A 56,594-nucleotide genomic window follows, 5' to 3' on the forward strand; every position below is an offset into this window, starting at 1 on the left:
CGGCTTCATGTCGGCATTTTCCACCACTTCGAAGAACAGCTTGCCCAAAGCACCGATCGTGTGGACAGAAATCGCGATAATCGCGGCGATTGGACCGATGGATAGAATGGCGGTCAACAGCCCGGCGACGACGATTTCCGGGAAGGCGCGCAGCACTTCCATGATCCGGCGCACGACCCAGCGCACGATCCCGGCACCGACGAGATTGGTGGAGGCGAAGAAGCACAGCACGAAGGCGAAGCCGGTGCCGATGATTGTCGAAACCAGCGCGATGTTGAGTGTGATGATCAGCTGATAGATGAAATGCGGGATGTAGAAGCTGTCAGTGATGTAAACACGATCCGCGACGTAATTATATTTCAGCGAGCCGTCCGCATAGGGCGACGGCAGGTCGAACATCGCCCGGAAAATTTCAAGCGGGCTGTCGGGCACGAAGGTTTTCATGAAGTCGAAGAAATAGGGCAGGCGCTCGAAGAATTTACCAGAATTGGCCGCGTTGGCAAAATTCAGGGAAGCGGCGAGGATGACGAGGAAGATCACAAGCGAAATAACGGTATAGATCCGTCTTGTCGCAAGCTGCTGTTGATAATGACGCATCACCGTCTGGGACGATGCGCTCAATCCCTTGGGGGAGAGGGTGCCATGATGCAGTGTGGTCGCCATGCCGCTTTTCCTTTATTGGCAAAAGCGGCGGCGCCGCAAGGCACCGCCGCTTCCGGGTATGATCGCAGGATCAGCCGCCGATAACGGACTTACGGGCGTCGATGATCGTCTGGTAGAAGGACGGATCGACCTTGATGTAGGCGGTGTTCTTGCCCTGGGTGAAACCCTGGAAGCAGGCGAGGTCCTTCTTCGGCAGTTCCATGAAGAAGTCTTCGACCTTCTGCTTCATCGCGTCGCCGAGCTTGTTCCTAACCATCAGCGGGCCGTTCGGGATCAGCGGCGACTTCCAGACTTCGACGATATCGTCCATGTCGAGGTTGCCCTTCTTGACCATCTGGTAGAGGTTGCCGGCGGTGTAGCCTTCTTCCCACTTGCCGACGCCCGAACCGAAGGTGGTGCCGACATCGAACTTCTTGTCGAGAACGGCGAGAACGAGGTTCTCATGGCCGCCGCCGAAGCCGGTTTCGGAGAAGTATTCCTTGACCGGAACACCGGTTTCCTTCGGGATAGCCACGTTCGGAACGAGGAAGCCGGAGGTGGAGTCAGGGTCGGCAAAGCCGATCTTCTTGCCCTTGGCGTCAGCCAGCGTCTTGATACCGCTGTCCTTGCGGGCAACCATGATCGTGTAATAGCCGGTCGAACCATCGGCGCCAGCGGTGGTCAGGATAGGGTCGACGGCCTTCGGATCGGCAAGAGCGATCTTGGCATAGGAGGAAGCGCCCATGGAAGCGATGTCGATGGTGCCGCCGAGAAGACCCTGGATGACGCCGTTATAGTCCGGCGACGGGAAAACCTGAACTTCGGCAACGCCGGTCGCGGCCTTCAGGCCATCGGCAACGCACTTGGTGTTGCGGATCTGGTCGGCTTCGTTTTCGGAGCCGTCGAGACCGATGCGCAGAACCTTGACGTCCTGAGCCATGGCGGAACCGGCCAGAACGCCAAGCGCGACTGCCGAAAGAAGGACTTTCTTCAACATGGACTTTCTCCTGTTTCCCGGCGAGCCGGAGTTTGTTGTGAAGTATCGGCCCTTGACGCGGGCGCAAACGATGCTGAGCGGTTCCTCAGAGCCCGGCGAGAGCGAGCGGTTCGGGGCCGGCAGATTGCTGCACCGGACGCGCGGGAAGCTGCGCGCCGGGAATATTGATGCTGGTCGAGGTCATGGTCTCGTCGATGCCCGACCCTTGAGAATCGGTTCCGTAAATCTCCGTGACGGCCGCAGCCGTCAGCTCCGCCGGCGTTCCGTCGAAGACGACGCGGCCCTGAGACATGCCGATGATGCGTTCGCAATAATTGCGTGCCGTATCCAGCGTATGCAGGTTGGTGATGACCGTGATGCCTTCGCGTTCGTTGATGTCGCGCAGCGCGTCCATCACGATCTTGGCGTTCAGCGGGTCGAGGGAAGCGATAGGCTCGTCGGCCAGAACCATCTTCGGAGACTGCATAAGGGCGCGGGCGATGGCGACGCGCTGCTGCTGACCGCCGGAAAGCGTGCCGGCCGCCTGCATGGCCACATGTTCGATGCCAAGCCTTTCCAGGGCGGCGATCGCCATCAGGCGCTCGTCATTAGTAAAGATGTTGAACAGGCTGAGCGCCGTCGAGCGGTGGTTGAGGCGGCCGAGCATGACATTGGTGAGCACATCGAGACGCGGCACCAGATTAAACTGCTGGAAAATCATGGCGCAGTCGCGCTGCCAGCTACGAAGCGCAGCACCCTTCAGCGCCGAAACTTCCGTGTCGTTGAAATGGATGGAACCCGAGGACGGATCGACGAGGCGGTTGATCATGCGCAGCAGCGTCGATTTTCCCGCACCCGAGCGTCCGATAACGCCGACCATCTGGCCCTGCGGAATTTCGACATTCACGGAATCGACCGCAGTGTGGTTGCCGAAACGGCGCGTGACTTGCTTCAGGTGAAAGCTCATTTCCCCGTCCAATCTTCTTTTTGACGGGGTTCGGCGTAACAGCGGTGCGTGAAGTGTGGATGTCAGTTTGATGAATAAAATATTACAGAATTCGCAGATACGACGCCCAGGGGTTCGCCGACAAAGCTTTCGGGAGGAATCTTGAGACCGTTCAAATCCGCGTGTCTTTTTTGATCGCATAAACAAAAATCCCGGGGGTACCCCGGGATTTGCAGGTGTTCGGCAGCAGGAGATTTCATCCGCCATATTTCGCGACGAAAACCTCGGCGTCCAGATTGCGGAAATCGTCGAGAGCGACGCGCAATGCCGCGTGATCCCAGTCCCACCACTTCAGATTATCCATTTGCCGGCCCAGTTCCGCCGGGAAGCGCTCCCTAATCAGCCGGGCGGGCACGCCGCCGACGATGGTATAGGGCGCGACATCTTTTGAGACGACTGCACCCGCCCCGATCACAGCGCCGTTTCCCACCGTGACGCCGGGCAGGATCGTCGCACCATGGCCGATCCATACATCATGGCCGATGACGACGCGCTTGGCGCGGCGGGCGGCAAAGAAGTCCGTCTCATCCTCCGCATCGTCCCAATAGTTGTGGGCACGATAGGTGAAGTGATGCAGCGTCGCCCGCTGCATCGGGTGATTGGTGGCATTGATGCGGACGGAGGCGGCGATGTTGACGAATTTGCCGATGGTGGCGCACCAGATCGCACCATCCTGCATGACATAGGAGTAGTCGCCCATCTCGACTTCCTCGATGCGGCAGCGTTCCGAAATTTCGGTATAGCGGCCGATCGTGGAGTTGCTGACACGGGCGGTCTCATGGATGACCGGTTCCAGACCCACCTTGACGCTCATGCTGCTGCTTTCCTGTGAGAAAACTGTGAGACGTCCAGAATGCGGTCGGCCACGGCCTCCCGCACCTCCTCGTCATGGAAAATGCCGAGCAGTGCCGTGCCCTTCTGTTTTTTCTCGACGATCATATCGACGACGACACGCCGGTTGAGGGCGTCCAGCGAGGCCGTCGGCTCGTCCAGAAGCAGAATCGCATGGTCGGTGATGAAACCGCGGGCGATATTCACGCGCTGCTGCTCGCCGCCCGAAAAGGTTGCGGGCGGAAGCGACCATAGTTCCCGTGGCAGGTTGAGCTTCGAAAGCAGCATGGCTGCGTGTTCGCGGGCTTCATCGGCGGCAACCTTGCGCGCCAGAAGCGGTTCGGCGACGACATCTATGGCAGCGACACGCGGCACGGTGCGCAGGAACTGGCTGACATAACCGATGGTGCGGTGACGGATATCGAGGATCGTGCGCGGCGAGGCGTTGCCGATATCGACGACCTGGCCCTCATGACGAACGAGAATCTGCCCGCTGTCGATGGCGTAGTTGCCATAGAGCATTTTCAGGATCGAGCTTTTGCCGATGCCGGAGGGCCCCCCGAGCACGACACATTCGCCGCCGCAAACGGAGAAATTGACATCGCGCACAACGGGCAATTCGATACCGTCGCGAAGATGCATGGTGAAGCTTTTGAAGACTTCCGAAACGATAAGAGGCGTCGGCATGGCATCAAACCTGCAGAATAGAGGAAACAAGCAATTGCGTGTAGGGCTCGCGCGGATCGTCCAGCACCCGGTCGGTCAGGCCGTGCTCGATGACATCGCCGCCCTTCATCACCATCATGCGATGGGAAAGCAGCCGCGCCACCGCAAGATCATGGGTGACGACGACGACGGCGAGACCGAGATCGTTGACGAGACCGCGGACCAGATCGAGCAGGCGCGCCTGCACGGAAACATCGAGGCCGCCAGTCGGTTCGTCCATGAAGACGAGGCGCGGCGAGGTGACGAGGTTGCGGGCGATCTGCAGGCGCTGTCGCATGCCGCCGGAAAAGGCGCGTGGTTGGTCGTCGATGCGGTCGGTGCCGATTTCCACCCGTTCCAGCCATTCGCTGGCCGATTGCCTGATATTGCCGTAATGCCGGTTACCGACGGCCATCAGCCGCTCGCCGACATTGGCGCCGGCCGAAACCGCCATGCGCAGCCCGTCCGCCGGGTTCTGGTGCACGAAACCCCAGTCGGTCCGCATCAGGAAACGCCGTTCGGCCTCGCCCATATGATAGAGGTCACGCACCGAACCGTCGCGCATGCGATACTCCACACTGCCCGCCGTCGGCATCAGCCGGGTGGAAATGCAGTTGAGTAGCGTGGTCTTGCCGGAACCGGATTCGCCGACGATGGCAAGCACCTCGCCCGGGTAAAGCTCGAAGGAGACATTGCGGCAACCGGCGCGGTCGCCATAATATTTGGAAACGTCCCGGACTTTCAGAAGCGGTGCGTCGCTCATTCTGCGGCCTCCTTCACATCCGCCAGCAGGTGGCCCTTGTGGCCATGGGCGCGGCGGTCCTCGCAATGGTCGGTATCGGAGCAGACGAACATCCGCCCGCCCTTATCATCAAGCACCACCTCGTCCAGATAGACATTCTCCGCACCGCACAGCGCGCAGGGCTTGTCGAAGCGCTGGATTTCGAAGGGATGGTCCTCGAAATCGAGGCTGACGACGTCGGTATAGGGCGGCACGGCATAGATGCGCTTTTCGCGTCCTGCGCCGAAGAGTTGCAGGGCGTCCGAGAGATGCATTTTCGGATTGTCGAATTTCGGGGTAGGCGATGGATCCATCACATACCGCCCGGCCACCTTCACCGGATAGGCGTAGGTGGTGGAGATACGGCCGTTGCGGGCGATATCCTCGTAAAGCTTGACGTGCATCAGGCCGTATTCCTCCAGCGCGTGCATGACTCGCGTTTCGGTCTCGCGCGGCTCGAGGAAGCGCAGGGGCTCGGGAATGGGAACCTGATAGACGAGGACCTGACCCGAATGCAGTTCTTCTTCGGGAATGCGATGCCGCGTCTGGATGATAGTTGCATCCTTGGTGCGGGTGGTGACGGCAACATTCGCCACCTTCTGGAAAAAGGCGCGGATGGAAACCGCATTGGTCGTGTCGTCCGCACCCTGATCGATAACCTTCAGCACATCGTCTGGGCCGAGAATGGAAGCGGTTACCTGCACACCGCCGGTGCCCCAGCCATAGGGCATGGGCATTTCGCGGGAAGCGAAGGGAACCTGATAACCGGGAATGGCGATGGCCTTCAGGATCGCCCGGCGGATCATTCGCTTGGTCTGTTCGTCCAGATAGGCGAAGTTGTAGGCAGCCAGCCCGTCGTCAAATGAAACTTCTTCAAGCATTGCGCGTTAGCCTTGTGAAAAAAGGAGTACAAGCTCATGGAGATTGGAATTCTTGCAGCCGTGTTCTTTGCTGTGTTTGCAGCATCGACCGTCTTTTGCGCTTACTGGTTTGGCGAGCAGCACAGCCGCTGAGCTATTCGGCCGCATCGCCCAGCCATTCCGCGCCATTGGCGTTGATCGCCTCGAAATCGGCACGCATTTTCCTGACCAGACCGAGTTCGGCTTGGAAATCCACGTAATGCGGCAGTTTCAGATGTTCGACAAAACCCGTCGCCTGAACGTTGTCGGCGTGTGAAATGACGAATTCCTCGTCCTGCGCGGGGGCCACGACGTCCTCGCCGAATTCGCCTGCCCGCAGCGCCCGGTCGACCAGCGACATGGCCATCGCCTTGCGCTCGCTCTGGCCGAACACCAGACCGTAGCCGCGTGTGAATTGAGGTGGCGCCTTGGCAGAACCCTTGAACTGGTTCACCATCTGGCATTCGGTGACCTGTATGTCGCCAAGCGAGACGGCAAAGCCGAGTTCTGGCACCTCCAGTTCCACCTCCACTTCGCCGATGCGGATTTCACCGACGAACGGATGGGTGCGGCCGTAACCGCGCTGCGTCGAATAAGCGAGCGCCAGAAGGAAACCCTCGTCACCCCGTGCCAGCGATTGCAGGCGCAGGTCACGCGGCATTGGAAATTCCATCGGCTCCCGCGTTAGGTCGCCGGCAATATGGTCAGCCGGCATATCGCCGTCGGTTTCGATCAGTCCTTCTTGCGCCAGAATGTCTGAGACGCGCATGACATGTTCCGGCTCGCCTTCGCGCTGGGTGGCTGTCTCAACGGCTTCATCCTCCAGAAGCGAAGGATCGAGCAGGCGATGGGTGTAATCGAAGGTCGGTCCGAGCAATTGTCCGCCCGGCAAATCCTTATAGGTCGCGGAAACGCGCCGCTGCACCGTCATGTCAGCGGTATCGACCGGAACCGAATAACCGAAACGCGGCAGGGTCGTGCGATAGGCGCGCAGCAGGAAGATGGCCTCGATCATGTCGCCGCGGGCCTGCTTGACGGCAAGGGCTGCAAGCGACTGATCGTAAAGAGACGCTTCCGCCATCACCCGGTCGACGGCGAGCGAAAGCTGCGAAACGATCTGCGAAACCGTCATCGCGGGCAGGTGGCGGTCTCCGCGCCGCCTGTCGGCCAGAAGCCGGTGGGCGTTGGCAATGGCGGTTTCCCCGCCTTTGACAGCAACATACATCTTACGCCTCCACGGGTTGAATGCGCGTCGTGCGCGGCAGGCAGACAAATCTGTCGGCGGATGTCAGGATGAGGTCGACGCCGCGCGGGAAGATGGCGTTGTTCTCCGCCCACAGCCGCGGGAATATGTCTGGCAGGCCCGTGGGGCTGATGATGTTGACGTGGCGGATACCGGGGCCGGAGAGCAGCAATTCCCGTCCTCCATCCAGATCAGGCAGCTCGATGATGAACGTGGTGGAGCGGTCGGGATATTCCTGACTTCCCTGGGCGAAGAGACCGAAGGAGGCTATGGCGCTGCCCGCTTCGATGACGGCGAAATGCGCTGCGCTCTTTTCATCCGTCGCAACCGCGCCGGTATGAAATCCGATCCAGCCGGGGACGGTTGTTTTCCGCAGGGCGCCGCTCAGCCAGAACGGCGTATCGTGATCGCAGAGCGCCAACAGGACCGCGCCGGTGGCGGGGGCGAGAGGCAATGGTGGGGCGACTGCGGTTTCGATTGTCTGCGGCGTGCCCGGCCGGGCCATGCCATCCATGAGTTTCTTGAAAATCCGTTGGGAATCGAAGACGGCCTCGGAAAAACCGCCCGTCAATGCTTCGGCCTTGACGCTCATCAATCTTCTCCTCGAACCATGGTGAAGAAATCGACCCGGGTGGCGGCGGTCTCTTTTGTTTTCCTGTCCTTCTCCTCGGCCAGTCGTTTCTCGACCGGTGAAAGAAGCTCGGTCTCGATAAAGCTGCGGGTCGGGCTTTCCTGCCAGAGCGCATCGAAAACGGCGGCGTACCAGGCCTTCTTGCGGCCGGTGCCGAGAACATGGGCGTGACCGACGGTGCCCGAGGCAAGCTTGACGGTTGCCCGGGTCACGGTCGTCTCGCCCAGATTGAAGGGCGCGCCGCCGCCGCCGATGCGGCCCTTGACCATGACGAGCCCGGTCTCCGGCCCGCGTACATTTTCCGTCCGGGGGCTCTCATCCTGCCGGTTCCAGACGGTTTCGAGTTCCTGCACGGTGGCGCGGGCAAGAAGCGCCGCCACCCGCTTTCTGTCTGCATGCAAGTCTGCAGTTTCGTGAATCATCGCTTGACCTCTAATGTCTATTGATATAGACAACTATACAATATAAGGTACATTTAACGTTCGTGAATGACAAGCGTGTGACATGGGCCCTTCGGCAGCGATGAAAAGAAAGAACGGCGTGGCGCTCTGGCGGCAGATCGCCGACAGGATCAGAGGCGAGATCGCGGCGGGCGATCACGATGAAACCGGCATGTTGCCGCCGGAAATGATGCTGGCCGAAAAATTCGGCGTCAACCGTCATACCGTCCGAAGCGCCATTGCCGCACTCGCCAGTGAAGGAATTCTCGAGCCGATGCAGGGGCGCGGCACCATGATCGCCCGCAAGGAGCGCCTGAGTTTTCCGATTTCACGGCGCACGCGATTTACGGAAGGCATCGGCGATCAGGTCAAGGAAATGGAAGCGCTGCTTCTGTCCCACACAACCGAACCGGCAAATGCCGATCTGGCGGCGCGGCTGCAATTGCCGGCGGGTGCGCCGCTCATACGTCTCGAAACGCTGCGCAAGGCGGATAACCGCCCGGTTTCCCGCTCGACCACATGGTTTCCGGCGGATCGTTTCGCCGGAATTGGCGAGGCCTACCAGAAGAGCGGCTCGATTACCGTTGCCTTCAATATGCTGGGCGTGGCGGATTACGTGCGTATTTCCACCGTCATTTCCGCCAGCCATGCGGACACGCAGGATCTGGCCGATCTGGAACTGTCGCCGGGCGCAATCCTGCTCGTCACCCAGGCGCTGAATGCCGATATGGATGGCGTGCCCGTGCAATATGCCATCAGCCGCTTCTCGGCCGATACGGTCGAATTCACGGTTGAAAATTAAGGTGCAGGCTTATTCGGGCTGCGAAAGCCCCAGCACATCCAGCATGGAATAAAAGCCCGGCTTCTTGTCGAAGGCCCAAAGCGCCGCGACGATTGCCCCGCGTGCGAAGATAGAGCGGTCGCCGGCATAGTGCGAAAGTTCGACGCGCTCGCCCTCTCCGGCGAAAATGACAGAATGTTCGCCGATCACCGAACCGCCACGCAGCGTGGCAAAACCGATGGTGCCCGCCTCACGCGCGCCCGTATGCCCGTCGCGTACGCGCACCGAGGACGCGGTGAGATCGACCTTGCGGCCGGCTGCTGCCGCCTCGCCGAGCAGAAGGGCGGTGCCTGAGGGCGCATCCACCTTGTGCTTGTGGTGCATTTCAAGGATTTCGATATCCCAGTTCTGCGCATCCAGCGCCTGTGCCGCCTGCTGTGTGAGAACACTGAGCAGATTGACGCCGAGGCTCATATTGCCCGACTTGACGATGCGGGCATGGCGCGACGCCGCCTTGAATTTTTCCTCGTCTTCCGCCGAGCAGCCCGTGGTGCCGATGACATGCACGATGCGGGCCTGTGCGGCGAGGCCGGCAAAGGTGACGCTGGTTGCCGGCGAGGTGAAATCAATCACCCCTTCCGCATGCAGAAATGCCTGAAGGGGATCGCTGGTGATTTCGACACCGATCGGGCCAAGACCCGCAATCTCGCCCGCATCGCGGCCGACAAAAGCCGAGCCTTCGCGCGCGACGGCGGCATGCAGCTGGACGCCGGGGGTCTGGTGAATGAGGCGGATCAGCGCCTGTCCCATGCGGCCCGCCGCGCCGACCACCACCAGTTTCATGCCGCTGCTGCCCATGCTGTCACTCACTTTTCATCTCGGGCGGATCGAAATCCGCCGGTATTTGTCGATTGCTGTTTCAGCAGCGACGTTAAAGACCGCCCGCCTGCTTCGCAAGCATCACGAAGGGCTGACCGTTGGAAACGATCAAGCCCTCCAGCGTCGTCCGTCCAGCGACAGGCCGAAATCGGATGGCGTTCTCGAATAGGTGGCAAGCCCGGAAAGCGCCGCCTGCGGATGGGTGACGACGAAGGTAGGGATAGTCCGCATCAGCGCGCTGTGCGGCGCCTTGTCTTCGAAGGCAGCACGGAATTCCGGGCTCTTCAGCGCCGGAATGATCTTCTGCGAAATACCGCCGGCCAGATAGACACCGCCCTTGGCCATGAAAATCAGCGCGAGGTCACCGGCCACGCGGCCGAGATAGGTGCTGAAAAGGGACAGGGTCTCTTTAGCCTGCCGGTTCTCGCCCGAAAGCCCCTGCGAGGTAATGTCGGCCGGATCGGAAAAGACAGGCTCGATGCCATCGGCGGTGCAGACGGCCCGGTAAAGATTGACCAGCCCGCGCCCGCACAGGATCTGCTCCCCGGCGACACGGCCCTCGATGGTTTCGATATGCGGGAAAACCGCATAGTCACGCGCGCTTCTCGGGCCGATATCGATATGGCCGCCTTCGCCGGGCACCGGGAACCACATATGACGCGCGTAAACCAGCCCGGCGACACCAAGCCCCGTGCCCGGTCCAAGAACGACGCGCGATGCCAGCACATCTTTTCGGCCGGAGCCGATGGATTCGCGGTTGTTGTCGTCAAGCGCTGCAATCGCCAGAGCCTGCGCCTCGAAGTCGTTGATGACGATGACATCCTTCAGGCCAAGATTGGCCAGCATGTCCTTTGGCTTGACGACCCAATGGCAGTTGGTGAGCGGTATCTCGTCACCTTCGATGGGGCCGGCAATCGCCAGAATGGTCGAGACCGGCTGGAGCGAGGTCTTGTCCAGAACCGCCTGCTGGATGGCGTCGTCGATGGTCGGATATTCCGCCGTCTTCACGGTGGTGAGGTGCACCGGTTCGGCAAAGGAATCGATCAGAATGGAAAAGCGGGCATTGGTGCCGCCGATGTCGCCAAGCAGGATCGGAAAGGACAGATATTCGGTATCGGACGTCTTCGGCATTGCCTGTTCCATGTTGGGAGGTTCAGTTGGCGACGTGGAAGTCGATGAGATTTTCTGCGGTGGCGCGGTTGAGCGCCATGGGAATATCGTAAACCGTAGCAAGTCGCGTCAGCGCCTTCACATCCACATCATGCGGCATGGCCGTCAGTGGGTCGGTGAAGAAGATCAGCATATCCACCTCGCCGGTCGCAATCATCGCGCCAATCTGCTGGTCGCCGCCGAGAGGTCCGCTTTTGAGGCGAATGACTTCAAGACCCGGACAGGCTTCCTGTACCCGCCCGCCGGTGGTGCCGGTGGCGACGATCCTGAAACCGGCAAGCGCCTTCTGGTGATGACGGGCGAAATCCGCCATATCGTCCTTTTTTTCGTCGTGAGCGATGAGCGCGATACAGCGTTGTCCTTCCATGGTTCCAGCCCGTTCCATCAAGAATTAAATCGATTTGAAGCCTTCTATAGCAGCTTGCCGCCATTTGAAAAGGGAAGCTGTTGAATGCCTCATTTCTGTTTCAGTTCAATGTCGGGCGCTGGGTGGGAAGCGGAATATCCGAAGGCGGCTGCAGGGCGGGGGCCGCCTGAATGACCTGCTCCACGCTTTGCTGGCGCGTTGCCGGAGCAGGCGAATAGGCCTGGGCCGCAAGTCCCTCGGGATTGGCGGAAGGGGCGGCAGCCACGGCGGCGCAGGCCGAGGGCAGATCGGAAACCATGACCGGGCGCGGTTTCACCGGCTTGGCATTGGGGTCCTTTTTCGGCGGCGCCCATGGTTCCTTGCTGAACCACCAGGCAAGCGACTTGTCGCAGCCGTCGCCTTTGCCCACGGCCGCCTGCGGTTTGCAATTGGGCGCGCCCGGCGGGCATTCGAGACGGATGTGGAAATGCTCGTCATGGCCGTAGATCGGCCTGATCTTGCCCATAAAGGTGCGGTCGCCGGTCCATGTCTGGCAGAGTTTCTGCTTGATGGCCGGGTTGACGAAGACACGCTCCACCTGCGGGTAGCTCGCCGCCATCATCACCAGCCGGGCATTGAGCGGTGACCACTTGCTGTCATCGACCGTCAGGAACTTGCTCTTGTCCAGCATGGAGATGAAAGGCACGGTTTCGCGCTGCTCCGCGGTGAGCCGCGGGGTCGGCATCGGCCTCCACCAGATGTCCACATCGAGGCCGATCTGGTGCGACGCATGGCCGGTCAGCATCGGCCCGCCGCGCGGTTGGGAAATATCGCCCAGCAGCAGGCCCGGCCAGCCGATCTTCTGGGCATCCTGCGAAAATTGTTCGAGGAAGGAAATCATCTGCGGCTGGCCCCAGCGCCGGTTGCGGGAAAGGCGCATGGCCTGCCAGCCGGGACCGTCCGTCGGCATGGCGATGGCGCCGGACTGGCAGCCCTTGGCATAGGAGCCGATCGGCTGCGAGCCCGTGGCGGAAGGCAGCGCCATGTGGCCGAACACTTCTTTCGCGGGCCTGTCCTCGGCCGATGCGGTTTCCATCTGCAACTGCAGCGCGGAGACGACCGAAATCGCCAGCATGGCCGCCTTGAAAACTCTCGATGATCCCGCCGTCATATCGTCGTGCCCGTCCGATCAGATGATTCTCTTCCCCTTAAGATAAACTGGAACGGGATTTTGTTGAAACCATGTTTCGCCCCGCCTGTTGCAAAGCGGGCGGATAAAGGCGCGGATAAAGAGCTTGTGAGCCAGCGCATCTGTTTTTTGCCAATCTTTGTTTTATGCTCTCTCCAACAAACGCGCAAACAGGGACATTCCCCCAATGATATTGGCACCACTGAAATCCCGTCTCCTCATTGCTCTTGCGGCATCCGCCCTGCTGATACCGGCGGCGGCCTCCGCACAATCGGCCGACGTGTGGCGGAAGGGGATTTCGACGGTCGGGGAACTGAAACATCCCGATGGCTTCGATCATTTCGACTATGTGAACACCAAGGCGCCGAAAGGCGGCACCCTTCGCCTGTCGACGGCGGGCACTTTCGATACCCTTAATCCGCTGCTTGCCAAGGGGGAGGCGGCGACCGGCCTGTCGCTGGTTTTCGATACATTGATGAAATCGACGGAAGAGGAGCTGTCGGCCTCCTACGGTCTTCTGGCCGAGGGCGTGAGCTACCCGGACGATATTTCGAAAGCCACCTTCCGGCTGCGCGCCGAGGCCAAATGGGCCGATGGCAAGCCGGTGACACCGGAGGATGTCGTTTTCAGCTTCGAAAAGGCCAAGGATTTGAGCCCGCAGCTGGCGACCTATTACACCCATGTCACCAAGGCGGAGGTGAGCGGCGAAAGGGACATCACCTTCACTTTCGATGAAAAGAACAATCGCGAATTGCCGCAGATCGTCGGGCAATTGCTGATCGTTCCCAAGCACTGGTGGGAAGCCAACGGCCCGGACGGCAAGCCGCGCGATATATCGCGCGGCACGCTGGAGCCGGTCATGGGTTCCGGCCCCTACAAGATTGCCTCAGTCTCTCCCGGCTCGACAATCGCTTACGAACGCCGCGACGACTACTGGGGCAAGGACGTCAATGTGAATGTGGGGATGAACAATTTCAAAACCATCGCCTACACCTTCTTCGCCGATCAGGATGTCGAATTCCAGGCCTTCAAGTCCGGCACCGTCGATTTCCGCCAGGAAGCCTCCTCCAGCCGCTGGGTCACGGGTTATGATTTCCCGGCCGTCAAGGAAGGCCGCGTCAAGAAGGAAGAACTGCCGAATATCTATCGTTCCGTCGGCATCATGCAGGCCTTCGTGCCGAATATGCGCCGCGAAAAGTTCCAGAACCCGAACCTGCGCAAGGCGCTCAATTATGCTTTCGATTTCGAGGAGCTGAACCGAACGCTGGCTTACGGCCAGTTCCAGCGCATCAACAGCTTCTTCATGGGCAGCGAGCTGGCCTCTTCCGGCCTGCCGACCGGTCGCGAGCTGGAAATTCTTCAGGAACTGAAGGATCAGGTTCCGCCAGAGGTTTTCACCACCGAATATCGCAATCCGGTCGCGGGTGATCCGGCCAAGCAGCGTGACAATCTGCGCGAGGCGGTCAAGCTGATGAAGGAAGCCGGCTACGAGCTGCGCGGCAACCGCATGGTCAATGCCAAAACCGGACAGCCGCTCGATATGGAGTTTCTGATCGATTCCGCCGGCATGGAAAGAACCATCCTTCCCTATGTGCAGAATCTGAAGAAGATCGGCATCAACGCGACGATCCGGACCGTTGACGCCTCGCAATATACCAACCGCACACGCAGCTTCGATTATGACGTGATCGTCAAGCTCTGGGCGACGTCGGCGAACCCCGGGAACGAACAGGCGGATTTCTGGGGCTCGGCCGCCGCCGACCGGCAGGGGTCCAACAATATTGCCGGAATCAAGAATCCCGCCGTCGATGCGTTGGTCAGGAAGGTCATATTTGCGCCCAACCGGGATGAACAGGTGGCCGCCGCACGCGCGCTCGACCGGGTGCTTCTGGCAAACAGCTACGTCATCCCGCAATTCTACCGCGGCGAGATGTTCATCGCTTACTGGAACACGCTTATCCGTCCGGAAAACCTGCCCCAATATGGTGTCGGTTTTCCCGATGCATGGTGGTCCAGCCAGGCCGGAAACTGACGCCGGCCTTGCTTTCGCGGCGAAGGCTTGATTCACATAGGGCGAGACGAATCGCTTAAAGCGCAGGCAGGCGCTTTCAGGAAAGGACCGGGTTTGACAGAAACGAAAACCGCTGACGTATCGGCCGGGAGCAGAGGCTGATGGGCGCCTATATCCTCAGACGTCTGGCGCTGATGATCCCGACCATCATCGGCATTATGGGCATTTCGTTTCTCGTCATCCAGTTCGCGCCGGGCGGGCCGGTGGAACAGGTCGTCGCGCAATTGACCGGGCAGGGCGACAGCGCCTCCGACCGGCTTTCGGGTGGCGGCGATCTCATGGGCCAGTCCGGCGGTTTCGATGATAGCGGTTCGAAATATCGCGGTGCGCAGGGTCTCGATCCGGAACTGATCGCCAAGCTCGAAAAACAGTTCGGCTTCGACAAGCCGCCGCTTACCCGTTTTCTCGAGATGATGTGGAATTACATCCGCTTCGATTTCGGCGACAGCTTCTTCCGCAATTCCTCGGTGATCGATCTCATCATCGACAAGCTGCCGGTCTCGGCCTCGCTCGGCTTCTGGATCCTGATCATTTCCTACATCATCTCCATTCCGCTCGGCATCAAGAAGGCCGTGTCCGACGGCTCGACCTTCGATGTCTGGACCTCCGGCATCATCATCATCGGTTATGCCGTGCCAAGCTTCCTGTTCGGTATCCTGCTCATCGTCCTCTTCGCCGGCGGCTCCTTCTTCGACTGGTTCCCGCTGCGCGGTCTGGTATCGGATAATTTTGATCAGCTGAACTGGTGGCAGAAGATCATCGACTATTTCTGGCACCTGACCCTGCCGCTCATCGCACTGTCGCTTTCGGCCTTCGCTACGACGACGCTTCTGACCAAGAACTCCTTCATCGACGAAATCAAGAAACAATATGTCATCACCGCCCGCGCCAAGGGCCTTACCGAGCGCAGGGTTCTTTATGGTCATGTCTTTCGCAATGCGATGCTGATCGTGATCGCCGGTTTTCCCGGCGCCTTCATCTCGGCCTTCTTCACCGGATCGCTGCTGATCGAGAATATCTTCTCGCTCGATGGCCTCGGCCGCCTCGGTTATCTCTCGGTCGTCAACCGTGACTACCCGATCGTCTTCGGCACGCTCTTCATCTTCTCGTTGATGGGCCTGGTCGTCGGTCTCATTTCCGACCTGATCTATACATGGATCGATCCACGTATCGATTTCGAGCGGAGGGATGTGTGATGACACTTGCCCATGCCGCCGAAACGGAAACGCTGGTAAAACCGAAGCGCCCGTGGTTCTCGCCGACCACCAAGCGCCGCTGGCAGAATTTCAAGGCAAACCGGCGCGGTTACTGGTCCTTCTGGCTGTTCCTGATCCTGTTTTTCCTGAGCCTGATTGCGGAATTCATCGCCAATGACAAACCCATTCTCGCTTCCTACAAGGGCGAGTTGCTGGTGCCGGTCATGGTGGATTATCCGGAGGAAAAATTCGGCGGGTTCCTTGCCCAGACCGATTACAAATCCTCCTTCATTCAGGATGAGATCAACGCCAATGGCTGGATGATCTGGCCGCCGATCCGCTATTCCTATCAGACGGTGAATTCCAATATTCCCCATTCGGCGCCCACTGCGCCCTTCTGGCTGATGGATAAAAAGGATCGCTGCTCGGCTTACCCGCAGGGCGATGCCGATCCCGGCTGCACGCTTGGCAATCTCAACTGGCTCGGAACCGACAATCAGGCCCGCGACGTCACGGCGCGGATGATCTATGGTTTCCGCATTTCCGTGCTGTTCGGCCTGACGCTGACCATCGCGTCGGCCCTTGTCGGCGTCACTGCCGGTGCGATCCAGGGTTATTTCGGCGGTTGGACTGACCTTTTGTTGCAGCGTTTCATCGAAATCTGGTCGTCCATGCCGGTGCTCTACATCCTGCTCATCATCGCGGCCATCCTGCCGCCGGGCTTCTTCGTGCTGCTCGGCATCATGCTGCTCTTTTCATGGGTCGGCTTCGTCGGCATTGTGCGCGCCGAATTCCTGCGCGCCAGAAACTTCGAATATGTCCGCGCCGCCCGCGCACTCGGCGTCGGCAACTGGACGATCATGTTCCGCCACCTTCTGCCCAACGCCATGGTGGCAACACTGACCTTCCTGCCCTTCATCCTCTCCGGTTCGATCACGACGCTCACCTCGCTCGATTTCCTCGGCTTCGGCATGCCGCCGGGTTCGCCGTCGCTGGGCGAGATGATCGCGCAGGGCAAGAACAACCTTCAGGCCCCCTGGCTTGGCCTCACTGCGTTTTTCACCATGTCCATCATGCTCTCACTGTTGATTTTTGTCGGTGAAGCGGTGCGCGACGCCTTCGATCCACGCAAGACGTTCCGGTGATCGCCATGACGGAAACAAAGACCCAACCGCTTCTCTCCGTCCGCGATCTCTCCGTCGCCTTTCATCAAGGCGGCGCGACGAGCATCGCTGTCGATCATGTGTCCTTCGATTTGATGCCGGGCGAAGTCGTTGCCCTCGTCGGCGAGTCCGGTTCCGGCAAGTCCGTGACGGCGAACTCCATTCTCAAATTGCTGCCCTATCCGGCGGCAAGCCATCCCTCGGGGAAAATCCTGTTCGACGGCAAGGATATGCTGACTTTGCCGGAACGCTCCCTGCGCGCGGTCCGCGGCAACGACGTCACCATGATTTTCCAGGAGCCGATGACCTCGCTCAACCCGCTCCACACCATCGAGCGGCAGATCGGCGAGATTCTGGAACTGCATCAGGCAATCACCGGAGCGCAGGCACGGGCGCGCACGCTGGAACTGCTGCTGCAGGTGGGTATCCGCGAACCGGAAAAGCGCCTGAAGGCCTATCCGCATGAATTGTCCGGCGGCCAGCGGCAGCGCGTGATGATCGCCATGGCGCTTGCCAACCGGCCGAAACTGCTGATCGCAGATGAGCCGACGACGGCGCTCGACGTGACGGTTCAGGCCCAGATCCTCGAACTTCTGAGCGACCTCAAAACGAAGCACGGCATGTCCATGCTGTTCATCACCCACGATCTCGGCATTGTCCGCAAATTTGCCGACCGCGTCTGCGTCATGACCAAGGGCAAGATTGTCGAGACCGGCACAGTGGAGCAGGTTTTCAACGATCCGCAGCACGCCTATACCCGCCATCTTCTGGCGGCGGAGCCGAAAGGCGAGCCGCCGCATTCCGACGCCAGCAAACCGGTGGTCATGCAAGGCGACGATATCAAGGTCTGGTTCCCCATCAAGGCGGGGCTGATGCGCCGGGTGGTTGACCATGTGAAGGCAGTGGACGGCATCGATATCACCCTGCGCGCCGGCCAGACGGTGGGCGTGGTGGGCGAATCCGGCTCCGGCAAGACGACGCTCGGTCTGGCCCTCTCGCGGTTGATTGCGTCTGAAGGGCGTATCAGCTTCATCGGCCAGTCGATCGACCACTATTCCTATGAAATGATGAAGCCGCTTAGAAACCGGCTGCAGGTGGTGTTTCAGGATCCTTACGGTTCGCTCAGCCCGCGAATGTCGGTGGGCGAGATTGTCGCGGAAGGCTTGAAGGTGCATGAGCGGTCTCTGTCTGCCGATGAGCGCGATACGCGTGTCGCCACCGCGCTGGGAGAGGTCGGTCTTGACCCCGCGACGCGCTGGCGGTATCCGCATGAATTTTCCGGTGGCCAGCGCCAGCGCATCGCCATTGCCCGCGCCATGGTGCTTAAACCCCGTTTTGTGATGCTGGATGAGCCGACCTCCGCGCTCGACATGAGTGTGCAGGCGCAGGTGGTCGATCTGCTGCGCGATCTGCAAGCGAAGCACGAACTCGCCTATCTCTTCATCAGCCACGATCTGAAGGTGGTGAAGGCGCTCGCCAACGACCTGATCGTCATGCGCCATGGCAAGGTGGTGGAGAGCGGCCCGGCGGCGGAAATCTTCGCCGACCCGCAGCAGGACTATACCAAGGCTCTGCTGGCGGCCGCCTTCAACATCGAGGCGATGAAAACAAAGGCGATAAGCCAGTAGGCCGCAGTGCTGTTTCTGTTAAGGTGATGATTTTTCTGTTGCTTCGCGGAAAATGCCGACCCATGTTGAGGGGCATGTGACGCGGAAACGGATTGATTGCCATGGCAGCGGATGTGATCGTTTTGGGGGCAGGGATCATCGGGGTCTCCATCGCCCTGCAACTGGCCCGCAGGGGTAAGTCGGTGGTGCTGGTCGACCGGCGCGGACCGGGTGAGGAGACCTCCTTCGGCAATGCCGGGCTGATCCAGAGAGAAGGCGTCGTGCCTTATGCCTTCCCGCAGGATCTCGCCCTGTTGCTGCGCTATTCCCTGAACAACAGCATCGATGCCCGCTATCACCTTTCCGCCCTGCCGAAGATCGCGCCTTTTCTCGGCCGCTACTGGTACAATTCCGCAGCCTCGCGCCACGCGGCAATTGCCCGCGCCTATGCGCCGCTGATCGAGCATTCGGTTTCGGAGCACAATATCCTGATCGAGGAGGCGAAAGCCGGTGATCTGATCGTCAAGAACGGCTGGATGGAGGCCTACAGAACCGCCGCAAGGCTGGATGCCGATTTTGCTTTCGCCGAGCGTCTGGCGCGCGACCACGGTATTTCCCATACGAAACTCGACGCCGAGGAGCTTGCCGCAGCCGAGCCGCATCTGAGCCATGATTTCGTCGGCGGCCTGAAATGGAACGATCCCTGGTCGGTACGCGATCCTCATGCGCTGACGCTCGCTTATGTCTGGCTGTTCGAGAGCCTCGGCGGAAGCTTCGTCAGGGGCGATGCTTCCACCCTCAGCCAGACGGTGAGCGGGTGGACGGTGCGCACCGAAACCGGCGCGGTCGAGGCCGAACATGCCGTCGTGGCGCTTGGCCCCTGGGCGGATATCGTTACGGAACGGCTGGGTTACCGCTTTCCACTTGGTGTGAAGCGCGGTTACCACATGCATTATGCGCCGCAGGAAGGCACGAAGCTCAATAACTGGCTCATCGACGCCGAGCGCGGTTATTTCCTCGCGCCGATGCGAAAGGGCATCCGCCTGACGACGGGCGCGGAGTTTGCCGAACGCGATGCACCGAAATCTCCCGTGCAGATCGAGCGGGCGGAGCGGGTGGCGCGCACCGTCTTTCCTCTCGGCGGCCGGCTGGATGCGGAACCGTGGATGGGTGCGCGGCCCTGCACGCCGGATATGATGCCGATCATCGGCAAAGCGCCGCGCCATAAAACATTGTGGTTTGCTTTCGGGCACGCCCACCATGGCCTTACACTTGGGCCGATCACCGGCCGTGTATTGGCGGAAACCATGCTGGGTGAAACGCCGGTTATCGCCATCGACGCCTATCGCCCTGAAAGGTTCAATCCCTGATAGCTAAATCCGCTGGCCTTCCGGGGACAGGCCACGTAACATGGTCGCATGCTGGGGCGGGATGGCGAAAAGTGTAAGCGGTTTTCGCCTGAAATCCCGTTCTAACTATATAATTTAGATCATGTAATGATCTAAAGGGGAAAAGGGGCGAAACGTCATCATGGTGGCGAGGTTTCTCATCTATCAGCAGCAGGACGACTTTCGTTAGCGCAACTCGCTGCGCATGAAACGAGATGGAAACGGCTTGCTGGTGCATGATGGATGATATTGAAAACGCAAAGAAATTTTTCGCCGATAACCCCGATATCGAAATTCTCGAAGCTTTCGTCATAGACGCGAACGGCGTGCCGCGCGGCAAATGGATTCCGCGCGAACGGGCAATCGACGTTCTTGAAAAGGGAATGGCCATTCCCCGGTCGGTCTATGCGCTGGATATCTGGGGCCGGGATGTGCATGCCGCAGGCCTTGCGGAAGGCACGGGCGATCCGGACGGGTTTTGTTTCCCCGTTCCAGGCACGCTGTCGCGGGTGACATGGCTTGGCCGCCCGACGGCGCAGGTTCTGCTGGCAATGAAAAATCCGGATGGAACCGGCTTTTATGGCGATCCGCGCCATGTTCTGGCGCAGGTTCTGAACGCTTATAAAAAGGCCGGTCTCACACCGGTCGTTGCCACCGAACTCGAATTTTACTTGATCGATCCCGTCCGCTCCGCGCTCGATCCCGTCCGGCCGCCGCATAGCCGCGAGGGCCGCTGGCACACGGGCCAGACCCAGGTTCTGTCGATTTCCGAACTGCAGGATTTCGAGGACGTCTTCCATGATATTGCCACGGCCTGCCGCGCACAGGGCGTGCTTGCCGATACGACGCTGCGGGAAAACGGTCCCGGCCAATATGAGATCAACCTCAATCATGTGCCGGATGCATTGCAGGCGGCCGATTTCGCGGTCTTTCTGAAACGTATCGTCAAGGGCGTGGCGCGACGGCATGACCTCGACGCCACCTTCATGGCCAAGCCTTATGGGTTGCAGGCCGGCAATGGCATGCATGTGCATTTTTCCGTTCTCGACAGGGACGGCAGGAACATCTACGCCGGAGAGGATGGCCCATCGGATGCCTTGATGCATTCGGTCGGCGGCCTTTTGGAAAACATGGGTGAAAGCATGGCGATCTTCGCCCCCCATGCCAATTCTTATCGACGTCTGACCCCCAGCGAACACGCACCGACCTACGCCTCCTGGGGCATCGACAACCGCTCGGCGGCTGTGCGTGTCATCGTTGCCAGCAAGGCCGCGACGCGTATCGAACACCGGGTCGCCGGCGCCGACACCAATCCCTATCTCGTTGTCGCGATGATCCTGAGCGCCGCATTGGCCGGCATGAAGGAGAAGCGCCAACCGGGCGGCGCGATTGCCGGCGACAGCCACGCGATCAATCACGAGCCGCTGCCCACCAACTGGGACTATGCGTTGCAGCGCTTCACGCGGTCGAGCTTTGCCTATGCGACGCTCGGCCAGAAGTACCGCACGCTGTTTTCCGCCTGCAAGCAGCAGGAGCTTTCCGAATTTTCCCTGCGTGTAACCGACGTCGAATATGACGCCTATATCAGGACGGTGTGAAATGGCTGAGGTAACGAACATTCCCAATCCCGGCCACACATCGTCATGGTATGCGGCCTCCGCGAATGTCAAAACCGTGCGGCCGACGCTCGAAGGCGCGCTGGACGCCGATGTCTGCATCATCGGCGGTGGCTTTACCGGCATTTCCGCCGCGCTGGAACTCAGTGAGCGCGGCTATTCCGTCATCGTTCTGGAAGGCGTCCGCGTCGGCTTCGGCGCTTCGGGTCGCAATGGCGGCCAGATCGTCAACGGCTATAGCCGCGATCTCGAAACCATCGCTGGCCGCTATGGGCATGACAAGGCGGTGAAACTCGGCGAAATGTCGCTTGAAGGCGGCGCGATCATCCGCAACCGCATCGCCAAATACGCCATCGATTGTGATCTCGTCGATGGCGGTTTCTTCGCCGCCTTCACGCCGAAACAGATCCGCGAGATGGAGGCCCATAAGGCCCATTGGGAGAAACATGGCCATGGCGGTCTCGAAATGGTCTCGAAGGCGGATGTCGGCCAGTATGTGAAGACCGAACGATATGCCGGCGGCATGATCGACCGCTTCGGCGGGCATATCCACCCGCTCAATCTGGTGCAGGGCGAAGCGGCGGCGGCGGAAAGCCTCGGTGCTCGCATATTCGAAAATTCGCGGGTCATTGCGGTGGAGCAGGGCGCAAACCCCGTGGTGCGCACGGCAACAGGCAGCGTGAAGACGAAATATGTCCTCGTCTGCGGCAACGCCTATCTCGGTAAACTCTTGCCGGAAATCGGCGACCGCATGATGCCGGTCTCAAGCCAGGTCATGGCGACGGAGCCGCTCGATGCCGATCTGATCGAGGCTCTTCTGCCTGCCAATTATTGCGTCGAGGATGCCAATTACATTCTCGATTATTACCGCCGGACCTCGGATAATCGCCTGCTCTATGGCGGCGGCATCGGTTATGGCGGCAGCGATCCGGCTGACCTCACGGGCGTGATCCGCCCGAACATGCTCAAAACCTTCCCGCAATTGGAAAAAACGAAGATCGACTTTGCCTGGAGCGGAAATTTCGCGCTGACCCTGACGCGCATTCCGCATATGGGCAGGCTGTCGGACAATATCTATTTCTCGCATGGCGACAGCGGCCATGGTGTTACGACAACCCATCTGCTCGGCAAGATACTGGGCGAGGCCGTTGCCGGCCACGCCGAACGTTTCGATATCTGGAGCTCGCTGCCGAACTATCCGTTCCCCGGCGGCAAGACCTTCCGGGTGCCGCTGACCGTGCTTGGCGCGTGGTGGTACGGCCTGCGCGACAGGCTCGGATTTTAGAACGTCACCGTCTTCAAACCGGAAAGTGCGTTATTCGCAATATCCTCCGGTGTGGCATCGATGCTGACGGTCACGACACCCGGTTCGCCGGTCGGCACTTCCAGCGTGGCAAGCTGGGTTTGAAGCAGCGAAAGCGGCATGAAATGGCCCTTGCGTTCGCCCATGCGCCGGCTGAGAAGCTCCAGGCTGCCATCCAGATAGACGAAAGCCAGCGGGCCGCCAGTGGCCTTGCGAAGCCGGTCACGATAGATTTTCTTGAGCGCCGAGCAGGAAACGACGACCCCGTTGCTTTCGCTGCCCTTGCGTAGTTCCGCGCCGATAAGATCGAGCCAGGGCCAGCGGTCTTCGTCCGTCAGCGGAATACCCTCGGACATTTTATCGACGTTGGATTTCGGGTGAAGCTTGTCGCCCTCTATGAAAGCAACGCCCAGTTTCTCCGCCACTGCTTCCGCGACCGTGGACTTGCCGGAGCCGCTCACTCCCATCACGACAATTGCCTGTGTCACCCGAACCTCGAATGTTTCTGTTTCGACGGTCAGCCCCTACCATGTGCGGCGGGTATCGGGAATATAAAAATGCGGGGCTTGCCTGGGTCAGTGCCCGGTTTTGCGCGCCGCACTCTTCTCCAGCGCGGAAAAGGCAGCGTGAATCAGGATCGCCAGCGCCGCAACGATCAGCCCGCCCTGAAGAATGAAGGCCAGATTATTGGATTGCAGGCCGGCAATGATCACTTCGCCGAGGGTGCGCGCCGCGACGGTCGAGCCGATGGTCGCGGTCGAAAGGCTGATGACCGCCGAAAGCCGGATGCCGGCGAGAATGGCTGGAAGGGCAAGCGGCAACTCCACTTTTACAAGGCGTTGCCAGCCGGTCATGCCGCTGCCTCTCGCGGCATCCATCACCGTGGCGGGCAGGGTTGTAAGACCCGTCAGCGTATTTTCGAATACCGGTAAGAGCGCATAGAGAAACAGGGCAATGAGCGTTGGTTTTTCGCCAAAACCGATCATCGGTACAGCCAGCGCCAGCACCGCTACCGGCGGAAAGGTTTGCCCGATATTGACGATGCTGCGCGACAGCGGCAGGAAATCCGCCCCGAATGGCCGGGTGACGAGAACCGCAAGCGCTCCCGCCGTGAGCGTGGCCAGCCCCGTGGCAATCGCCACAATGGTCAGATGCGACAGCGTGAGGGAAAACAGATTGGCCTGCGTGTAGATTGCCGGCGCATTGGCCTGCACGAGAGGGCGAAACACCGGTGCGAAGACCTGCGGCACGGCAAGGAAGATGGCCAGCGCCAGCGTCAGGAAACCGAGGGCAAAGAAGGATAAGGCGTTTTTCATGGGGCTCCGGCGGCACGCTGGAGGAGAACGTCACGCCGCACCCGGCCGGCGGGTTCACCATTGTCCCTGACGACCGGCAAGGCATCGCAGCCCGCCCATAACATAGCCGACAGGGCGTCGCGCTGGCTCGTATGCTCGGTGAGCGGTTCGCCCTCTGCGTTTCCCGGCTCCACGACATCGGCAACGGAGAGAACGGACAGCAGTTTCAGCGCCCGTTCGTTTTCGCCGATCATGGTGCGCACGAAATCCGTCGCCGGTTTCAGCACCAGTTCGGCCGGCGGGCAGTCCTGCACGATGCGGCCCTTGTCCATCACGGCGATACGATCCGCCAGATGAAAGGCCTCGTCCATATCGTGCGTGACGAGAACGACGGTCACGCCGAGCTTCTTCTGGATATCGAGAAGATCGTTCTGGGCCTTGGCGCGGATCACCGGGTCCAGCGCGCCGAAGGGTTCGTCCATCAGAAGAATGTTGGGCTCGGCGGCCAGCGCACGCGCCACGCCGACACGCTGCTGCTGACCGCCTGAGAGTTCATGCGGGAAACGGTCGGCATAAAGCGCGGGATCGAGCTGGAAGAGCTGCATCAGCGCGTCGATCTTCGCCTCGATCCGCTTGCGATCCCAGCCGATCAGCTGCGGAACGGTCGCGATATTTTCGGCCACCGTCCGGTGCGGAAACAGGCCATGGCCCTGAATGGCGTAGCCGATCTGGCGGCGCAGCTTGAAACCGGGCATCGCGCTGACATCCTCACCATCGATACGGATCGTGCCGGAGGTGGGCTCCACCAGCCGGTTTATCATGCGCAGCAGAGTGGTCTTTCCCGAGCCGGAGGTGCCGACGATGACGGTGACGGTGCGCGGCGCGACAGTCAGCGATACCTGATCCACGACGGCGGCATCGCCATATCGTTTCGTGATGGTGTCGATTTCGATCATGCCTTTTGCCTTCCGCCTGCGCTGAAGAGATTGCTGTCTATGAGGGCGTCGAGTGTTATCGCGGCCGCAAAGCCGAGAAGAACCGTCGGCACGGTGCCGAGCAGCACGAGGTCCATCGCTGTCTGCCCGATGCCCTGAAATACGAAAACGCCAAAGCCGCCGCCGCCGATCAGGGCGGCAATCGTCGCCAGGCCGATATTCTGCACCAGCACGATGCGGATACCGGTGAGGATGACCGGCATGGCCAGCGGAAATTCCACCCGCAGCAGCCGTTGCACCGGCGTCATGCCAAGCCCGCGCGCCGCTTCCCGTACCGCTTGCGAAACACCGGAAAGACCGACCACCGTGTTGGAAACCACCGGCAGCAGCGAATAAAGAAACAGTGCCACGAAAGCGGGCGCCATGCCGATGCCGGCAATGCCGATTTTCGCGGCACCCGGCACAGTGGCCGCGATCCACCCGAGCGGTGCGATCAAAAGGCCGAAAAGGGCGATGGAGGGAATGGTCTGGACGATGTTGAGGCTGTTCAGTACGCCTGCGCGCAACCGCTCGACCTTGTAACAGAGTATCCCCAGGGGGATGCCCACCACGGTCGCTGCGATCAGCGAGCCGATGGCAAGTTCCACATGCCGCAAAGCCTCGGTCCAGAATGTATCGGCCCGGCCGGTATATTCCTTGATGATGGAGAGGTCGTTCCAGAGGCCGCTTGTCAGCACGGCCGCGAGCGCGGCGATGGCCACCAGCAGCAGCAAAATCCGGGCAGCGGGCTTCGGCTCAAGACGCGCAATACAATCCGTAGCGAGCAGAGCCAGCCCGGCAAATATCAGCCAGAAGCCGCTGGCAGGTGAAACGCGGGCAAAACCGTTGCCCTCCGGCATGAGGAAAGATGCCGCCTGCCCGACGAAAACCGCCAGTGCCGCAAGACCGGTGAGCGCGAATGCGAGTTTCAATCGCGTGGGAAAGCGGAAAAAGGCGATGAAGGCCGAAAGAAGAACGATGGTGACGAGAACAGTTGCAGCCGAACCCGGAAGAGCTTCAAAGACCGTTCGTGTCTCGCCCTGAACGATCCGGTTGGCACGGAATGTCATGAAAGGTGAGGCAAAAAGCGCATAAAGAAGCAGGCACGAAATCACAACGCCCACTTTGTCAGGCCATTTCGTCAAATCCTGCTCCCCTGTCTTTTGGCCCGTGTACCATGATTTGGGACGGGACCACGGGAACGCACCGGTTCCCGCAACCCGCTCCGGTGCCGCGAGCGGTTACTTGACGAAGCCGTTCTTTGTCAGAAAGTCGAGCGCCACGGTTTTGGCCTGTTCGCCGCCAACCTGCACGCGGGCGTTCAAATCCTGCAGCGTTGCCAGATCGAGTTTTTCGAACACGGGTTTCAGCAGCTCTTCGATATTCGGGTGCTTTTTCAGAACCTCTTCGCGAATGATCGGCGCTGGCTGATAGACTGGCTGCACATGTTTGTCGTCCTCCAGCACCACAAGACCGGAGGGCGCGATGCCGCCATCCGTGCCATAGACCATGGCGGCATTGGCATTGTTGGTCTGGTTGGCGGCGGCGGCGATGGTGGCCGCGGTGTCACCGCCGGAAAGCGTGATCAGCTGGTCAGGCTTCATGGTGAAGCCATAGGTGGTTTGAAATGCAGGGAGCGCGGCGGCGGAGTTGACGAATTCGGAAGATGCGGCAAGCACGACTTCGCCGCCATCGGCGACATATTTGCCAAAATCGGAAAGCGTCTTCAAATTGTTCTTGTCGGCGACATCCTTGCGCAGCGCAATCGCCCAGGTGTTGTTTGCCGGCGATGGCGTCAGCCAGACGATCTTGTTGGCATCGAAGTCGAGTGTTTTCGCCTCTTCATAGCCCTTAGCCGCATCTTTCCAGAGCGGATCGTCCGCCTTGGAGAAAAAGAACGCGGCGTTGCCGGTATATTCCGGATAGATGTCGATCTCACCGGCGGTGATCGCTTTTCGCACAACCGGCGTGGCGCCAAGCTGGATGCGATCCGTCGTTTCGATCTTGTTCTGGTTAAGGACGGCGAGGATGATGTTGCCGAGAACACCGCCTTCCGTGTCGATCTTCGACGACACGACCACCTGCGCCTGAGCGATGGAAACAGAAAGGGCAAGCGCAAGTCCGGCGCCCGTCAACGTCATCAAGCGGTTCATGAATGTTCCTCCGGTGGGTCAGCCTGCCGAACAGGCAAAAGATCGCCGCCGCAATTGCGGCCGAATATAAACGGCCGGGAGGAAAAATGGTTGCATGCCATCTGCGTTTTCGCGCCGATGGCTCCGGCTACACGCCGACGGTCAGGTTTCGCCGTCCCGCTTGCGTGCGTCCTTGCCCATGACCAGCGGCATTAGAACGGAAAGAAACAGGAGCCTGATGACGTGGTGGGAGCCGACATAGGCGGTATCGGCATGCATCATCACCGCCATCGCTGCCATGGTCTCCAGGCCGCCCGGCGAATAGGCGATCATGACGGCATTGAGCGGAACGCCGGTCACCCGGGAAATCATCCAGGCAATGCTTCCGGCAATCAGCATCACGGCGATGGTGACGACGAAGCCGGCCAGAAAGCCTTTTCGCACGTCCATCAGTGAGACATTCGAAAAGCGCGTGCCGATAAGGCAGCCGATCAGCACATAGACGGGCAGGCTGAGCCAGGTGGGAACGCCGCCTTCGGTAAGGCCGGTAATGTGGGTGCCGATGGAAATGGCGACGCCGCCAAGCAGCAGCGCGGCCGGAAACTTCCAGCGCAGGAAAAGCCAGCCGGTCAGAAGCGATGCGCCGATGGTCAGCGCCAGCGTGAAAAGGCCCATTGGCGGGTTGGCCACAAGCGGTTCCGTGCTGACGAGATCGAAATATTCGACGATCAGCGGCACGGAAAGCGTCAGCGCCAGCACCCGCACGCTTTGCACGATGCTGACGGTCGCAAGGTCGCTTTTCGTCTCGGCGCCGAGGCTGATGATATAGCTGAGATGACCGGGAGAGGCGCCCAGCATCGCCGTTGTCCGGTCGTAACCGAAGCCGTAATGCAGGATCCAGTAGGCGACATAGAGCATGATGACGACAGCGACGAGCACAACGACGAAGCTCACGGGCCATGTCTTTGCCGCGTCGATCACGGAGGGCGTCACGCTCGTTCCCATAGAAATGCCGACGACGACGAAACAGGCATTGCGGATGAAGGCGGGAACACCAAGCCTTACACCGGCCAGCCCCGTGATCGTCACGGCAAGCGCCGGGCCGGAAAGAAAAGGCGCCGGAATATCGATGAGGCTGGCGAGTAGCGCCCCTATGCTGCCGACGAGCGCGGTGAGTGCAAATGTATGGAATTCAGGCTTGATGATCATTGCGACGCTGATTGGTTGCTTGAAAAAGCTCGCGACCAAATGCGCCGCTTCCATTCGCGACGTCAACACGCAGGATCAAAAATATTACATTTCATGCGTATTCTATAAAAGAAAAGCCCGTGGCCTGAAGGACACGGGCTATGGCAATTGCCGATACGGCATTGGGAGGATCAGGCAGCCGGAAGGGCGGCGATCTTCGGCATTTCCGTATCGAGGCCCAGCAGGAAGTTGATCTGGGGCCGAGCCTTGACGAGATCGTCGATCGAATATTCCGCCAGAACGTCGAAAAAGGCATTGAGCGCCTTGCGAAGAGCCGAGTTGAGGCCGCAGCTATCCACAAGCGGACATTCCACAGCACCGTCCTCGAAGCATTCGGCCATGGCGAAGCTGTCTTCAGTCACCTTCACTACGTCGAACAGGCTGATCTCTTCGGCGGGTTTGCCAAGCCGCACGCCGCCGTTGCGACCGCGCACGGTTTCCACCAGGCCCGCCTTGTTCAGCGGCTGCAGGATTTTGAACAGGAACAGCTCCGAAACGCCATAAGCCTTGGCGATCTCGGGAATGCGGCTCAGATGGCCTTCATTGGCGGCGCAATACATCAACATGCGAACGGCATAGTTGGTCTGTTTGGTCAAGCGCATGCTGGTCTCCTAACTCTCAATGTGGAGTTATATAGTCTCTTTTTCAGTTTAGAACAATTCCAGAAACTGAAAAAACTGGCACCCATCCGATATTTCTCGAACAGCCTTGTTGACCGTCCGGATGATTCATGAACAAACAAGTCAAGAATCGGAATGTAATGGAGGCATTCATAATGGCAAGCTTGAAATCATACTTTTCCGCTGCCGTTTTTTCAGGGTTGACGATCCTTGTCGCCGCGCCCGTCGCTCTGGCAGAAGGGGAGGTTAACGTCTATTCCTATCGCCAGCCTGAATTGATCCAGCCGCTGCTCGATGCTTTCACGAAGGAAACCGGGATAGAGGCGAATGTGCTTTTTCTCGATAAGGGGCTGGTGGAACGCATTCAGGCCGAGGGCGTCAATTCGCCCGCGGATGTGCTGCTGACGGTCGATATCGCCCGTCTCGTCGAGGCGAAGGAGGGCAAGGTTACCCAGCCGGTCCTCAACGATCCCGTCATCGAAAAGGATATCCCCGCCAATCTGCGCGACCCCGAGGGCGAATGGTTTGGTCTCACCACGCGCGGCCGGGTGGTCTATGCGTCGAAGGAGCGGGTGACCCAGAAGGACATTACCTATGAGGAGCTTGCCGATCCGAAATGGAAGGGCAAGATCTGCATTCGCGACGGCCAGCATTCCTATAATATCGCGCTGATCGCCTCGATGATTGCCCATCACGGCGTCGATTATACCCGCACATGGCTGACCGGCCTGAAGAACAATCTCGCCCGCAAGCCTGACGGAACCGACCGCAGCCAGGCGAAATCGATCTTTTCCGGCGAATGCGATATCGCACTCGGCAACACCTATTATGTCGGCCTGATGCTGACCAATGATCGCGAGCCGGAAGAAAAGGAATGGGCCGGATCGGTGCGGGTGATCTTCCCCAATGCGGGCGATCGCGGCACACATGTAAATATTTCCGGCATGGCGCTGACGAAACACGCCCCCAACAAAGACAATGCGCTGAAGCTTATGGAATTCCTGGCCTCCCGCGAGGCGCAGGAAATCTATGCCAAGCAGGTCTTCGAATATCCGGTGCTGCCCGGCGCGGAGCCATCCGATGTCGTGAAGGGCTTCGGCCCCATCAATCCGGACAAGCTGCCGCTGACGGACATAGCCGCCCATCGCAAGCAGGCGTCCGAACTGGTGGATGAAGTGGGTTTCAACGACGGCCCGACCAACTGATCCCGGCGCAGCCCTTACCGCCCAGCCGAAATCCAATAAAAAGCCCCGCTGTTTTTCCAGCGGGGCTTTTGCTTGTGTACCGGCTTCCCGGCTTACTTCATTGTCGGCATCACGAATTCAGCGCCCGACTTGATACCCGACGGCCAGCGCGAGGTGATCGTCTTGGTCTTTGTCCAGAACTTGATCGAATCCGTCCCGTGCTGGTTGAGGTCGCCGAAGCTCGAGGCTTTCCAGCCGCCGAAGGAGTGATAGGCAAGCGGAACCGGGATCGGAACGTTGACGCCGATCATGCCGATATTGACGCGACTTGCGAAGTCGCGGGCGGCATCGCCGTCGCGGGTATAGATGGCAACGCCGTTGCCATATTCATGCTTCATCGGCAGTTCCAGCGCGTCTTCGTAATTCTTGGCGCGAACGACGGAGAGAACGGGTCCGAAGATTTCCGTCTTGTAGATGTCCATGTCAGGGGTCACGTGGTCGAACAGGCAGCCGCCGACGAAATAGCCGTCCTCATAGCCCTGCAGCTTGAAGTCGCGGCCATCGACCAGAAGCTTCGCGCCCTGCGCGACGCCGCTGTCGATCAGGCCCTTGACGCGCGTCTGCGCTTCCTTGGTGACGAGCGGACCCATATCGGCCTTGTCGTCGGTATAGGGGCCGATCCTCAGGCTTTCGATCTGCGGAATGAGCTTTTCGACGAGACGGTTTGCCGTCTCCTCACCAACCGGAACCGCAACGGAAACAGCCATGCAGCGCTCGCCGGCCGAACCGTAACCTGCGCCCATCAGCGCGTTTACCGCCTGGTCGAGATCGGCATCCGGCATGATGATCATGTGGTTCTTCGCACCGCCGAAGCACTGCGCACGCTTGCCGTTCATGGCGGCCGTGCCATAGACGTAACGGGCGATCGGCGTCGAACCGACGAAGGAGACCGCGCCGATATCGGGATCGGTCAGGATGGCGTCGACGGCGCCCTTGTCACCGTTGACGACGTTGAGGATGCCGGCCGGAAGACCGGCTTCGATCATCAGTTCGGCAAGACGGATCGGCAGCGACGGGTCGCGCTCGGAAGGCTTGAGGATGAAGGCGTTGCCGCAGGCAATTGCGGGCGCGAACATCCACATCGGGATCATGCCGGGGAAGTTGAACGGCGTAATGCCCGCGCCGATGCCAACCGGCTGGCGGATCGAGTACATGTCGATTGCCGGGCCTGCACCCTCGGTGAATTCGCCCTTCTGCAGATGCGGAATGCCGCAGACGAATTCGCAGACTTCGAGGCCGCGCACGATATCGCCCTTGGAATCTTCAACGGTCTTGCCATGCTCGCTGGAGAGCAGCACCGCCAGCTCGTTCATGTCGCGGTTCAGAAGTTCGACGAACTTGAAGAAAACGCGGGCGCGACGCTGCGGGTTGGTTGCGGCCCATTTCGGCTGCGCAGCCTTGGCGCTCTCCACGGCGGCGCGCAGTTCGGCGTCGCTTGCAAGCGCGACAGTTGCCTGAACTTCGCCGGTGGCCGGGTTGTAGACATTCGATGTGCGGCCGCTGGTGCCCGGCACATGCTTGCCGTTAATGAAATGACCGATTTCCTTCATGGGTGTTCCTCCAGAATGTGATGGCGCAGCATTACCTTTCGATTTGCACAAATCAATCGCCTGAAATAAGCATCCATTGTGCAAAAATAGACATAAGGAGGGTGCTGTGAACTGGGATGATGTGCGTTTGTTTCTAAGCGTCGCTCGAAGCGGCCAGTTTCTTTCGGCGGCCAGAAAACTTGGCGTCAACCATGCCACCCTCAGCCGGCGCATTTCCGCACTGGAAGCGGCCATCGGCACGCAGCTCTTCCTGCGCAGCACCAATGGCTGCGAGTTGACCGAAGAGGGGCAGCGCCTTCTTGCCGGGGCCGAGCGCATGGAAACCGAAATGCTGAATGCCCAGGCAAATCTCGGCCGCGTCGATACGGCGGTGGCGGGAACGGTGCGCATCGGCGCGCCGGATGGCCTCGGCGTTTCTTTCCTCGCGCCGCGGCTCGGCCGGCTGACGGCGCGTTATCCCGATCTGAAAATCCAGCTCGTGCCGGTGCCGCGTTCTTTCTCCCTGTCGCAGCGTGAGGCCGATATAGCCATCACCATCGAAAGGCCGGAGCAGGGCAGGCTGATGTTTTCAAAGCTCACCGATTATTCGCTGGGCCTCTATGCCTCGGCGGATTATCTGGCCGATTATGGAACGCCTGATGATGTCGAGGCGCTGAAGCGCCACCGGCGGATCGGCTACGTAGAGGACCTGATCTTTTCGCCTTCACTGAACTTTACCGGTGAGATCATGCGCGACTGGGACGCCGCCTTCGAAATCTCCAGCGCCACCGGGCAGACCGAGGCGGTGCGTTCCGGTGCGGGTATCGGCATCCTGCATAATTACATTGCCGGGCAATATCCCGAACTGCTGCGTATCATGCCGCAACTCACCATCAGCCGGTCCTACTGGACGGCCTATCACGAATCCGCCCGTCAACTGGTCCGCGTCCGCACGGTGGTCGATTTTCTTCAGGAACTCGTAGCCGAAGAACGGCGAATCTTCACCTGACATTCCACATGTCGATATTATTAGTACTATTAATTGTTCGGGCCCGGCCGTTCGGGGCTTGACAAAGGATGGCTGGCTGGACGACCAATGCAGCCATTGGGAGAGATCGGAACTGACATGTCTATGATACGTAAGCTTTCGCCGACTGGCCTCGGCGTGGCCGTCATGCTGCTTGGAATGCTGCTTTTCGCACTGAACGACGCCATGGGGAAATGGCTCGTAGCCACCTATAGCCAGGGTCAGGTGATCCTCATTCGCAGCGCGGCGGCGCTTATTATCCTCGTTCCGATCGTCTGGCGTGCCGGCCTCTCTGGCCTTGTCAGAATTGAGCGTCCCGGCCTTCAGTTTGCGCGCGTCTTCTTCTCCACCGCAGAGCTTTTCTGTTTCTATTTCGCGGTCGCGGCCCTGCCGCTCGCCGATGTCATGACCTATTGGCTGGCCGCCCCAATCTATGTGGCGGCGCTCTCGCCGTTTCTGCTCGGAGAAAAAGTGGGCTGGCGTCGCTGGACGGCCATCGCCATCGGTTTTGTCGGCGTTCTCATTGCGCTCAAGCCCAGTTCGGCAAGCCTCACCTCCGCCGCACTCTTTTCCATCCTCGGCAGTGCCGCTTTCGCTTTCATGATGTTATCCGGCCGCCAGCTGCGCAATACGCCGGATACGGTGCTTGCCTTCTGGCAGATCATCGGTGCAGCGCTTGCGGGCATTGTCGCGGTATTCCTCACGCCATCGGGATGGCTGCCGGTTCAGTCCAGTTTCGATCTGGCATTCCTCGGCCTGCTCGGCGTCGTCGCCATGACGGCGCATGTGCTGGTCAACCGCGCGCTTAAACTCGCCGATGCCGCAACCGTCGCGCCGCTGCAATATACGCTGCTGCTCTGGGCGGTGATTTTCGGCTGGCTGTTCTTCGGCGATGTGCCGCAGACGAGTATCGTCGTCGGCGCGGGCCTGATCGTTCTTTCCGGCCTTTATATCTTCTTCCGCGAAAATACTCTCAAACGCCGCCGCGAAACCGCTGAAGACCTGGCAGCAGAGCAGGTTTGATCTTCCTCAAGGCCTTGATCACGATCACGGGACTTGACGAAGGCGTGATCTTCAGGGAGTAAGAAAGAGCCCTGCGATGATTTGTCTCGCAACGGCAGAGGAAACAAAGGTGCCGGGCCCCTCTGGCGAGAGTTTTACGGCGCTCTCGCGATGTCGGTACCGCCTGCAAAAATTGGCCGGCGGATTAAAAACTATGAAAAACCTGAATGTGCTTCGCGCGCGTGCTTTCTGCGTGCGGCCTGACGCCCTGCGTCGGTCCGTGAACGCCCTCGTTATGGGAGGCGACCGGACATGAGCGCTGCCCAGAAAAACACGCTTACCTACTTCAAGTGGGCTTTTATCGTCACCGTGGTCGGTTTGATCCTCGGCGGTTATCTCGGTTGGGAAATGACCGGAACGGTCGGCGGTACGGCGACGATCTTCTTCATCTGCGTCGTGCTGGCGGTGCTGGAAATCTCACTTTCCTTCGACAACGCCATCGTCAACGCCAATAAGCTCAAGGATATGACACCGGTCTGGCAGCATCGCTTCCTGACCTGGGGTATCCTGATTGCCGTTTTCGGCATGCGTATCGTCTTCCCGCTGCTCATCGTGGTCGTCGCGGCCAATGTCGGCCCGTGGACGGCGATTGTCATGGCGGCTACGCAGCCAGAACGTTACGCGGAAATCATGCGTGACGCCCATCTGCCGATTGCGGCTTTCGGCGGCACCTTCCTGATGATGGTCGGTCTCAACTTCTTCTTCGACCATGAAAAGGACGTGCACTGGGTGCGCTGGATCGAGGAAAAGGCTGCAACCTATTCCTCCGTGAAGGGCATCGAGATTGCCTTCGTGCTGGTCGTCATGCTGATCTTTTCCCGCATCATCGGTGCTAGCGACAATCCGGAACTTGGTCCGGTCGCGGCCAACACCTTCTTCCATTCGGCGATCTGGGGTCTTTTGACCTTCCTGCTGGTGGAAGTCGTCGGCGGCATTCTCGACCGCAGCCAGGAAATGCTGGAAGGCGCGGCGAAAGGCGGCTTCGGTGCGTTTCTTTATCTCGAAGTGCTGGATGCCAGCTTCTCCTTCGATGGCGTTATCGGCGCTTTTGCGCTGACGCAGAATCTCTTCATCATCGCCATCGGCCTCGGTATCGGCGCCATGTATGTGCGTTCGATGACCATCATGCTGGTCGAGAAGGGAACCCTGGCCGAATATCGCTATCTGGAGCACGGCGCCTTTTATGCAATCCTCATCCTGTCCGTCATCATGTACGTGCAGACCATGGTGCATATTCCGGAGGTCATCACGGGCCTTGGCGGCGCTGGCCTGATCGGTATCTCGCTCTGGTCGTCGATCCGCTATAACCGGCGACAGAATGTCGATGCGGTCGATGCCGCGCGCGGCGCGGAGATCTGATCCGCATTTACCCATGCCTTCCGCTGTCGCGGCGGAAGGCAGTTTTTAATCATTGAATTATTTTTTGCCTGTTTTTGTTGCTAGTTGTCCTTTGCGGAAAATTTCGCCACAAGGCGGAGTTCATGCCTTAAGTTGCTGTTTTTACGGGTATTTGTGCGCTGCAACAAAACTGGCACGCTTCCTGCATCCCATTCTGCAAGTCCAGAGGGGACATTATGGCTCGAAAACGGGTCAACAAATACCGCCGCGCCGCGCGATCTTTCTGATCTGCGCCGTGCGGCGGTTCTGTTTGTGCGGGATGGTTCTTGAGTTTTCCGTTCGGTTGAATGAAAACGATAAGACAACGACTGGAAGGGTCACGGTTTGCCTGCACAATTGTCGCCCACGGAGGCACTGGGTCTCTGGCATCGTGTATCCACGGCGCAGGTCATTGACGATCAGCCGGATTTGACCTTGCGTCAAACCGCCATCCTGCTGCAGATTTATCTTGTGCCGCCGCCGCACACCGTGCGGGGTCTCGCCGCCATGCTGGGTGTGACGAAACCGGTTATTACCCGCGCCCTCGACAGTCTGGGTGCTCTTGGATTGGTCGACCGGGTTCGGGATGAGCGGGACAAGCGCAATGTCGTGATAAAACGCACGGTGGCCGGTGCGCTTTATCTGGAAAAATTCGGCGATCTGATTATTGATCAGGCGCGCATGATTTAACCTCTGGATGTGAAACCCATGATGCTCGACCGCCGCCTGAATGTCTTCCGCTCCGATCTCGCCGATGAAAAGCTGCAGGGCGTGGTGCAGGCCGAACGTTTCGTCAGCGGCTCGCCCGCGCAGATCGCGGTGCCGGTTGTTGGCCTGCGGCCGACGCCGGACCTTGCCGCCGGCATCGATACCGAGCTGCTGTCTGGCGAAACCGTCCGTGTTTTCGAGCACGCGAATGGCTGGGCATGGGTGCAGGCGGATGCAGATGGTTATGCCGGCTATGTGCCGGAAACGGCGATCGGCGATGTCGTTGTCGCCACCCATCGGGTGATTGCACCGCGCACTTTTCTCTATCCAGCCGCTGAATTGCGCAAACCGCCGGTCGCAGCGCTGTCCATGGGCAGTCTCATCCGCATCGTTGGTGAGGCGGAGACACGCGGCACCCGTTACCTGCTGACCGAGAAGGGCGAAGGCATCATCGCCGCCCATTGTCGCGCCGTGGATGCGGCGCTTGAAGAGGATTATGTGGCGGTAGCACTGCGCTTTATTGAGACCCCCTATCTCTGGGGCGGCCGTTCCGGCTTCGGTATCGATTGTTCCGGCCTCGTGCAGCTTTCCATGGCCATGGCGGGCCGGCGGGTTCTGCGCGATACCGACATGCAGGTGAAGTCGCTCGGCGTAGAAATAGAGCGGGATGAATTGCGCCGCGGCGATCTCGTCTTCTGGAAGGGCCATGTCGGCCTCATGGAAAACGAGGAAACGCTGCTGCATGCCAATGGCCATACGATGAATGTCGCACGCGAAAATCTCGATGCGGCCATCGAGCGCATCGGCTGGCTTTACGAAAAGCCGACGGCTTTCCGCCGCCTGGAAGACTGAAAAGGCGGCTTTCACGAAATTGTGCCTGTACGGCCCTTTGTGCGAGAGCCGCCGACAGCCTACATCGGTTGGATGATGGTTCGGGACCGGCATCGATGAAGACAAGAACGGCGACACGATTGGCAGCGATCCTCGCGGCGGTTTTGCTGAGCGCGTCGGCGCAGGCGCAGACTGTTTTCCAGAACGGTTTTGCCCCCGCACCGGATGCCTATGCAAACCTGCCCGGCGTCAAGGATCCGCGCACGCTGCAGCCAAAGGTCCGTTACAATTGCCACAGCGCTCTTGGCTCGACCGGATATTCGCGCGGCCCCTACCGGAATGTTTTTGGCAGCCGTGGACTTCCCGTTCAGGGTTACCGTTGCACCGATGAAAACGGAATTTCCAGCTTCGGCGGCAGAAACCCGGTTTCCAAGGACTGGTATCCCGGCATAAACCCCGTAGACCCGACCTTCTGAGGCGGCATCGCTCCAGCAGCGGACCGAAAACCCCATTGCGCTCTTCGGAAAATCGATGCGCGGGCGGTGGCGGCGGGCATTTGCCTGGCCGGTGCTCTGGACTTGTTGTCGCTTTTTCAGATAAATCTTCCGCATGACAGGTTGATACCTGCCGGGGTGCGGAGTGACATCGGCTATTCTGACCTTTGGCCGATATTGGGGAATGCGAGTATGACGAAGACCGATATAGCCACCCGTGTCCATAATCATACCTGGAAACTCGACCCTATCGTCCGCAGCCTGATCGATACGGATTTCTACAAGCTCTTGATGTTGCAGATGATCTGGAAGCTCTATCCGGAGGTCGACGCGACGTTTTCGCTGATCAACCGCACGAAGACGGTGCGGCTGGCGGAAGAAATCGACGAGATGGAGCTGCGCGAACAGCTCGATCATGCACGCACCCTGCGTCTTTCCAAAAAGGAAAACATCTGGCTTGCGGGTAACACGTTTTACGGCCGCTCGCAGATTTTCGAGCCGGAATTCCTCTCCTGGCTGTCGAGCTATCAATTGCCGGAATATGAGCTTTTCAAGCGCGACGGGCAATATGAGCTGAATTTTCATGGCCGCTGGATGGACACGACGCTCTGGGAAATCCCGGCGCTCGCCATCATCAACGAGTTGCGCTCGCGCAGCGCCATGCGCTCGCTCGGTTATTTCACGCTCGATGTGCTCTATGCCAGGGCAAAGGCCAAGATGTGGGAGAAGGTCGAGCGGCTGCGGGAACTGCCGGGCCTGCGCATTTCCGATTTCGGCACCCGCCGCCGCCACAGCTTCCTTTGGCAACGCTGGTGCGTCGAAGCGCTGAAGGAAGGCATCGGGCCTGCCTTTACCGGTACGAGTAACGTCCTGCTCGCCATGGATTCCGATCTCGAAGCCGTGGGCACGAACGCGCATGAACTGCCGATGGTCGTCGCGGCGCTGGCGCAGACGGATGAGGAGCTGGCTGCAGCACCCTATCAGGTTCTGAAGGACTGGAACCGGCTTTATGGCGGCAACCTGCTGATCGTGCTGCCGGACGCATTCGGCACGGCGGCATTCCTGCGCAACGCGCCGGAATGGGTGGCAGACTGGACGGGTTTCCGTCCCGACAGCGCGCCGCCGATTGAAGGCGGCGAAAAGATCATCGAGTGGTGGCAGAAGATGGGCCGCGATCCGCGCAAGAAGATGCTGATCTTCTCCGACGGTCTCGATGTCGACGCCATCATCGATACCTACAGGCATTTCGAAGGCCGTGTCCGCATGAGCTTCGGTTGGGGCACCAACCTCACCAATGATTTTGCAGGTTGCGCGCCAAAAACCATCGCCAGCCTCAAGCCGATTTCCATCGTCTGCAAGGTGAGCGACGCCAATGGCCGGCCGGCGGTGAAGCTCTCGGACAATCCGCAAAAGGCCACAGGCGACCCAGCCGAAGTGGAGCGTTACCTGAAGTTCTTCGGCGAAGAGGACCATAAGGAACAGAAGGTTCTGGTTTAGAGCTTTTGTGGAGCCCGGTTTTCCGCCCGGAAAATGCTCTGAATTGAGAACGGGCGCTCCGGTTGAGGAAGCGCCCGTGGAAGCCTGCACCTATAAGCAGATTACTTCGCAAACTGATGTGCGATGTAATGGAAGAGTGCGCGGATACCCTGCGCCTCCCCGCCGATCGATGAATGATGCCTCTCGCTCAGAGACCAGCCGTAAATATCGAAATGCGCCCAGCGCCTGGTATTGGTAACGAAACGCTTCAGGAACAGGGCGGCGGTGATCGATCCGCCCATGCCGCCCGAAGGCGCGTTGGTGATATCGGCTGCGCGTGAGCGGATATCCTTGTCGTAGCCCATATAGAGCGGCATGCGCCACAGCGGATCGTCCGTATCGATGCTGGCTTCCGCGATATCATGCGCCAGATCCTCATCATCAGTGTAGAAGGGCGGCAGATCCGGGCCGAGCGCGACGCGTGCGGCACCCGTCAGCGTTGCCATGTCGATCATCAGGTCCGGCGCATCTTCGTCCGCATAGGCCAGCGCATCCGCCAGAACAAGACGGCCTTCAGCGTCGGTATTGTCGATCTGCACCGTCAGCCCCTTGCGGCTGCGGTAGATATCGCCGGGGCGGAAGGCATTGGAGGAGATGGAGTTTTCGACCGCGGGCACGAGAACGCGAAGATCGACCGGCAGCTTCGCATCCATGATCATCAGCGCAAGGCCGAGCACATTGGCCGCACCTCCCATATCCTTCTTCATCAGCGCCATGGAAGCTGCGGGCTTGATATCGAGGCCGCCTGTATCGAAGCAGACGCCCTTGCCGACAAGGGTGAGGCGCGGATTGCCCTTCTTGCCCCAGTTCATCTCCAGAAGCCGCGGCGCGCTTTCGCTGGCCCGGCCGACAGCATGGATCAGGGGGAAGTTTTCCTTGAGCAGATCGTCACCGGTGGTGACCTTCACCTTTGCCTTGTAATGGTCGGCAAGCGCGCGAAAGGCAATCTCAAGCTCATCCGGCCCCATGTCGTTGGCCGGAACATTGATGAGGTCGCGCGCAAGGAAAACGCCGGCCAGTACGCGCTTGATCTCGCCGTCTTCCGCATCCTGCGGAATAAGGAGCTTTGCCCCGTTCGTCTTGGTGGTCTTGTATTTGTCGAATCGGTAGCTGCCGAGACCGAAACCGAGAGCGAGGCGATTGGCCGTCAGGGGTGCGGTCTCGATGTGCCATTCGCCTTCCGGCAGTTCACGGGCGAGTTTCCCGGTGATGAAGGGGATTTCCGAGGGATTGCCGCCGAGGCCGAGAAGCACGCCGCCCAGCGAACCATCGGCGGAAGGAACGAGCAGGATGGCGCCTGCCTCCGCCTTGAACCCCGCCTTCTTCGCCCAATCCAGAGCGACAGGGTCGATGGCGCCCTGTTCGATATGGGCCGGTGTGACGGCGAAAACCGGCAATGTGCTGCCGGCCTTGGAGCTGAAAGGGGTCGGGCGTTCGATGAACTGATAGGGCGCCATTGTATGCTTCCGTAAATGTCGAGAATCGGTGCGATTAACGCTCTGTTAGGGTTAACAGATTATTGCTTAAGCGAAAGTTGCGTCATGTGAGTCTGTCGTGTGTCGGGCGCAAGATCGATCATTCTTGGGCGGGGGCGCTGCCATGACTGCATTTTCTTTGGAGACAGACCGGACAGGGTTGCTGCGGGGAGCATGTCTTGCCGCATTGGTTCTTGCGATTTCAGGATGCGCGAGCACCAACAAGCCTGATCGCATGTCCACCGGCTCCATTCCCGCCGCCACGCGCTCCTATGATCACATGAACATGGAGCAGCTTCGGCAGGCGGAGGAGAGCGCCGGCAAAGCTTATGAACGCAGTCCCAAGGATAAATCGGTCGGCATGAATTATGCCAGCGTGCTGATGATGACCGGCAAGAACACACAGGCTCTCGCCGTCATGCAGCAGATCGCCATCGCCAATCCGGCCGACCGCGATGTCCTTGCCGCCTATGGCAAATCGCAGGCCGCCGCCGGCCAGCTGGAACAGGCGCTTTCGACCATCCAGCGTGCACAGACGCCGGACAGGCCCGACTGGCGGCTTTATTCCGCCGAGGGCGCCGTGCTCGATCAGCTTGGACGCTCGAACGAGGCGCGTTCCCGCTACAGGCAGGCGCTTGACCTGAAGCCGAACGACCCGAGCGTATTGTCCAACCTCGGCATGTCCTATGTCCTGTCGAGCGATCCGCGCACTGCCGAAACATATCTGCAATCCGCCATCGCCCAGCCGGGCGCCGATAGCCGCGTTCGCCAGAACCTTGCGCTCGTGGTCGGTCTACAGGGCCGCTTTGCCGAAGCCGAGCGCATCGCGGTTCAGGAACTCTCGCCACAGCAGGCACAGGCAAACCTCACCTATCTGCGTGCCATGCTTTCGCAGCAGAACTCCTGGCAGCAACTGGCGAGGAAGGACGGCAAGCCGGCTGGTTGATGTGTTCGAGCATTCGGCCGGCTGACAGGCAATCGCTCTGCAGTATTTTCTTTGTCAAAATGTGTCCAGAACGCGGATGATAGCCGGTCCGAGAATGACTGCTATCAGTACCGGCAGGAAAAATACGATCATCGGCACAGTCAGTTTCGGCGGCAGCGCGGCAGCCTTTTTTTCGGCTTCGTTCATGCGTTCGTCGCGGCCTTCCTGTGCGAGAACGCGAAGCGCCTGGGCAAGCGGTGTGCCGTATCGCTCCGCCTGAATAAGCGCCTGTACCACGCTTTTGACGGTTTCGAGCTGGGTACGCGTGCCGAAATTCTCAAGAGCGACACGCCTGTCCTGAAGAAAGGATAGTTCAGCTGTCGTGAGCATCATTTCTTCTGCCAGTTCGGGTGACTGTTCGCCCACTTCTTCGGCCACACGGCGCATGGCAGCTTCCATGGATACGCCGGATTCGATGCAGATCAGCATGAGGTCAAGCGCGTCCGGCCAGGCCCGCTTGATGGATGCCTGCCGCTTGTTCATGCGATTCGATACGTAAATATTGGGAGCGTAAAAACCGATATAACCGAAAAGAAGCACAGCCATTAGCCGGATGATAAACGCTTTGTCGGCGAGGTTTCCGAGAACGAAGATCCAAGTGAAGGCGATGGCCAGAAAAATGAACGGCAAGACGAATCGTGCGGCAAGGAACGTGTTGAACGCGTTTTGTGAACGAAGCCCGGCCGCCCGCAGCTTGTTCATTGTGTTCTTGTCGGCCAGTGCTTCCTGCAGATTGAATTTCTCGACGATGCGGCGGGCCGATTTGTTATTGTTACCCCGCAGCGAGGTTTTGCCGTCTCTCGCTACAGTCGCCATGCGGTCGCGCTCGCGGCTACGGATGAGATCGCGTTCCGATGATACCGCTTTCATGCGCTTGGCGAAATCTTTCCGCTCAAAAACCGGCATGATGAGGGTATAGAAGGTCGCGAAAACAGCGAGCGTTACAAGAACGGCGATGATCGTTTGTGGGTCAGTCAGGCGAGAAAGAAGATTTCCTGTCATACTGCGACCTCAGATATCGAAATTGATCATTTGGCGCATGATGAATATTCCGATCAGCATCCAGATCGCGGATGCTCCGAGAATAATGTGGCCCCGTAAGTCGGTGAAAAGTACCGACAGATAGTCAGGCGATGTGAAATGCACCAGCAGCATGACGACGAAAGGCAGCGAGCCGATGATGACTGCTGAGGCCTTCGCTTCCATCGAAAGAGCACTCACCTTGGCGCGCATCTTCTTGCGGTCACGCAAAACTTTTGAAAGATTTGACAACGCTTCCGAAAGGTTGCCGCCGGCCTGCGCCTGAATATTGATGACAGTGCTGAAGAAGCTTACCTCGAAAAGCGGCATGGTCAGCATCATGCGTTCGATCCCCTGCGGAATTCCAATGCCAACCTGTTGGGCATCGACGACGCGCTGAAACTCCGTTTTCACCGGCTCCTGACCATCCGACGCGATTAGCCGCACGGCGTCGTTCAACGGCAATCCGGATTTGATCGACCGGCACATGACGTCCAACGCATTCGGAAACTCTTCCAGAAATTTCTTCTGTCTGCGCTTGAGAACAAACGCCAGCGCCCACCGCGGTACGCCCAGCGCCACGACAACTCCTATTAGCAGAGCGAGAAGCGACGACAGGCCGTACAGAAGGGCCATGAGGGCGGAAAAAACAGCCGCGCCGACGCTTAACAGATGGAACTGCCGAGCGGAAAGCACCAGCCCCGCCTGAACCAGCTTGTCGCGCAGGCCGATGTTCTTCGCTTTTTTCGCCTTTTCATTCTGTTTCTTTTCCATTTCCCGCAGGTTGTCCTGCATGGATTTGCGGCGCTTGCTGAGTTCCTGGACGCGGTCTCGTGCAGCTTTGATGTTTGTATGATCCGTCTCTGCGGCCTGCACCCGCTTGAAACGGCTTGTGGTCTTTTTCTCGACCTCTATCTGCTGGAAAAGAAAGACGTAGGCGAGTGCTCCTGCCGAGATGGCGACAAGTACGGCCAGTAACGCTATTGTCGGGTCCATGGCAGTCGCTTTCCCTTAGGATGTCTTTTCCATTTCATCGAGCGCGGCCGCCAGACGTTTCTCTTCGCCGTAATAGCGTGCACGATCCCAGAAATTGGGCTTGCTGATGCCGGTCGATACATGTCTGCCGATCAGCTTGCCGTTCGCATCTTCGCCTTCGATTTCGTATCGCATGAGATCCTGGGTGACGATGACATCGCCTTCCATGCCGATCACTTCTGTGATCTGCGTTATTCGGCGCGAGCCGTCACGCAGACGCGCCGCCTGAATGACGACATCGATCGAGCCTGAGATGATTTCACGCACGGTCTTGGCCGGCAGGGTGAAGCCGCCCATGGCGATCATCGATTCGATACGGCTGAGGCATTCGCGTGGCGTATTGGCATGCAGCGTTCCCATCGAACCGTCGTGACCGGTGTTCATGGCCTGGAGAAGGTCGAAAACTTCCGGCCCGCGCACTTCGCCGACGATGATGCGTTCGGGCCGCATGCGAAGGCAGTTCTTGACGAGATCGCGCATGGTGATCTCGCCTTCCCCTTCGATATTCGGTGGGCGCGTTTCGAGCCTCACCACATGCGGTTGCTGAAGCTGCAGTTCGGCGGTGTCTTCGCAGGTGATGACACGTTCATCCCTGTCGATGAAGCTCGTCAGGCAGTTGAGAAGCGTCGTCTTGCCCGAGCCGGTGCCGCCCGAAATGACGACATTGCAGCGGACGCGACCGATAATCTTGAGCAATGTTGCGCCTTCCGGCGTGATCGCTCCGAAACGTACGAGCTGGTCGAGTGTCAGCTTGTCCTTCTTGAATTTTCGGATCGTCAGCGCCGGGCCGTCGATGGCAAGCGGCGGAGCGATGACGTTGACGCGCGATCCGTCCGGCAGGCGCGCGTCGCATATTGGGCTCGACTCATCCACGCGTCGGCCGACCTGGCTGACGATGCGCTGGCAGATGGAAAGCAACTGCGCATTGTCACGAAAGCGGATATCGGATTCGATGGTTTTACCGCCGACTTCGATGAAGGTCTGGCCGGAACCGTTGACCATGATATCGGCAATGTCGTCTCGCGCGAGGAGAGGCTCCAGCGGACCGTAACCAAGAACGTCGTTGCAGATATCTTCGAGCAGCTCTTCCTGCTCGGCAATCGACATGGCGAAATTCTTGATCGTGATAATGTCGTTGACGATATCGCGAATTTCCTCGCGCGCGCTTTCCGCGTCGAGCTTGGCGAGCTGCGAAAGGTCGATCGTATCGATAAGTGCGGAAAATACCTGGCTCTTGGTATTGTAGTAATCTTCCGTGCGGGCACGCTTTCTCTGCGCGGGCGGTGCGCTTGCAGCTGCCTGACGCATTGCCGGCGATTGGCCGGGTTCAAGAGTGTCAATTGCAGCAGAACGAGGTTCAGGCGTTGTCGTCACCTGCATGGGCGCAGGTGCAGCAAGATCCGGCTTCGTGCTTCTGGCTGGGCTTTCAGGCCCGCGTTTTCCGAACATCGGCGTTTCCGTCTAAGGACGCAGGCAGAAGACCTACTTGCGCTTGAGAATATTCTTCAGTTTTTCCAGACCGCCGCGCCTGCTTTTGCGCAGCACGGAGCGGCCTGTGATGGTATGGGCGATTTGCGAAAAGGTTTCCGCCGTCTGGGATTTTTCATCCATCTCGCTGATCATACGGCCGCTATTGGCAGCATTTCCGAACAATTGTGCGTCGAACGGAATGATCGCGATCGGCTCGATTTCCAGCGGCTCAAGGAAATCCGCCGGCGCGATTTCCGGGCGTTTGGGCATGCCAACCTGATTGAGAACGAGATGCGGCAATTTATCGTTGGGTCTCAGCTTGATCAGTGCGTCAAAGAGATTCTTCGTATTGCGCAGATTTGCGAGGTCGGGAACCGCCGTTATGACCACCTCATCGGCTTCCGCAAGGACTGCCCGCGTCCAGTCGCACCATTGGTGGGGAAGATCGAGAACCGCAACCGGGGCACTGCGCTGCAAAACCTCGAGGATCGGCAGAAAGGCCTGACGATCGAGATCGTAGGTTCTGTCGAGAAGAGACGGTGCTGCCAAAAGCGACAGATGATCGGAACATTTCGTCAAAAGACGGTCGAGAAATACCTCGTCCAGCCGCTCCGGCGAAAAGACCGCTTCAGCCATGCCCTGGGCAGGGTCCTGATCGAAATCGATATTCGCCGTTCCATAGGCAAGGTCCATATCCGCCAGAATGGTTTCCGTGGAGAAAAGACTCGAAATGCCGAACGCGCAATTATGCGCGATGGTCGATGAACCTACGCCGCCCTTGGCGCCAATGAAGGCGATGTTGCGGCCCAGCGGCTCCGCTTCCGGATCGACGAAGATCGCGGCGATCGAAGCCAGGAGATCGGCCATATTGACCGGGGCGACGAGATATTCGGAAATGCCATTGCGGATGAGATCGCGATAGAGCGTTATATCGTTGTGTCGGCCGACGATGATGACACGCGTGGAGGGATCGCAAACCTCCGCCAACGGCGCGAGATCGTCCAGCAGCGAGGAGGGTGAGCTCGCTGTTTCGAGAATGATGAGATTGGGCGTGGGCGACGTGGAAAACATCGTGGCTGCCGCATTGATATCGCCCTTGGTCACCCGCAGGGTTACCTTGCTCATGCGCCGGTCGCTGGACAATGCGTCCATGACGCCTTGCATATTGTCGCTGACGCAGAAAGCGTGAACGGAAATGCGGGGCAGGGGCCGCAGGTGGTCCATATCCGAAGCGCGCATGGGCGGCTCGGCTTCTGTGCCGCCGCTTGGCTTGATATCGTATTCTACAGCGCTCATCGTTGTTCCTGCCGTAACAAATGTTGGATCCGCATCAATTCGCTGTCGCCGTTGTCTTGCCTTGGCGATAGTTGTCGATGACGACCGCGCGGCGTTCCGCATCGATCGGGCTCATGCCGCGCGGACCGACCAGATCCATGGGATTGGCAATCTGCGCCGCGAGATTGCTTTGGGAAGCGCACCCGAAATTGTACCAGTTCTTGTTGGCGAAGGTATTGTCCGAAAGATCCTCGGGCCATTGGCCGCACTGACCGGTCATGGCGGTAACGGCGACATAGCTCAGGCGGATGGGGGAGGCGTCGCCATTCGGGGAAGCGGCATAACGCGTCTCCATGATCTTGCCCGGCGCCACACCCGCGCCGGAAAGCGTCGAGCGGATCTGTTTCGCCATTCGCGATGCGGCCGCCGAATTGGCCGATCCCGACGGGGTCTGAATATTGATGATCCCGGTCGACATCGACGCATAATTCTGGGCAAAACCGCGGACATTATCCGCCATCGCTGTGGTCAGTCGGCTGTCGCTGGCCGAGACCGGAATATCCAGCGAATGCTCCGCTTCCGACAGGGTAATCGGGTGGCGTGTGCGATAATCGTCGGGAATGGCGTTGGTGGTCATCGGATCGCGTGCGCAGCCCTGCAACAGGCCGGCGGCAAGCGCGGCAACGACGACGAGGCCGATCCGTCTTCCGGAAAGGTAGGGGGAAAAGGAGGAATAGGGTTCCTTCATGACGTTTCCTGCCCTGACCGGGCTAGCTGTGAAGAGGAGATTTTGTGTGCATGTCGTCATTTGTAGATGAACCCCACTGACCCCTGATAGGGCGCCGCCTGAACCTGATCCTTGCTGCCATAGACCTTGTTGACGCGGTTCATGAAATACATGGCGGCATCGTTTTCCGGATTGAAGTTATCGTCTGGCCGGGCGATCTGATTGCGGGCAACGGGCCGCACCAGATAGGGCGTTGCGATGATGACCAGTTCCGTTTCGTTGCGGAGGAAGTCCTTGCTGCGAAAAAGCGTGCCGAAAATCGGAATTTTCGACATGCCCGGAAGCCCGGACATTGCCTGGCGGATATTGTCCTGAACGAGACCTGCGATCACGATCGAACCGCCAGAGGGAAGCTCGACCGTTGTGGATGTTTCGCGCTTGCGGACGGACATGTAGGTCGAACCTGGAATGCCGCGCCCGTAGTTTCCGGTGACGACATTGCCTTCATAAGTCGGTTCAGACACGTTGGTCTCGATCTTGAGACTTATCCTGCCGGGTGAAAGCACAACGGGCCTGAAGTTCAGAGTGATGCCGTAGTCGACTGTTTCCGTTTCGCGTTTGACGGTTGCGACGCCTGTTTCCTTGTCGAGCGAAACATCCTGTTCCGCAGCAATTCGAAAATCACCGCCCACATAAAATTTGGCCTGTTCGCCGGAGATCGCCGTGAGGCTCGGTTCCGCCAATGTCCGCATTACCCCTGCCTGCTCCATGGCGTTGAGGTAAGAGGCAAATCGCAGTGAGCCGGAGCCTATCGCTCCGCTGGCTATGCGTGTGGCGCTGTCGATTGCGTTCCCGAGGTTGGAAGGATTTGCGAACTCGAAACCGTTGTTGCTTGTCGAGCTGCTGATCGAGCCGTTGAAGCCCAGTTGCTTCAGCACCTGCCTGCTGACTTCGGCGACGGTCACCTTCAGGGTCACCTGATCCTCGCCCTCGATCGTCAGCATATTGACGATCTGCGATACTTGGCGATTTTCGGCAAAAATTGCCGCGTCGCCCCCATTGTCGCCGCCCGTCAGCGAGATATTGCGGGTGGTGGCTTCACCACCTTTCAAGAAGGCTTCAGCAAGCTGAACCGCACGCGCCGAATCTTGGGGCGTGCGCACCGATCCGGTGAGAACGATATTGTCCGAGACGATCTCGACTTTGATGTCGGATTCAGGAATGAAGCGACGAATATTGGCTTCAAGACCAACGATGTCCCGCTCTACTTCCAGATCAAGGCTGACGATTTCACGCCCACCATCGCCGAAAATAAAGATATTGGTCTGTCCTACCGTTTTTCCGAAGAGATAGATTCTTCTGGATGTACGCGTTACTGCGTCGGCGAGGCTGGGATCGGCGACAAGAATGTCATGGGCGTCCTCAGGCAGGTCGATAACCAGCGCCTTGTTGAGACCAAGCTTCAGCCGTTTGCGAATGCCTGATCCGCTCTCGGTAATACGCACGATGCTCGCACTTTGCGCTTTGGCTTCGCTAATACCGAAAAATTCGGGTGAATGCTGACCAGGAATGCCGGAAAAAGCCACGCAGAACGCAAGCCCGCCGAACATCGATGAACGCAGGTGTTGTTTGAAACGCCTTGCCATGAACCCCCTGCTCATTGTGATGCTCCTTGACCGCCCTTGACGATTGAGCCGGACTTGATCACCTGAATTTCGGGCTGCCCGGTGCCGCCATTGAGAAGATAATCAGCCGAAAGCGTGTCGTTTTCCTGCGCGTCGGCAACCGAGCGCAGAGCCAGTGTGAGGCGATCCGCCATCTGTTGCGCCACGGTTATGATCTTGGCCTGCTCCGGCGTCAGTTCCAGCGTCGCCGTTGCGCCAACCACTGCGGACGTGCCGTCTTCGCCTTCCTTTATCTGCTGATCGATCGCCAGAACACGAACGTTGTTCAAAACATTCTCGGTCAAAAAGTTGCCGTTGTCGCCTTTGCGGACCATGATCACGTCAACACGGTCATTCGGCAGCACGAAACCACCTGCTCCGGTTGAAACCGAAATCTCTGTCGAAACGGCGCGTTTGCCGGCCGGTAAAAGCGACGACATGATGCGAGTACTGGAATCGACGACTTTTTCCGGTCGGATCGGCTCGCCCTCGAACAATGGCAGCCGCACAACGGCGCCGGAAAGTTCGATGATCGCGTTCGGGCTTTTCGTTTCTGTTATGAAACTATCCACGACGTTGCCCTGTGGCCAGGGAGTCCAGCGTACCGAACTATCATTCAGGCGACTGCCGACCGGCAGATTGACCGACGAAACGAGAACGTTGACCGTCGGTTCTTTCTGGATGATCGTTTCCGCTTTTTCGATGACCTGCTTTGTGCCGGAAATTTTCATGGCGACAAGACCGGCAAGACCGGCGGCTATCAAAGCAACGGACAGAATGACGATACGCGACGGTTTCATGCTCGATCCTTGAGGGAATCAGATTCTTCTCACCTCAGGATGGCGCGCTATTGGTATAATTATGGTTAATATTATGCTTGGATTTGTGGTTAACGGGCCTTTAATTTCTGCGATTGCAGTATTCTTTCACGAAAGACTGGCGATGGCAGCCTCTACGATCGGTGCGTTGCCATAGGTCAAAAAACCGGCAATGGCGATGCCGATCCCATAGGGAATTTTTTTTGCCACCAGCAGAGAATCAGGGATAGGAATGCCGCTGGTCATGATTTCCTGCGAGCGCGACCGCAAGAGCAGAACGCCGAGAGTTAGCAGGCCGCCAACGAAGGTCACCGAAAGTAGGAATTCTATAAGGGACAGGTTGAAGCCATACCACACCGCTGCGGCGGTCAATAACTTCGCATCTCCTCCGCCCATCACATTGGCGGCGAAAAGCGCGAAGCAGGCAAAAAAAACAGCGGCGGCAGCTGCAAGGCTCATCGCAAAAGTCTGCCAGTCCATACCGGAAAAAGGTGCGGTCACAACGAATGACAGCAGCAAAATGAGAGGTATCCGGTTGGGTATCGTCATGCTCAAAAGGTCTGTGAATGCCGCGAAGGCAAGGCAGAGCGGAAGCGTCAGAAAAATGGCGGCTACAACCATGAAGGAAACTCCCCTTTACCTTGGCCAATTCCAAGCGGATCACGGACGCATTTGGGCATTCGATAGAATGCGAAAATGCCGCTCACAGTTGAGCGGCATTCGCAATTTAACGGTCGATAGCTTATTAGAACGTCGTGTTTCGAGCGGTCTGCATCGTTGTGCCGATACCGTCAAAGAGTGCGTCGAGCTGCGTACCGACCATGCTTGCACCGCCTACGATTGCCACTGAAAGCAGAGCAGCGATCAGGCCGTATTCGATTGCAGTAGCACCGGATTCATCCTTGAGGAAACGAGCGAAAATCTTGGTCATAGGGTCTCTCCTAACTTGTGTTGGTTCAGCACGCCGACAACTGTTCTCCGTTGTTCGGTTGGGTTCAAACTACAGCGGAGCGATTTCCAAGCGCTTAAAAAAAACGATTAACTCAAAGTAAACGGCAGGATGAGTTTCTCTTGGTAAATAAAAACAAAAAGTATTGTCTGCATTTTTATATTTGCTGATAAACAAATATATTCAGGCGCTGACCATTTCTCTCTTTCGGCAAAGTTTCCTTTGAAAGAGGCGCAGATGTTCAGTTTTGATGCGGGGCGGAGAGACGTGAAAATATCAATACATTACGAATGGTTACCATCCTCATCGCGGATTTCCGCCATTTAACGCTTCATTCACTAAAACCGCGCATTCTGTGGAACAATAAAGTGCGGGTAGTGAGCAAGGGCCAAACGCGTGTCATCCGGAAAACTGGCGAAAATTGTGGTCGGCTTGTCCGTCTTTCTATCGGGTTCGCTGCAGCCCGCTTTTGCTGAAGATGACATATTGCGCGTTTCGATGAATCACGCCCGTGTCCTTCGTCTCGACCGCGCCGTCAGCAAGGTTATCGTCGGCAACTCCAAAGTCGCCGATGCCACGGTTGCCGATGCCACCACGATTGTTTTGACGGGTCGCAGTTTCGGCACGACCAATCTCGTGCTTCTGGATGCCGATGGCAATCCAATCGTGGATGAACGCATTCTCGTCTCTATCGACGAGGGCAATACGGTGCGTGTTTTCCGGCAGACGGAGCGGACCGTTCTGTCCTGTACGCCGAATTGCGAACAGCATTCGCAAAATAGTGGCGATAAAGACGCTCAGCCATAATAGGCAAGGTCGATCATATTTTCAGACAGGACAACAGGCCTTCCGACAAAAACGGAAGCGGCCTGTTCGTAGCTTTTCTGTAAGTGGAAAAGGCGAAAAAGCAACACGCTTCCCGGCGTTTACCGGTCGGCTATATGTTGCTGTTTTTTCGGCTAAGTTCTTGATCTGGCTAAGATCAAAAATGGAATGGTGCCCAGAAGAGGACGGCGCACTTACGCCCTATTCGTGTTGATTTCATTGCATGATTTTCAGGCCTGCGCAAGAGTTGTTACAGCTGAATGTTGCCCGCGACCTACGCAGAAGCCACATATCTCAGAGGTATTCACATAGGAGCGGCTCTGAGCCTTCCCCCCTCCGGTGCCCCCGGCTTATTTCGTGGGGCTAATATTGAAGCAATAAATGCTCTATACTTGGTCAGGGAAGTGATTCTTGGAGAAGCCGCGTGGTCAAACTCAAAGTAGCGTACTCGGGCAAGCTTAGCGTTAAGCAATACAGCGATGTGGAGCTACGGAATGTCACACTTAGTACTCAAGACCCCCTAAGTCTTGGTAAGGTCTCAGACAGCCCGCCGCGTCATGACGAAAACCTAGAGTTTGTGTCCCAGTACACATCCCCCGAGACACTGATGTGTGCTTTTGGTCACCGCCACAAGCGCGGCTTTTTGCTAAAAGATGGTTCGGGCAATCACCATCTAATTGGCAAGGATTGCGCCGCTGAGCACTACGGACTTGAGTGGGACCGTTTCGTGAAGTCAGTAGCCACACAGGTTGACAGGCAGCAATCACTTACGTGGCTGCATGAGGTCTCAGGACGCATCCTTGATGCCGGGCCTGAGATGGAAGCACTTGCGGCATCCCCATCGGTCACAGCATTTGACGCCTTAAGGCTGAAAGTCAAGGAGATGCCCACGTCCATCTATGAGGCGTTCTTCTTCTCGGCAAAGCAATTAGACACTTGGATGCGATCAACGTTCTTAGAGCGTGACTACGGCGAGGAGCGGCGGCGGAAAGAGAAATGCTATGAGAGGTGGCAGGCGAGTCTCAAGGATAAGGATTCAACGACAGCTCAGCGCCAGCACCTAAAAAGCGAATGGCGGCGTGCGGAGCGAGATGTGATCTACAACAGGTGCTTGAAGCCCATCCTTCGCTGTCCCGCTCCGACATTGTTCGTTGGTGGCAAGATGGCTGTGCGCCTAGAAGCAATACGCCGAGACCTTATGGCGCAAGCTGCTAATCTACAAAACGCTCAACGCTACCACCCCGACCAAGTTGCTAAGTCGCTCGCAGAGACCGCAAGGAAGTTTGACGCGATTCTTGCCGAAGTCCATTCCGCAACGGCGCTCTTTTCGTCAGGCACACTAGACAGCCTTGCGCACCTTTTCAGCGGAGAAGAGTACAAGGCGGTAAAAGTCGAGCGAATATCTAACGGGCTACGTTTTGAAGCGCCCCAACGCGAGCCATTCGTGCTTGAGAGGCCCGCCGACCTTCAGGCTATTGAATTCAGTTTGTATAGCCTGATACGTCCGTAAGAGTTGGCAACTAATCCATCGAATAGAAAGCCTTGGGCGGAGACCCAATGCACTCCTCAAGTTGTTCTTTCGTATCGTCAGGGTACTCCTTGAAGCCGTAGAATTGGCGAAAACTCTTTGAAGCCCCTAGAGCTGCAAGCCCCATTTTGCCGCATCCGGTACCCCATTCAACCGCTATGACCCCATAGCCCTGCCGTTCGGTATCATCGCGGATATTCAGGACGCCCTGCATGTGGCCCAACAGTCGGGTGATGAGGAGCTTGAGGATACCATCCAGACAGCAATGACGGGCCTAGCAATAGGGCTGGCCAAGCAGTTTACCTCACGGTCCTACTTGCTCAGTCTCAACCAAGCGTTGGAAGCTCTTAGTGACCCAGAAAGGCAGGGCAAGGTGTTTGTTGGTGGGGTGGCTCAGAGCATGATACCCTTCAGTGCGGCGACACGCCAGCTCAGTCAGGACAGTTACCTGAGGGATGCCCGAAACGTCACAGACAGGATGCTACAAGTAGTCCCCGGAATGAGCGAAACGCTACCGCCCAAGTTCAACTGGCTGGGTCACGCGCCTACGAGCTATGAGGGTAACCCGCATGATCCAAGACCCAGCTTCCTGCCTGAAGTCCTCCTTGCGCAACTGCACCAGCTCACCGAGGCGGGACCCAGAGTAAGCACACAGCCACGGCACCCAGCGCTTCGCTAGGCGTGTCTTGTAGGAATTGCGAGGGCTGGGGCTAAGGTCTACAGCGTTAGCTCCCCTGAGGATTGCCGCTGCTTCATCGTCGGTGAAATCCCGTTCCCGCACCTTCACCTTCTTGCCCATCTTGATGGTGACGCCCGCTGCCGGGTTTGAGGCTAGCTTACGGTTTGCCACTGCCCAATCAAAGACACTCTTGAAGGCCGTAAGGTCGCTGCCCTTGAGGGTCTTAGGGGATACAGGCTTTCCGGTTTTCTCACTGGGGGTTGATAGCCGGAAGTCCTTAAACCGGATGATGTCTTCAGGGGTAACCCGTACGGCGTCATCATGGCCCAGAAAGCGGGACAGAAGCCGGAAGCTGTTGCCATAGCTTTCATAGGTGCTGGCTGACTTACCAAGCGCCTTGGCCTCTACCCACCAGCTATCAACGAGGCCCGTTAAGCTCTCCTTGCCGGTAGAGCCTTTGGCCTTCGGCTTGGTGATCTGGGAGGCATCAAGCTCCACTTCGGGGTATCTGGATAGCCGTGGGTCTGGCGAGTAGTCGCCCCCAAATACGCGGGAGCTAGTCTCACGGGCAGCTTCAAGTTGATCCACCAAGGCGGCTAGGAGCCGTCGCCTACTGTCTTATGTAATGGCTGGAAACTGGAAGCGGGCTAGAAGGGAATCAACACTGCCGTTGACTAGCAGGTGCACTTCGTCCTTGGGGGCGGCTTTAAGCTTGGCAGCAGCAGACCCTCCCGCCCCACGCTCCATCTCCTCAATGAGGTCCATGATGTCCTCATCTCCGGGCTCAATCGCGGGGAGGATATCACCACTTACCGAATCAAACTTGATGTTGCTGCCCGGACCATCTGGGCCACGAGACCAAGCTTTATAGAACTCTCCGGCAAGCGCCGTGGTCTGCCGGTGGGTAAGCTCTACGACACGCCCGGAGCGTATATTCTCAAAGAGCTGCTCGACGTAGGCCAAGGTCTCGGCATGCCGCACACGTACCTCAAGAGGGTCAGAGGCCCGAAGTGAAAACCTCAGGCTTTGCGTGCTGCTTGTCACGGGAAATGTTATAGCTGCCCCGGCCAGCGGAATGGTGAGCGACTTGCCCACCAGTAGGGGTTTAACATCTGCGGGAATACGCTTGATGAATAGAGCAGACGCTGAGTTTTTTGAGACCATGGGCCGAACCAACCGAAAGCGCACGTGTTACAGTCCTTTGTTACAGGATACCGTGTGCGCAATGCGTTGGAAAGGCTTAACTAATTGATCTGGCTAAGATCAAAAATGGAATGGTGCCCAGAAGAGGACTCGAACCTCCACACCCTTGCGAGTACCAGCACCTGAAGCTGGCGCGTCTACCAATTCCGCCATCTGGGCGACGGAGAGCGATGTACGAGGGCAGCCGCCCGGTGTCAACAGACTTTTTGAACTTTTATGACGATCATTGATTTTAAAGGGGAAAAACTTGGTTGGGGCTGTTGAAACATGTGGCCGGGTCAGGTGTCGAGCCCTTCATGCTTCGTTCTGTCCACATGACCGAGGTCGCGCTCCGGGTCGATGATGTCACGGATTCTCTGTTTGAGTTCTTTTGGGCCGGGAAAACCGCCATCGCGTTTGCGTTCCCATATGGTCGTGCCGTCCACGGTGATCTCGAACAGGCCGCCGGTTGAGGGAACGAGGCTTACTTCGCCGACATCGGGAGCGAAGGTCTGAAGGATTTCCTGCGCCATCCAGCCTGCCCGGAGCAGCCAGTTGCATTGCGTGCAATAGCGGATGGTTATGCGGGGTTTTGTCTCGGTCATCCTCAGGTCTCCTTCACCGCGCAGCGGCAATAATGTTCACGATAATGTCAACCATAATACTCATGTTTTTACCGGGCGTACGCTTGTTCTTATCATGCGGCTTTGCGAACAGAGAAGCTGTCGAAGGCTGAAACGTGGAGATCCTATGGCCCAGTTCGAGAATAATCGTCAGCGTCTTTTCGTTCCGGCGGTCGCACCGCTTTATAATGCGACACACGATCTAGTGGAGACGATCCTGCGCGTCACGGCCGGGCTTCTTCTTGTCACCCATGGTTTCGGCAAGATCGTCAATCCTTTCGGCGCAGTCGGCATGGTGGAGAGCCTCGGCTTTTATCCCGGCGTCTTCTGGTCGCCGCTGCTTGCCGCCACGGAATTTTTCGGCGGCATTCTGGTCGCCATCGGCCTGTTCACACGGCCGGCATCTTTCGCGGCCATGATCGTTCTTCTGGTAACGGTTTATTTTCACGGCATCGTAAAGGCGGAAGGTCTGGGCGGCGCGGAAAAATCGATCCTTTGGGCCGCGATTTTCCTGTTCTTTGCCGTTCGTGGCGGTAACCGGCATTCCGCAGACGCCAAGCTGGCGCGTGAATTCTAAAGCGCATCAGGTCAGGTCATCCGCCTGTCGTCGCACTGACGACGCCGCGGCTCTTGAAAATCGATTTTTCTCGTGGTGAAGCTGGATTCGATCGGCACTCTTGGCCGGTTGAATCCATTGTCGTCTCCACGAGGTCTTATGCGCGTCGCAATCATAGAAAACATGGCGGGTACGCCGCATGGGCAACTCGGCGTAGCGCTGGAAGAAGCGGCGGCGGAAATCCATGTGATCCGCGCCTATGCGGGTGAGTCGCTCCCAAGGGATGCCGCCGACCATGATGCGCTTGTCGTTCTGGGCGGCGAACAGAACGCGCTTGACGATGCGCTTTATCCCTATCTTGCCGATCTCGCCCTTCTCATGAAAGCCTTTGGCGATGCTGGTAAAGCGGTCATGGGTGTGTGCCTCGGCAGCCAGTTGCTGGCGCGCGCCTATGGCGGAGAGAATATTCTCTCGGGGCCGCCGGAATTCGGCTGGCAGGATGTCTCCCTGACGGAAGAGGGCGTGTCCGATCCGCTATTGGCCGGGCTGGAAAAGACCTTTCCTATTTTTCAGTGGCATTGCGATACATTTACGCTTCCGCCGGACGCCACGCGGCTTGCGACCAATGGCGCGACACGAAATCAGGCCTTTCGCATCGGCCGGGCGGTCTATGGCACGCAATTCCATTTCGAGGCCTCGACCGCCGTGGTTGATGGCTGGTGCCAGGCGTTTCCTGCTTCCGTCGAAAGAATGTCGCCGGGCTGGCTGGAGAATTATCGTGACCACCGTGGCTTGCGCGCAGAAATGGCCGATGCAGCCGGGCTGGAGATCGCTCGAGCCTGG

The 56,594-nt window shown here is 58.6% G+C and carries 56 protein-coding genes and 1 tRNA gene (2 of these 57 cut by a window edge); 21 read left to right on the top strand and 36 right to left on the bottom strand.

Annotated features, from left to right (window positions below; all coding sequences use genetic code 11):
* From phnE to phnG, 10 genes are all read right to left on the bottom strand, one after another.
* On the bottom strand, nt 1-663 hold the 5' portion of the coding sequence (gene phnE / locus PIB16_RS00525) for a phosphonate ABC transporter, permease protein PhnE (RefSeq protein ID WP_271044783.1). It extends 324 nt beyond the left edge of the window; only the first 663 of its 987 coding nucleotides appear in the window; the start codon lies at nt 661-663; its stop codon lies beyond the left edge, outside the window.
* Between the two features lie 70 nt (nt 664-733).
* Nucleotides 734-1,639, bottom strand: coding sequence for a phosphonate ABC transporter substrate-binding protein (phnD, locus tag PIB16_RS00530; protein ID WP_125145115.1), 906 nt, complete (start codon nt 1,637-1,639; stop codon nt 734-736).
* An 85-nt stretch (nt 1,640-1,724) separates the two neighbouring features.
* Complete coding sequence (gene phnC / locus PIB16_RS00535; protein WP_003524414.1) at nt 1,725-2,585, bottom strand: phosphonate ABC transporter ATP-binding protein; 861 nt, start codon at nt 2,583-2,585, stop codon at nt 1,725-1,727.
* A 235-nt stretch (nt 2,586-2,820) separates the two neighbouring features.
* On the bottom strand, nt 2,821-3,438 hold the full coding sequence (locus PIB16_RS00540) for a transferase hexapeptide repeat family protein (protein WP_065654732.1): 618 nt from the start codon (nt 3,436-3,438) through the stop codon (nt 2,821-2,823).
* The gene (phnL, locus tag PIB16_RS00545) at nt 3,435-4,142 is read right to left on the bottom strand and encodes a phosphonate C-P lyase system protein PhnL (RefSeq protein WP_271044784.1); all 708 of its coding nucleotides are present in this window, start codon (nt 4,140-4,142) and stop codon (nt 3,435-3,437) included. Before phnL ends, PIB16_RS00540 begins: the two co-directional genes overlap by 4 nt.
* A gap of 4 nt (nt 4,143-4,146) precedes the next feature.
* Nucleotides 4,147-4,923 (bottom strand): phosphonate C-P lyase system protein PhnK, encoded by a 777-nt coding sequence (gene phnK / locus PIB16_RS00550; protein WP_003524419.1) that lies wholly within the window; start codon nt 4,921-4,923, stop codon nt 4,147-4,149.
* On the bottom strand, nt 4,920-5,822 hold the full coding sequence (locus PIB16_RS00555; protein WP_065654731.1) for an alpha-D-ribose 1-methylphosphonate 5-phosphate C-P-lyase PhnJ: 903 nt from the start codon (nt 5,820-5,822) through the stop codon (nt 4,920-4,922). The genes phnK and PIB16_RS00555 overlap by 4 nt, the downstream gene beginning before the upstream one ends.
* Nucleotides 5,823-5,955: 133 nt before the next feature.
* The gene (locus PIB16_RS00560; RefSeq protein WP_065654730.1) at nt 5,956-7,065 is read right to left on the bottom strand and encodes a carbon-phosphorus lyase complex subunit PhnI; all 1,110 of its coding nucleotides are present in this window, start codon (nt 7,063-7,065) and stop codon (nt 5,956-5,958) included.
* Between the two features lies 1 nt (nt 7,066).
* A complete protein-coding gene (phnH, locus tag PIB16_RS00565) occupies nt 7,067-7,675 on the bottom strand; it encodes a phosphonate C-P lyase system protein PhnH (RefSeq protein WP_271044785.1) in 609 nt (202 codons plus the stop codon).
* Nucleotides 7,675-8,136 carry a phosphonate C-P lyase system protein PhnG gene (gene phnG / locus PIB16_RS00570; protein WP_271044786.1) on the bottom strand — a complete coding sequence of 154 codons (462 nt, stop codon included), beginning with the start codon at nt 8,134-8,136 and terminating at the stop codon, nt 7,675-7,677. Before phnG ends, phnH begins: the two co-directional genes overlap by 1 nt.
* 82 nt (nt 8,137-8,218) lie before the next feature.
* On the opposite strand from phnG, the gene phnF reads away from it, so the two are divergent.
* Complete coding sequence (phnF, locus tag PIB16_RS00575; protein WP_271044787.1) at nt 8,219-8,956, top strand: phosphonate metabolism transcriptional regulator PhnF; 738 nt, start codon at nt 8,219-8,221, stop codon at nt 8,954-8,956.
* 9 nt (nt 8,957-8,965) lie between these two features.
* On the opposite strand, the gene dapB is transcribed toward phnF, so the two are convergent.
* The 4 genes from dapB to mepA form a co-directional block, all read right to left on the bottom strand.
* Complete coding sequence (dapB, locus tag PIB16_RS00580; RefSeq protein ID WP_271044966.1) at nt 8,966-9,793, bottom strand: 4-hydroxy-tetrahydrodipicolinate reductase; 828 nt, start codon at nt 9,791-9,793, stop codon at nt 8,966-8,968.
* 129 nt (nt 9,794-9,922) lie between these two features.
* Nucleotides 9,923-10,945, bottom strand: a complete 1,023-nt coding sequence (locus PIB16_RS00585) for a glucokinase (protein WP_271044788.1) — start codon at nt 10,943-10,945, stop codon at nt 9,923-9,925.
* A gap of 22 nt (nt 10,946-10,967) precedes the next feature.
* On the bottom strand, nt 10,968-11,351 hold the full coding sequence (locus PIB16_RS00590) for a methylglyoxal synthase (RefSeq protein WP_003524431.1): 384 nt from the start codon (nt 11,349-11,351) through the stop codon (nt 10,968-10,970).
* A 100-nt stretch (nt 11,352-11,451) separates the two neighbouring features.
* Nucleotides 11,452-12,501 (bottom strand): penicillin-insensitive murein endopeptidase, encoded by a 1,050-nt coding sequence (gene mepA / locus PIB16_RS00595; protein WP_271044789.1) that lies wholly within the window; start codon nt 12,499-12,501, stop codon nt 11,452-11,454.
* 205 nt (nt 12,502-12,706) lie between these two features.
* On the opposite strand from mepA, the gene PIB16_RS00600 reads away from it, so the two are divergent.
* The 7 genes from PIB16_RS00600 (at nt 12,707) to PIB16_RS00630 (ending at nt 22,845) form a co-directional block, all read left to right on the top strand.
* A complete protein-coding gene (locus tag PIB16_RS00600) occupies nt 12,707-14,551 on the top strand; it encodes an extracellular solute-binding protein (RefSeq protein WP_271044790.1) in 1,845 nt (614 codons plus the stop codon).
* Nucleotides 14,552-14,691: 140 nt separating this feature from the next.
* Nucleotides 14,692-15,786 (top strand): microcin C ABC transporter permease YejB, encoded by a 1,095-nt coding sequence (locus PIB16_RS00605; RefSeq protein WP_065654722.1) that lies wholly within the window; start codon nt 14,692-14,694, stop codon nt 15,784-15,786.
* A complete protein-coding gene (locus PIB16_RS00610) occupies nt 15,786-16,931 on the top strand; it encodes an ABC transporter permease (RefSeq protein WP_142844188.1) in 1,146 nt (381 codons plus the stop codon). Before PIB16_RS00605 ends, PIB16_RS00610 begins: the two co-directional genes overlap by 1 nt.
* A 5-nt stretch (nt 16,932-16,936) precedes the next feature.
* Nucleotides 16,937-18,577 (top strand): ABC transporter ATP-binding protein, encoded by a 1,641-nt coding sequence (locus PIB16_RS00615; RefSeq protein ID WP_271044791.1) that lies wholly within the window; start codon nt 16,937-16,939, stop codon nt 18,575-18,577.
* Nucleotides 18,578-18,678: 101 nt separating this feature from the next.
* Nucleotides 18,679-19,926 carry an NAD(P)/FAD-dependent oxidoreductase gene (locus PIB16_RS00620; RefSeq protein ID WP_271044792.1) on the top strand — a complete coding sequence of 416 codons (1,248 nt, stop codon included), beginning with the start codon at nt 18,679-18,681 and terminating at the stop codon, nt 19,924-19,926.
* A 254-nt stretch (nt 19,927-20,180) separates the two neighbouring features.
* Nucleotides 20,181-21,542, top strand: a complete 1,362-nt coding sequence (locus PIB16_RS00625) for a glutamine synthetase family protein (protein ID WP_161987720.1) — start codon at nt 20,181-20,183, stop codon at nt 21,540-21,542.
* Nucleotide 21,543: 1 nt separating this feature from the next.
* The gene (locus tag PIB16_RS00630; RefSeq protein WP_198939059.1) at nt 21,544-22,845 is read left to right on the top strand and encodes an NAD(P)/FAD-dependent oxidoreductase; all 1,302 of its coding nucleotides are present in this window, start codon (nt 21,544-21,546) and stop codon (nt 22,843-22,845) included.
* On the opposite strand, the gene PIB16_RS00635 is transcribed toward PIB16_RS00630, so the two are convergent.
* The 7 genes from PIB16_RS00635 to rirA all read right to left on the bottom strand — a co-directional run bounded on the left by PIB16_RS00635 (nt 22,842) and on the right by rirA (nt 29,114).
* Nucleotides 22,842-23,330, bottom strand: coding sequence for a gluconokinase (locus PIB16_RS00635; RefSeq protein WP_162934145.1), 489 nt, complete (start codon nt 23,328-23,330; stop codon nt 22,842-22,844). The two genes, PIB16_RS00630 and PIB16_RS00635, sit on opposite strands and share 4 nt — an antisense overlap.
* A 108-nt stretch (nt 23,331-23,438) precedes the next feature.
* Nucleotides 23,439-24,179: an ABC transporter permease gene (locus tag PIB16_RS00640; protein WP_271044793.1), complete on the bottom strand. Its 741-nt coding sequence runs from the start codon at nt 24,177-24,179 to the stop codon at nt 23,439-23,441.
* The gene (locus PIB16_RS00645) at nt 24,176-25,114 is read right to left on the bottom strand and encodes an ABC transporter ATP-binding protein (RefSeq protein ID WP_271044794.1); all 939 of its coding nucleotides are present in this window, start codon (nt 25,112-25,114) and stop codon (nt 24,176-24,178) included. Before PIB16_RS00645 ends, PIB16_RS00640 begins: the two co-directional genes overlap by 4 nt.
* Complete coding sequence (locus PIB16_RS00650) at nt 25,111-26,277, bottom strand: ABC transporter permease (protein WP_271044795.1); 1,167 nt, start codon at nt 26,275-26,277, stop codon at nt 25,111-25,113. The genes PIB16_RS00645 and PIB16_RS00650 overlap by 4 nt, the downstream gene beginning before the upstream one ends.
* Before the next feature lie 96 nt (nt 26,278-26,373).
* On the bottom strand, nt 26,374-27,285 hold the full coding sequence (gene osmF / locus PIB16_RS00655; RefSeq protein ID WP_003524447.1) for a glycine betaine ABC transporter substrate-binding protein OsmF: 912 nt from the start codon (nt 27,283-27,285) through the stop codon (nt 26,374-26,376).
* A gap of 141 nt (nt 27,286-27,426) precedes the next feature.
* Nucleotides 27,427-28,473, bottom strand: coding sequence for an AbrB family transcriptional regulator (locus tag PIB16_RS00660; RefSeq protein WP_078051540.1), 1,047 nt, complete (start codon nt 28,471-28,473; stop codon nt 27,427-27,429).
* Between the two features lie 170 nt (nt 28,474-28,643).
* A complete protein-coding gene (rirA, locus tag PIB16_RS00665; protein ID WP_271044796.1) occupies nt 28,644-29,114 on the bottom strand; it encodes an iron-responsive transcriptional regulator RirA in 471 nt (156 codons plus the stop codon).
* Between the two features lie 173 nt (nt 29,115-29,287).
* Here rirA and PIB16_RS00670 point away from each other — a divergent pair, with 173 nt between their 5' ends.
* Complete coding sequence (locus PIB16_RS00670; protein ID WP_271044797.1) at nt 29,288-30,337, top strand: Fe(3+) ABC transporter substrate-binding protein; 1,050 nt, start codon at nt 29,288-29,290, stop codon at nt 30,335-30,337.
* Nucleotides 30,338-30,429: 92 nt separating this feature from the next.
* Here the strand turns inward: PIB16_RS00670 and PIB16_RS00675 are convergent, their stop codons facing one another.
* Entirely contained in the window at nt 30,430-31,926 is a 1,497-nt protein-coding gene (locus tag PIB16_RS00675) for a CoA-acylating methylmalonate-semialdehyde dehydrogenase (RefSeq protein WP_003524451.1), read from the bottom strand.
* A gap of 106 nt (nt 31,927-32,032) precedes the next feature.
* Between PIB16_RS00675 and PIB16_RS00680 the strand changes: the two genes are divergently transcribed.
* The 7 genes from PIB16_RS00680 (at nt 32,033) to pncB (ending at nt 38,901) form a co-directional block, all read left to right on the top strand.
* The gene (locus PIB16_RS00680; RefSeq protein ID WP_077984612.1) at nt 32,033-32,914 is read left to right on the top strand and encodes a LysR family transcriptional regulator; all 882 of its coding nucleotides are present in this window, start codon (nt 32,033-32,035) and stop codon (nt 32,912-32,914) included.
* 123 nt (nt 32,915-33,037) lie between these two features.
* The gene (locus PIB16_RS00685; RefSeq protein ID WP_121490394.1) at nt 33,038-33,955 is read left to right on the top strand and encodes a DMT family transporter; all 918 of its coding nucleotides are present in this window, start codon (nt 33,038-33,040) and stop codon (nt 33,953-33,955) included.
* A gap of 291 nt (nt 33,956-34,246) precedes the next feature.
* Nucleotides 34,247-35,353, top strand: a complete 1,107-nt coding sequence (locus PIB16_RS00690) for a DUF475 domain-containing protein (RefSeq protein ID WP_125145127.1) — start codon at nt 34,247-34,249, stop codon at nt 35,351-35,353.
* Between the two features lie 363 nt (nt 35,354-35,716).
* Nucleotides 35,717-36,061: a MarR family winged helix-turn-helix transcriptional regulator gene (locus PIB16_RS00695; protein WP_271044798.1), complete on the top strand. Its 345-nt coding sequence runs from the start codon at nt 35,717-35,719 to the stop codon at nt 36,059-36,061.
* 18 nt (nt 36,062-36,079) lie between these two features.
* Nucleotides 36,080-36,931, top strand: coding sequence for a C40 family peptidase (locus PIB16_RS00700; protein WP_271044799.1), 852 nt, complete (start codon nt 36,080-36,082; stop codon nt 36,929-36,931).
* A gap of 95 nt (nt 36,932-37,026) precedes the next feature.
* A complete protein-coding gene (locus PIB16_RS00705; RefSeq protein WP_078051538.1) occupies nt 37,027-37,386 on the top strand; it encodes a hypothetical protein in 360 nt (119 codons plus the stop codon).
* Nucleotides 37,387-37,596: 210 nt separating this feature from the next.
* Nucleotides 37,597-38,901, top strand: a complete 1,305-nt coding sequence (gene pncB / locus PIB16_RS00710) for a nicotinate phosphoribosyltransferase (protein WP_065654709.1) — start codon at nt 37,597-37,599, stop codon at nt 38,899-38,901.
* Nucleotides 38,902-39,002: 101 nt separating this feature from the next.
* On the opposite strand, the gene PIB16_RS00715 is transcribed toward pncB, so the two are convergent.
* Nucleotides 39,003-40,397: a leucyl aminopeptidase family protein gene (locus PIB16_RS00715; protein WP_271044800.1), complete on the bottom strand. Its 1,395-nt coding sequence runs from the start codon at nt 40,395-40,397 to the stop codon at nt 39,003-39,005.
* Between the two features lie 142 nt (nt 40,398-40,539).
* On the opposite strand from PIB16_RS00715, the gene PIB16_RS00720 reads away from it, so the two are divergent.
* Nucleotides 40,540-41,361, top strand: a complete 822-nt coding sequence (locus PIB16_RS00720) for a tetratricopeptide repeat protein (RefSeq protein WP_271044801.1) — start codon at nt 40,540-40,542, stop codon at nt 41,359-41,361.
* A gap of 54 nt (nt 41,362-41,415) precedes the next feature.
* On the opposite strand, the gene PIB16_RS00725 is transcribed toward PIB16_RS00720, so the two are convergent.
* From PIB16_RS00725 to PIB16_RS00765, 9 genes are all read right to left on the bottom strand, one after another.
* Nucleotides 41,416-42,402 carry a type II secretion system F family protein gene (locus PIB16_RS00725; RefSeq protein ID WP_271044802.1) on the bottom strand — a complete coding sequence of 329 codons (987 nt, stop codon included), beginning with the start codon at nt 42,400-42,402 and terminating at the stop codon, nt 41,416-41,418.
* Between the two features lie 9 nt (nt 42,403-42,411).
* Entirely contained in the window at nt 42,412-43,416 is a 1,005-nt protein-coding gene (locus PIB16_RS00730) for a type II secretion system F family protein (protein ID WP_271044803.1), read from the bottom strand.
* Nucleotides 43,417-43,431: 15 nt separating this feature from the next.
* Nucleotides 43,432-44,904, bottom strand: a complete 1,473-nt coding sequence (locus PIB16_RS00735) for a CpaF family protein (protein WP_271044804.1) — start codon at nt 44,902-44,904, stop codon at nt 43,432-43,434.
* A 33-nt stretch (nt 44,905-44,937) separates the two neighbouring features.
* On the bottom strand, nt 44,938-46,221 hold the full coding sequence (locus tag PIB16_RS00740) for an AAA family ATPase (protein WP_271044805.1): 1,284 nt from the start codon (nt 46,219-46,221) through the stop codon (nt 44,938-44,940).
* 34 nt (nt 46,222-46,255) lie between these two features.
* Complete coding sequence (locus PIB16_RS00745) at nt 46,256-46,948, bottom strand: CpaD family pilus assembly protein (RefSeq protein ID WP_271044806.1); 693 nt, start codon at nt 46,946-46,948, stop codon at nt 46,256-46,258.
* A 56-nt stretch (nt 46,949-47,004) separates the two neighbouring features.
* Nucleotides 47,005-48,588 carry a type II and III secretion system protein family protein gene (locus PIB16_RS00750; protein ID WP_271044807.1) on the bottom strand — a complete coding sequence of 528 codons (1,584 nt, stop codon included), beginning with the start codon at nt 48,586-48,588 and terminating at the stop codon, nt 47,005-47,007.
* Nucleotides 48,585-49,391, bottom strand: a complete 807-nt coding sequence (gene cpaB / locus PIB16_RS00755) for a Flp pilus assembly protein CpaB (protein ID WP_271044808.1) — start codon at nt 49,389-49,391, stop codon at nt 48,585-48,587. The genes PIB16_RS00750 and cpaB overlap by 4 nt, the downstream gene beginning before the upstream one ends.
* A gap of 126 nt (nt 49,392-49,517) precedes the next feature.
* Entirely contained in the window at nt 49,518-50,030 is a 513-nt protein-coding gene (locus tag PIB16_RS00760) for an A24 family peptidase (protein ID WP_271044809.1), read from the bottom strand.
* Nucleotides 50,031-50,154: 124 nt separating this feature from the next.
* Nucleotides 50,155-50,340 carry a Flp family type IVb pilin gene (locus tag PIB16_RS00765; protein ID WP_003507406.1) on the bottom strand — a complete coding sequence of 62 codons (186 nt, stop codon included), beginning with the start codon at nt 50,338-50,340 and terminating at the stop codon, nt 50,155-50,157.
* A gap of 414 nt (nt 50,341-50,754) precedes the next feature.
* Between PIB16_RS00765 and PIB16_RS00770 the strand changes: the two genes are divergently transcribed.
* Together PIB16_RS00770 and PIB16_RS00775 are read left to right on the top strand one after the other, a co-directional pair.
* Entirely contained in the window at nt 50,755-51,165 is a 411-nt protein-coding gene (locus tag PIB16_RS00770; protein ID WP_020812471.1) for a pilus assembly protein N-terminal domain-containing protein, read from the top strand.
* 442 nt (nt 51,166-51,607) lie between these two features.
* Nucleotides 51,608-52,693 (top strand): hypothetical protein, encoded by a 1,086-nt coding sequence (locus tag PIB16_RS00775; protein ID WP_271044810.1) that lies wholly within the window; start codon nt 51,608-51,610, stop codon nt 52,691-52,693.
* A gap of 529 nt (nt 52,694-53,222) precedes the next feature.
* Here PIB16_RS00775 and PIB16_RS00780 read toward each other — a convergent pair.
* The 4 genes from PIB16_RS00780 to PIB16_RS00795 all read right to left on the bottom strand — a co-directional run bounded on the left by PIB16_RS00780 (nt 53,223) and on the right by PIB16_RS00795 (nt 55,177).
* Nucleotides 53,223-53,888 (bottom strand): site-specific integrase, encoded by a 666-nt coding sequence (locus PIB16_RS00780; RefSeq protein WP_271044811.1) that lies wholly within the window; start codon nt 53,886-53,888, stop codon nt 53,223-53,225.
* A gap of 120 nt (nt 53,889-54,008) precedes the next feature.
* Nucleotides 54,009-54,554: a hypothetical protein gene (locus PIB16_RS00785; protein WP_271044812.1), complete on the bottom strand. Its 546-nt coding sequence runs from the start codon at nt 54,552-54,554 to the stop codon at nt 54,009-54,011.
* Between the two features lie 111 nt (nt 54,555-54,665).
* Nucleotides 54,666-54,752 (bottom strand) — tRNA-Leu (locus PIB16_RS00790).
* 119 nt (nt 54,753-54,871) lie between these two features.
* Nucleotides 54,872-55,177 (bottom strand): SelT/SelW/SelH family protein, encoded by a 306-nt coding sequence (locus PIB16_RS00795; protein WP_271044813.1) that lies wholly within the window; start codon nt 55,175-55,177, stop codon nt 54,872-54,874.
* Nucleotides 55,178-55,322: 145 nt separating this feature from the next.
* Here PIB16_RS00795 and PIB16_RS00800 point away from each other — a divergent pair, with 145 nt between their 5' ends.
* Together PIB16_RS00800 and PIB16_RS00805 are read left to right on the top strand one after the other, a co-directional pair.
* Nucleotides 55,323-55,772, top strand: coding sequence for a DoxX family protein (locus PIB16_RS00800; RefSeq protein WP_003524478.1), 450 nt, complete (start codon nt 55,323-55,325; stop codon nt 55,770-55,772).
* A 138-nt stretch (nt 55,773-55,910) separates the two neighbouring features.
* Nucleotides 55,911-56,594, top strand: partial view of a type 1 glutamine amidotransferase gene (locus PIB16_RS00805; protein WP_161987712.1) — the 5' portion only. 42 nt of this gene lie beyond the right edge of the window; 684 of the gene's 726 nt are visible here — the first part of the coding sequence; it begins with the start codon at nt 55,911-55,913; the stop codon falls past the right edge of the window.

It is taken from the genome of Agrobacterium sp. ST15.13.015 (genome assembly GCF_027871645.1).
Classification (GTDB): domain Bacteria; phylum Pseudomonadota; class Alphaproteobacteria; order Rhizobiales; family Rhizobiaceae; genus Agrobacterium; species Agrobacterium leguminum.

Excerpts from the sequence above, each read along its gene's own strand:
- phnD (WP_125145115.1), bottom strand. The coding sequence starts at position 1,639 with ATGTTGAAGAAAGTCCTTCTTTCGGCAGTCGCGCTTGGCGTTCTGGCC.
- phnC (WP_003524414.1), bottom strand. The coding sequence starts at position 2,585 with ATGAGCTTTCACCTGAAGCAAGTCACGCGCCGTTTCGGCAACCACACT.
- PIB16_RS00540 (WP_065654732.1), bottom strand. The coding sequence starts at position 3,438 with ATGAGCGTCAAGGTGGGTCTGGAACCGGTCATCCATGAGACCGCCCGT.
- phnL (WP_271044784.1), bottom strand. The coding sequence starts at position 4,142 with ATGCCGACGCCTCTTATCGTTTCGGAAGTCTTCAAAAGCTTCACCATG.
- phnK (WP_003524419.1), bottom strand. The coding sequence starts at position 4,923 with ATGAGCGACGCACCGCTTCTGAAAGTCCGGGACGTTTCCAAATATTAT.
- PIB16_RS00555 (WP_065654731.1), bottom strand. The coding sequence starts at position 5,822 with ATGCTTGAAGAAGTTTCATTTGACGACGGGCTGGCTGCCTACAACTTC.
- PIB16_RS00560 (WP_065654730.1), bottom strand. The coding sequence starts at position 7,065 with ATGTATGTTGCTGTCAAAGGCGGGGAAACCGCCATTGCCAACGCCCAC.
- phnH (WP_271044785.1), bottom strand. The coding sequence starts at position 7,675 with ATGAGCGTCAAGGCCGAAGCATTGACGGGCGGTTTTTCCGAGGCCGTC.
- phnG (WP_271044786.1), bottom strand. The coding sequence starts at position 8,136 with ATGATTCACGAAACTGCAGACTTGCATGCAGACAGAAAGCGGGTGGCG.
- phnF (WP_271044787.1), top strand. The coding sequence starts at position 8,219 with ATGGGCCCTTCGGCAGCGATGAAAAGAAAGAACGGCGTGGCGCTCTGG.
- dapB (WP_271044966.1), bottom strand. The coding sequence starts at position 9,793 with ATGGGCAGCAGCGGCATGAAACTGGTGGTGGTCGGCGCGGCGGGCCGC.
- PIB16_RS00585 (WP_271044788.1), bottom strand. The coding sequence starts at position 10,945 with ATGCCGAAGACGTCCGATACCGAATATCTGTCCTTTCCGATCCTGCTT.
- PIB16_RS00590 (WP_003524431.1), bottom strand. The coding sequence starts at position 11,351 with ATGGAAGGACAACGCTGTATCGCGCTCATCGCTCACGACGAAAAAAAG.
- mepA (WP_271044789.1), bottom strand. The coding sequence starts at position 12,501 with ATGACGGCGGGATCATCGAGAGTTTTCAAGGCGGCCATGCTGGCGATT.
- PIB16_RS00600 (WP_271044790.1), top strand. The coding sequence starts at position 12,707 with ATGATATTGGCACCACTGAAATCCCGTCTCCTCATTGCTCTTGCGGCA.
- PIB16_RS00605 (WP_065654722.1), top strand. The coding sequence starts at position 14,692 with ATGGGCGCCTATATCCTCAGACGTCTGGCGCTGATGATCCCGACCATC.
- PIB16_RS00610 (WP_142844188.1), top strand. The coding sequence starts at position 15,786 with ATGACACTTGCCCATGCCGCCGAAACGGAAACGCTGGTAAAACCGAAG.
- PIB16_RS00615 (WP_271044791.1), top strand. The coding sequence starts at position 16,937 with ATGACGGAAACAAAGACCCAACCGCTTCTCTCCGTCCGCGATCTCTCC.
- PIB16_RS00620 (WP_271044792.1), top strand. The coding sequence starts at position 18,679 with ATGGCAGCGGATGTGATCGTTTTGGGGGCAGGGATCATCGGGGTCTCC.
- PIB16_RS00625 (WP_161987720.1), top strand. The coding sequence starts at position 20,181 with ATGATGGATGATATTGAAAACGCAAAGAAATTTTTCGCCGATAACCCC.
- PIB16_RS00630 (WP_198939059.1), top strand. The coding sequence starts at position 21,544 with ATGGCTGAGGTAACGAACATTCCCAATCCCGGCCACACATCGTCATGG.
- PIB16_RS00635 (WP_162934145.1), bottom strand. The coding sequence starts at position 23,330 with ATGGGAGTGAGCGGCTCCGGCAAGTCCACGGTCGCGGAAGCAGTGGCG.
- PIB16_RS00640 (WP_271044793.1), bottom strand. The coding sequence starts at position 24,179 with ATGAAAAACGCCTTATCCTTCTTTGCCCTCGGTTTCCTGACGCTGGCG.
- PIB16_RS00645 (WP_271044794.1), bottom strand. The coding sequence starts at position 25,114 with ATGATCGAAATCGACACCATCACGAAACGATATGGCGATGCCGCCGTC.
- osmF (WP_003524447.1), bottom strand. The coding sequence starts at position 27,285 with ATGAACCGCTTGATGACGTTGACGGGCGCCGGACTTGCGCTTGCCCTT.
- PIB16_RS00660 (WP_078051540.1), bottom strand. The coding sequence starts at position 28,473 with ATGATCATCAAGCCTGAATTCCATACATTTGCACTCACCGCGCTCGTC.
- rirA (WP_271044796.1), bottom strand. The coding sequence starts at position 29,114 with ATGCGCTTGACCAAACAGACCAACTATGCCGTTCGCATGTTGATGTAT.
- PIB16_RS00670 (WP_271044797.1), top strand. The coding sequence starts at position 29,288 with ATGGCAAGCTTGAAATCATACTTTTCCGCTGCCGTTTTTTCAGGGTTG.
- PIB16_RS00675 (WP_003524451.1), bottom strand. The coding sequence starts at position 31,926 with ATGAAGGAAATCGGTCATTTCATTAACGGCAAGCATGTGCCGGGCACC.
- PIB16_RS00685 (WP_121490394.1), top strand. The coding sequence starts at position 33,038 with ATGATACGTAAGCTTTCGCCGACTGGCCTCGGCGTGGCCGTCATGCTG.
- PIB16_RS00690 (WP_125145127.1), top strand. The coding sequence starts at position 34,247 with ATGAGCGCTGCCCAGAAAAACACGCTTACCTACTTCAAGTGGGCTTTT.
- PIB16_RS00700 (WP_271044799.1), top strand. The coding sequence starts at position 36,080 with ATGATGCTCGACCGCCGCCTGAATGTCTTCCGCTCCGATCTCGCCGAT.
- PIB16_RS00705 (WP_078051538.1), top strand. The coding sequence starts at position 37,027 with ATGAAGACAAGAACGGCGACACGATTGGCAGCGATCCTCGCGGCGGTT.
- pncB (WP_065654709.1), top strand. The coding sequence starts at position 37,597 with ATGACGAAGACCGATATAGCCACCCGTGTCCATAATCATACCTGGAAA.
- PIB16_RS00715 (WP_271044800.1), bottom strand. The coding sequence starts at position 40,397 with ATGGCGCCCTATCAGTTCATCGAACGCCCGACCCCTTTCAGCTCCAAG.
- PIB16_RS00720 (WP_271044801.1), top strand. The coding sequence starts at position 40,540 with ATGACTGCATTTTCTTTGGAGACAGACCGGACAGGGTTGCTGCGGGGA.
- PIB16_RS00725 (WP_271044802.1), bottom strand. The coding sequence starts at position 42,402 with ATGACAGGAAATCTTCTTTCTCGCCTGACTGACCCACAAACGATCATC.
- PIB16_RS00730 (WP_271044803.1), bottom strand. The coding sequence starts at position 43,416 with ATGGACCCGACAATAGCGTTACTGGCCGTACTTGTCGCCATCTCGGCA.
- PIB16_RS00735 (WP_271044804.1), bottom strand. The coding sequence starts at position 44,904 with ATGTTCGGAAAACGCGGGCCTGAAAGCCCAGCCAGAAGCACGAAGCCG.
- PIB16_RS00740 (WP_271044805.1), bottom strand. The coding sequence starts at position 46,221 with ATGAGCGCTGTAGAATACGATATCAAGCCAAGCGGCGGCACAGAAGCC.
- PIB16_RS00745 (WP_271044806.1), bottom strand. The coding sequence starts at position 46,948 with ATGAAGGAACCCTATTCCTCCTTTTCCCCCTACCTTTCCGGAAGACGG.
- PIB16_RS00750 (WP_271044807.1), bottom strand. The coding sequence starts at position 48,588 with ATGAGCAGGGGGTTCATGGCAAGGCGTTTCAAACAACACCTGCGTTCA.
- cpaB (WP_271044808.1), bottom strand. The coding sequence starts at position 49,391 with ATGAAACCGTCGCGTATCGTCATTCTGTCCGTTGCTTTGATAGCCGCC.
- PIB16_RS00760 (WP_271044809.1), bottom strand. The coding sequence starts at position 50,030 with ATGGTTGTAGCCGCCATTTTTCTGACGCTTCCGCTCTGCCTTGCCTTC.
- PIB16_RS00765 (WP_003507406.1), bottom strand. The coding sequence starts at position 50,340 with ATGACCAAGATTTTCGCTCGTTTCCTCAAGGATGAATCCGGTGCTACT.
- PIB16_RS00785 (WP_271044812.1), bottom strand. The coding sequence starts at position 54,554 with ATGGTCTCAAAAAACTCAGCGTCTGCTCTATTCATCAAGCGTATTCCC.
- PIB16_RS00795 (WP_271044813.1), bottom strand. The coding sequence starts at position 55,177 with ATGACCGAGACAAAACCCCGCATAACCATCCGCTATTGCACGCAATGC.
- PIB16_RS00800 (WP_003524478.1), top strand. The coding sequence starts at position 55,323 with ATGGCCCAGTTCGAGAATAATCGTCAGCGTCTTTTCGTTCCGGCGGTC.